General features: G+C 35.2%; 47 protein-coding genes. 20 read left to right on the top strand and 27 right to left on the bottom strand.

The features are described from left to right. Positions 1–194 precede the first annotated feature (194 nt). Positions 195–737, bottom strand: coding sequence for a Smr/MutS family protein (locus FHP04_RS13210; protein WP_139856610.1), 543 nt, complete (start codon positions 735–737; stop codon positions 195–197). A 294-nt stretch (positions 738–1,031) separates the two neighbouring features. On the opposite strand from FHP04_RS13210, the gene FHP04_RS13205 reads away from it, so the two are divergent. The 3 genes from FHP04_RS13205 to FHP04_RS13195 all read left to right on the top strand — a co-directional run bounded on the left by FHP04_RS13205 (position 1,032) and on the right by FHP04_RS13195 (position 3,668). Continuing rightward, on the top strand, positions 1,032–2,975 hold the full coding sequence (locus FHP04_RS13205; RefSeq protein WP_139856609.1) for a T9SS type A sorting domain-containing protein: 1,944 nt from the start codon (positions 1,032–1,034) through the stop codon (positions 2,973–2,975). Between the two features lie 12 nt (positions 2,976–2,987). Continuing rightward, positions 2,988–3,284 (top strand): DUF2752 domain-containing protein, encoded by a 297-nt coding sequence (locus tag FHP04_RS13200; protein WP_246051436.1) that lies wholly within the window; start codon positions 2,988–2,990, stop codon positions 3,282–3,284. 63 nt (positions 3,285–3,347) lie between these two features. Then, entirely contained in the window at positions 3,348–3,668 is a 321-nt protein-coding gene (locus FHP04_RS13195; protein WP_139856608.1) for a CCC motif membrane protein, read from the top strand. 287 nt (positions 3,669–3,955) lie between these two features. Here the strand turns inward: FHP04_RS13195 and FHP04_RS13190 are convergent, their stop codons facing one another. Both FHP04_RS13190 and rocD read right to left on the bottom strand, forming a co-directional pair. Further along, positions 3,956–5,392 carry a GEVED domain-containing protein gene (locus tag FHP04_RS13190; RefSeq protein ID WP_139856607.1) on the bottom strand — a complete coding sequence of 479 codons (1,437 nt, stop codon included), beginning with the start codon at positions 5,390–5,392 and terminating at the stop codon, positions 3,956–3,958. 529 nt (positions 5,393–5,921) lie between these two features. Next, entirely contained in the window at positions 5,922–7,166 is a 1,245-nt protein-coding gene (gene rocD, locus FHP04_RS13185) for an ornithine--oxo-acid transaminase (RefSeq protein WP_139856606.1), read from the bottom strand. Positions 7,167–7,312: 146 nt separating this feature from the next. Here rocD and rlmD point away from each other — a divergent pair, with 146 nt between their 5' ends. From rlmD to upp, 10 genes are all read left to right on the top strand, one after another. Next, complete coding sequence (gene rlmD / locus FHP04_RS13180) at positions 7,313–8,722, top strand: 23S rRNA (uracil(1939)-C(5))-methyltransferase RlmD (protein WP_139856605.1); 1,410 nt, start codon at positions 7,313–7,315, stop codon at positions 8,720–8,722. 103 nt (positions 8,723–8,825) lie between these two features. Further along, the gene (locus FHP04_RS13175) at positions 8,826–9,323 is read left to right on the top strand and encodes a DUF6452 family protein (protein WP_139856604.1); all 498 of its coding nucleotides are present in this window, start codon (positions 8,826–8,828) and stop codon (positions 9,321–9,323) included. After that, complete coding sequence (locus FHP04_RS13170; protein ID WP_139856603.1) at positions 9,289–10,017, top strand: DUF6048 family protein; 729 nt, start codon at positions 9,289–9,291, stop codon at positions 10,015–10,017. Before FHP04_RS13175 ends, FHP04_RS13170 begins: the two co-directional genes overlap by 35 nt. Positions 10,018–10,147: 130 nt before the next feature. Continuing rightward, complete coding sequence (locus tag FHP04_RS13165) at positions 10,148–10,498, top strand: hypothetical protein (RefSeq protein ID WP_139856602.1); 351 nt, start codon at positions 10,148–10,150, stop codon at positions 10,496–10,498. A 106-nt stretch (positions 10,499–10,604) separates the two neighbouring features. Beyond that, complete coding sequence (locus tag FHP04_RS13160) at positions 10,605–11,006, top strand: DoxX family protein (RefSeq protein WP_139856601.1); 402 nt, start codon at positions 10,605–10,607, stop codon at positions 11,004–11,006. 2 nt (positions 11,007–11,008) lie between these two features. Next, positions 11,009–11,428, top strand: coding sequence for a DsrE family protein (locus FHP04_RS13155; protein WP_139856600.1), 420 nt, complete (start codon positions 11,009–11,011; stop codon positions 11,426–11,428). Between the two features lie 11 nt (positions 11,429–11,439). After that, positions 11,440–11,826: a DsrE family protein gene (locus tag FHP04_RS13150; protein WP_139856599.1), complete on the top strand. Its 387-nt coding sequence runs from the start codon at positions 11,440–11,442 to the stop codon at positions 11,824–11,826. A gap of 10 nt (positions 11,827–11,836) precedes the next feature. Beyond that, positions 11,837–13,492, top strand: coding sequence for a bifunctional metallophosphatase/5'-nucleotidase (locus FHP04_RS13145; protein ID WP_139856598.1), 1,656 nt, complete (start codon positions 11,837–11,839; stop codon positions 13,490–13,492). A gap of 26 nt (positions 13,493–13,518) precedes the next feature. Next, a complete protein-coding gene (locus tag FHP04_RS13140) occupies positions 13,519–14,115 on the top strand; it encodes a TlpA family protein disulfide reductase (RefSeq protein ID WP_139856597.1) in 597 nt (198 codons plus the stop codon). A 119-nt stretch (positions 14,116–14,234) separates the two neighbouring features. After that, positions 14,235–14,888 (top strand): uracil phosphoribosyltransferase, encoded by a 654-nt coding sequence (gene upp, locus FHP04_RS13135; protein ID WP_139856596.1) that lies wholly within the window; start codon positions 14,235–14,237, stop codon positions 14,886–14,888. 9 nt (positions 14,889–14,897) lie between these two features. Here the strand turns inward: upp and FHP04_RS13130 are convergent, their stop codons facing one another. The 3 genes from FHP04_RS13130 to FHP04_RS13125 are packed head-to-tail and all read right to left on the bottom strand — an operon-like array spanning position 14,898 to position 16,504. After that, complete coding sequence (locus tag FHP04_RS13130; RefSeq protein WP_139856595.1) at positions 14,898–15,479, bottom strand: methyltransferase domain-containing protein; 582 nt, start codon at positions 15,477–15,479, stop codon at positions 14,898–14,900. 3 nt (positions 15,480–15,482) lie between these two features. Further along, positions 15,483–15,824 carry a Tll0287-like domain-containing protein gene (locus tag FHP04_RS14750; RefSeq protein ID WP_246051435.1) on the bottom strand — a complete coding sequence of 114 codons (342 nt, stop codon included), beginning with the start codon at positions 15,822–15,824 and terminating at the stop codon, positions 15,483–15,485. Further along, positions 15,797–16,504: a hypothetical protein gene (locus tag FHP04_RS13125; protein ID WP_246051434.1), complete on the bottom strand. Its 708-nt coding sequence runs from the start codon at positions 16,502–16,504 to the stop codon at positions 15,797–15,799. The genes FHP04_RS14750 and FHP04_RS13125 overlap by 28 nt, the downstream gene beginning before the upstream one ends. A gap of 193 nt (positions 16,505–16,697) precedes the next feature. On the opposite strand from FHP04_RS13125, the gene hemN reads away from it, so the two are divergent. The 5 genes from hemN (at position 16,698) to FHP04_RS13100 (ending at position 22,364) form a co-directional block, all read left to right on the top strand. Then, entirely contained in the window at positions 16,698–18,062 is a 1,365-nt protein-coding gene (gene hemN, locus FHP04_RS13120; protein ID WP_139856594.1) for an oxygen-independent coproporphyrinogen III oxidase, read from the top strand. A gap of 90 nt (positions 18,063–18,152) precedes the next feature. After that, the gene (locus FHP04_RS13115) at positions 18,153–19,430 is read left to right on the top strand and encodes an alginate export family protein (protein WP_139856593.1); all 1,278 of its coding nucleotides are present in this window, start codon (positions 18,153–18,155) and stop codon (positions 19,428–19,430) included. A 24-nt stretch (positions 19,431–19,454) separates the two neighbouring features. After that, on the top strand, positions 19,455–20,924 hold the full coding sequence (nirK, locus tag FHP04_RS13110; protein ID WP_139856592.1) for a copper-containing nitrite reductase: 1,470 nt from the start codon (positions 19,455–19,457) through the stop codon (positions 20,922–20,924). A gap of 14 nt (positions 20,925–20,938) precedes the next feature. Continuing rightward, positions 20,939–21,706, top strand: coding sequence for a formylglycine-generating enzyme family protein (locus tag FHP04_RS13105; RefSeq protein WP_139856591.1), 768 nt, complete (start codon positions 20,939–20,941; stop codon positions 21,704–21,706). Positions 21,707–21,749: 43 nt separating this feature from the next. Then, positions 21,750–22,364, top strand: a complete 615-nt coding sequence (locus FHP04_RS13100) for an SCO family protein (protein WP_139856590.1) — start codon at positions 21,750–21,752, stop codon at positions 22,362–22,364. Positions 22,365–22,427: 63 nt separating this feature from the next. Here the strand turns inward: FHP04_RS13100 and FHP04_RS14530 are convergent, their stop codons facing one another. From FHP04_RS14530 to FHP04_RS13000, 21 genes are all read right to left on the bottom strand, one after another. Then, positions 22,428–22,592, bottom strand: a complete 165-nt coding sequence (locus tag FHP04_RS14530) for a hypothetical protein (protein ID WP_158319147.1) — start codon at positions 22,590–22,592, stop codon at positions 22,428–22,430. A 3-nt stretch (positions 22,593–22,595) separates the two neighbouring features. Beyond that, complete coding sequence (locus FHP04_RS13095; protein ID WP_139856589.1) at positions 22,596–23,342, bottom strand: sulfite exporter TauE/SafE family protein; 747 nt, start codon at positions 23,340–23,342, stop codon at positions 22,596–22,598. Between the two features lie 68 nt (positions 23,343–23,410). Further along, positions 23,411–23,857, bottom strand: a complete 447-nt coding sequence (locus FHP04_RS13090) for a FixH family protein (protein WP_139856588.1) — start codon at positions 23,855–23,857, stop codon at positions 23,411–23,413. Between the two features lie 57 nt (positions 23,858–23,914). Then, positions 23,915–25,336, bottom strand: coding sequence for a cytochrome c oxidase accessory protein CcoG (ccoG, locus tag FHP04_RS13085; RefSeq protein ID WP_139856587.1), 1,422 nt, complete (start codon positions 25,334–25,336; stop codon positions 23,915–23,917). 105 nt (positions 25,337–25,441) lie between these two features. Then, positions 25,442–26,362 carry a cbb3-type cytochrome c oxidase N-terminal domain-containing protein gene (locus FHP04_RS13080; RefSeq protein WP_139856586.1) on the bottom strand — a complete coding sequence of 307 codons (921 nt, stop codon included), beginning with the start codon at positions 26,360–26,362 and terminating at the stop codon, positions 25,442–25,444. Beyond that, positions 26,359–26,556 (bottom strand): CcoQ/FixQ family Cbb3-type cytochrome c oxidase assembly chaperone, encoded by a 198-nt coding sequence (locus tag FHP04_RS13075; protein WP_139856585.1) that lies wholly within the window; start codon positions 26,554–26,556, stop codon positions 26,359–26,361. Before FHP04_RS13075 ends, FHP04_RS13080 begins: the two co-directional genes overlap by 4 nt. A 2-nt stretch (positions 26,557–26,558) precedes the next feature. Beyond that, entirely contained in the window at positions 26,559–28,760 is a 2,202-nt protein-coding gene (gene ccoN / locus FHP04_RS13070; RefSeq protein WP_139856584.1) for a cytochrome-c oxidase, cbb3-type subunit I, read from the bottom strand. A gap of 13 nt (positions 28,761–28,773) precedes the next feature. Next, a complete protein-coding gene (gene ccoS, locus FHP04_RS13065; RefSeq protein WP_139856583.1) occupies positions 28,774–29,001 on the bottom strand; it encodes a cbb3-type cytochrome oxidase assembly protein CcoS in 228 nt (75 codons plus the stop codon). A gap of 57 nt (positions 29,002–29,058) precedes the next feature. Further along, positions 29,059–31,470, bottom strand: coding sequence for a heavy metal translocating P-type ATPase (locus FHP04_RS13060; RefSeq protein WP_139856582.1), 2,412 nt, complete (start codon positions 31,468–31,470; stop codon positions 29,059–29,061). Between the two features lie 121 nt (positions 31,471–31,591). Further along, entirely contained in the window at positions 31,592–32,806 is a 1,215-nt protein-coding gene (locus FHP04_RS13055) for a hypothetical protein (RefSeq protein ID WP_246051433.1), read from the bottom strand. A 126-nt stretch (positions 32,807–32,932) separates the two neighbouring features. Further along, positions 32,933–33,655, bottom strand: coding sequence for an iron-sulfur cluster repair di-iron protein (ric, locus tag FHP04_RS13050; RefSeq protein WP_139856581.1), 723 nt, complete (start codon positions 33,653–33,655; stop codon positions 32,933–32,935). A 149-nt stretch (positions 33,656–33,804) separates the two neighbouring features. Next, entirely contained in the window at positions 33,805–34,269 is a 465-nt protein-coding gene (locus FHP04_RS13045; protein WP_139856580.1) for a hemerythrin domain-containing protein, read from the bottom strand. A gap of 422 nt (positions 34,270–34,691) precedes the next feature. Then, a complete protein-coding gene (locus FHP04_RS13040; RefSeq protein ID WP_139856579.1) occupies positions 34,692–35,114 on the bottom strand; it encodes a cytochrome C in 423 nt (140 codons plus the stop codon). A 3-nt stretch (positions 35,115–35,117) separates the two neighbouring features. Next, positions 35,118–35,387, bottom strand: a complete 270-nt coding sequence (locus FHP04_RS13035) for a hypothetical protein (RefSeq protein ID WP_139856578.1) — start codon at positions 35,385–35,387, stop codon at positions 35,118–35,120. A 3-nt stretch (positions 35,388–35,390) separates the two neighbouring features. Further along, the gene (locus FHP04_RS13030) at positions 35,391–36,404 is read right to left on the bottom strand and encodes a cbb3-type cytochrome c oxidase subunit II (RefSeq protein WP_139856577.1); all 1,014 of its coding nucleotides are present in this window, start codon (positions 36,402–36,404) and stop codon (positions 35,391–35,393) included. An 11-nt stretch (positions 36,405–36,415) separates the two neighbouring features. Continuing rightward, positions 36,416–38,227 carry a cbb3-type cytochrome c oxidase subunit I gene (locus tag FHP04_RS13025; RefSeq protein WP_179951790.1) on the bottom strand — a complete coding sequence of 604 codons (1,812 nt, stop codon included), beginning with the start codon at positions 38,225–38,227 and terminating at the stop codon, positions 36,416–36,418. An 86-nt stretch (positions 38,228–38,313) separates the two neighbouring features. Beyond that, positions 38,314–38,748, bottom strand: coding sequence for an RrF2 family transcriptional regulator (locus tag FHP04_RS13020; RefSeq protein WP_139856576.1), 435 nt, complete (start codon positions 38,746–38,748; stop codon positions 38,314–38,316). 102 nt (positions 38,749–38,850) lie between these two features. Then, positions 38,851–39,279 (bottom strand): RrF2 family transcriptional regulator, encoded by a 429-nt coding sequence (locus FHP04_RS13015; protein ID WP_139856575.1) that lies wholly within the window; start codon positions 39,277–39,279, stop codon positions 38,851–38,853. A 97-nt stretch (positions 39,280–39,376) separates the two neighbouring features. Continuing rightward, positions 39,377–40,645, bottom strand: coding sequence for an acetyl-CoA hydrolase/transferase family protein (locus tag FHP04_RS13010; protein ID WP_139856574.1), 1,269 nt, complete (start codon positions 40,643–40,645; stop codon positions 39,377–39,379). A gap of 187 nt (positions 40,646–40,832) precedes the next feature. Next, positions 40,833–41,429: a thioredoxin family protein gene (locus FHP04_RS13005; RefSeq protein ID WP_139856573.1), complete on the bottom strand. Its 597-nt coding sequence runs from the start codon at positions 41,427–41,429 to the stop codon at positions 40,833–40,835. Between the two features lie 218 nt (positions 41,430–41,647). Continuing rightward, on the bottom strand, positions 41,648–43,210 hold the full coding sequence (locus tag FHP04_RS13000) for an NAD(P)/FAD-dependent oxidoreductase (RefSeq protein WP_139856572.1): 1,563 nt from the start codon (positions 43,208–43,210) through the stop codon (positions 41,648–41,650). 652 nt (positions 43,211–43,862) lie between these two features. Here FHP04_RS13000 and FHP04_RS12990 point away from each other — a divergent pair. After that, positions 43,863–44,081, top strand: a complete 219-nt coding sequence (locus FHP04_RS12990) for a hypothetical protein (protein ID WP_139856571.1) — start codon at positions 43,863–43,865, stop codon at positions 44,079–44,081. A gap of 181 nt (positions 44,082–44,262) precedes the next feature. Beyond that, a complete protein-coding gene (locus FHP04_RS12985; protein WP_139856570.1) occupies positions 44,263–44,997 on the top strand; it encodes a CPBP family intramembrane glutamic endopeptidase in 735 nt (244 codons plus the stop codon). Positions 44,998–45,227 lie beyond the last annotated feature (230 nt).

The raw sequence follows: 45,227 nt of genomic DNA, 5'->3' as shown, positions 1-45,227 counted from the left end.
ATTGGAGAACGCTAAACTTTCCGCTTTCAAAATCTGCAACAATCCTTTTTTTAAATTCAATTGAGTATTTACGCTGCTTGCGAATACTCCGTACATTTGCTTTCATAGGTTTTCACTCGTTAAGTGGTCAACCTATATCAGAGACGTACAAAAATCTCACCTCTCACGTCTCACGTCTCACCTCCCCCCTACAATCAAACATTCTGATAAATATAAATCTCCGTTGCTCCTCTTCCGTATTTTTGGAAATCGGCATCGTAGTACTTTACGTTATCGTATTGTCTAAAAAGGTATTCGAGTTCGGTGCGAAGCACACCTGCGCCTACTCCGTGGATAAAGACTACTTTTTGGATTCTTTTTGAAATGGCAAACTCCAATTGTCTTTTTGCGGTATCCAACTGAATTGTAAGCATATCGTAATTATCCATCCCTCTTGTACTTGGAACGAGTTGATGAATATGAAGATCCACCTCCATGGCTGGAGCGTTGCGTTCTTTGGGTTTTACACGTTTTGTTTTTCCAGGCTTTTTCTGTTCTTTCTCCGAAATGATAGACAAAACATCCTTAGGAATTAAATCTCTTTTAGAAATCGAACCATCCAAAACAATAAGTTCATTTTTTTGGTATACCGATTCGAATCCATCAGAGGTTTCAAGAGTTACCGTATGGCCACCTAGGGCAGTAACAATACCTGAAATATTATCATCTAAAACCGAAACTTTATCTCCTATTTGCATTTAAGCTGGATGTATTTTTTAAAAAAACCGCAAAGTAATGCTACAATTTTCTTATCTTAACTACCTATAAACGAAAAAATTAGGTATTTTGTAGTATTAGCGTAATTATATTGAATTTTCTTTTTAAATTTAACCTTTTAAAAGTGCCTTAATTTCCCGGCAGCAAAGGCTTTAAAAATGTAAAAATATGAAATGCGCTTTAACTATTTGCTATTCATACATAATAAATCGATTAGACAGGGAAATAAACTGTGTATCAAACTAAAGCAACAGTTTCATAAATAATTTTTCACGATGAAAAAACAACTACTCTTACTTTCATTCCTTTTAATAGCTACTGGGGTTTTTGCACAGTTAACTGTAAAACCAAATGGCTCTACGGACTCATATATTTATGTGAAAGATCAGATAGTATATGTTGAAAACGACATAAACCTTACTAAGAATCCCACTGATTCTGTTGAAGCAAGTATCTACTTACGCGATAACGGACAGTTGATACAGGGTGGTACAACTTCTACTAACACAGGAGACGGTTTTCTTTCTGTGCAACAAAACACAGACCCTACCAATACTTTTGCATATTATTACTGGTGCTCTCCAGTAGGAAATCCAGCAGCTACAGGAACATATGCGGGTTCTAATAAACACTTCGGAATAAACAGCATTTACGAAGCAAAGAGTGGAGCTTTAGGTACAAACGCTCAAATGGCTGATAATGTAGCTTCCAGAAATGGTTTTACAAACCCACGACTAACTATTTCAAGGCGTTGGATTTACACCCACCCTCAACCAGGTTCAGAAGCCGAAGGAAATTATGTTAGAATTAACGCTGAAAATAGCGTTAGAGCAGGTCTAGGTTTTACCATGAAAGGTGTAAACATTGGAACTGATCCTGGTAATATTATAACTGGTGTTGGCACTGACCATGACCAAACTTATGAATTTCGAGGACGCCCTAACAGTGGTAGTTTTACCGTTCCTGTAGCAGCACCCGTTGATGGAGTACCACAAATGACCTTATCTGGTAATCCTTATGCCTCTGCATTAGATTTAAATCAGCTTTTTTACGATACTGGAAATGAAGATTTAGGACAGTTTTGGTATTATGACGAAGATAGAACTGTACCTTCACATTTATACACCGATAAACCTTTTGGTTATGGGGTCTGGACTCCAGGAAGTGAAGACACAAATGGAGATCTAACTGATAACGATCCTCCAGGTAATTATACTCGAGCATCTTTTTATATATGGAATGCAGCAGGAGGAAGTACGTCTACTGGCACTAACGGCACAACAATTAACCAAAAACGATATGCACCAATCGGACAAGGAATTATGTTTGTGGGTAAAAATGATGGCAATGTCACAATTAAAAATTCGCATAGAATATTTGTAAAGGAAGGAGCACCAGGTTCTGTATTTCAAAGACCTACTGATGATATTTCAATAAGCAACACAAGAGATATAGGGGAACTTACGGCTTCCCTACCTTCAGAACTAGATACTCGTGACCCACAAACTCGTATTTACGCAGTATTTGATGATGCGTTAACTAGAGATATGTTATTAGTATTTTCCGATCAAGCAACTGATGGGTACGACCGTGGGTATGATGGCTTGAGTCCTATGGGGATGAAAACAGATGCTTACTTTCCTGTTGGTAACGACAGCGATCGTTTACCTTATGTAATTAACGCAGTTAACTACGATGAAAACAAGCAAATTCCTATTAACTTCAAATTAAACAAGACTACCGAAATTAAACTTTTAATTGCTGAGGAGGTTAAAAAGCCTTACGAGAAAATATTCTTATACGACCGTCAAGACAATTCATTTAGACGTATAGGAACACGCCTTACATTTCCTTTCAGTTTAACTTTGGACGCAGGACATTACGACAACAGATTTTTTATTGTCTTTAAGAAAGCAGAATACCGCAATAATTCATCTACCGCTTCTATCGAAGATCAGGAAAAAATTATTGCTAGTGTAGCGATGTTCCAAAACAACCCACAAAAACAACTAGAAATCAGCAATCCTGAAGGCCATACAATCAAATCTGCCATTGTTTACGATATGAACGGGAAAATGGTAATTCAAAAGCAAAACTTAGGAACTAACAATAGCTATAGTTTCTATACTGGAAACTTAAGTGATGGTGTGTATCTGGTAAAACTTACCACCAAAGACGATATTACAATAGATTATAAGGCGATAGTTCACAACAAGTAAAAAATGTTGTCTGTGTTAACAACCGGATTTGAAGACTACATGATTCCTTGTGTAAACAAGAAAATCTTTGGAGTGGAATGTTTAGGTTGTGGCATGCAGCGTTCATTTGTTCATGTTTTTACAGGTGAATTTGCTGCGGCCTTTAAAGTTTATCCTGCTATTTACACTATACTATTACTATTAGCAGTGATTTTTGTAAATTTTTTCGTGAAGTTTAAATTCGATTATCAAATTAAAATTGGCCTTATCGTGCTGAACGCCATTGTAATGGTAGTTAGTTATTTTATTAAAATGAATCAATTTATCTAGCGAAAATATTATGGCTTGAAAAAAATTGGTATTTTTAAACAACCAACCAAAAACAAAAATTTTATGGAACAACAAAAATTACCCAATTCAACCTTAATTCTCGTATTCGGAATTATATCTATAGTCACTTGTTGCTGCTATGGACTAGGTCTAGTTTTCGGAATTGTAGCCATTGTAATGGCTGGCACTGCAACTAAGTTGTATATGGAAAATCCAGAGCTTTACACCGGATATCAAAACGTAAAAACCGGAAAGATACTGTCGTATATAGGAATTGCGTTAAGTGTAATTTACCTAATATATGTTATCTATCTATTTTCAACTTTCGGAATGGAGGGTATTATGAATATGAACGAAGAACTTATGAAAGAATACGGAATGTAATCTTTCAAGCTAACCAATAAAGAAATGGCCGCGATGAAAATCGGGGCCATTTTGATTACACTCCAAACCTAATAGGTTTTAGATTTTGATTCATCACCCAAACCTGACAGGTTTTGGAAACCTGGTAGGTTTAATATTCTGCACCACTCCCCCTAGGTTTTGGAAACCTTAGCTTTCGTCAACAAACCTGACAGTTTCTAGAAACCTGTCAGGTTTAACTAACTAGTATAAAAAAAACCGCCCAAATAGGCGGCTTTTTCATTTTTATGCAATTATCTACTAATTGATTATTCCTTAAGAATTTTAAAATTTTCAATACTTCCATCTTCGAATGCTACACGGAAAATATAAGTTCCAGTTTGTAAGTTAGACAAGTCAACCAATCCGTTTTCAAGGTTTTCTTTTACCAATACTTGTTGGCCAAGAATATTTACAACTGACACAGAATTAATTTCCTTGTTAGTTGTAATCTTAACAACGCTACTCGTTGGGTTCGGGTAATAAGAAAATGCAGTAGCAGTCTGACTCTCGACACCTAATTCATCTTCAACTATAATGGTATAGTCTTCTCCTTGTCCATATAAGTATACATCACATGGGTCTGTAGGTGAAGTATCCCAATTTTTAATAACTCGCATAGTAGTTTCTCCAAGAACGGCATCGGTTGGAACTGTAATTGTTCCGGTGGTTTGTTGTCCATCGGTACCAGTAGAGTTATCTATATACCCAATTTCATACATTTCATCAGCTTCGAACTCACCATTCTGATTCCAATCTATCCATACAGTAAAATAGCAAAGAAAGCCATTAGTATTTCCTTCAAGTGCTATATCGTAAGATATTCCTTGAACCATTACCCCTTCAATATTTGTAAAATCTTCTAGCGCTGGCGAACCGTCGATTGCCGCACTTGAGGTATTATCAATATCTGAAAGAACAACACGCGTTATAGGTTCGATTGTATCAGAAATATCAAAGCAAATTGGATCTACAGCCACCACTACATCACAATGTAGTTTAAACACTCCGTGGTGAATTCCGCCATCATCATCTGGTAACCATGGCCCTAAAAACTCACTCATATGAATTACTTCTCCAAGTGTACCTGCCGAAGTCCCTTCCCAAAATGCCATAGGTGAATCAACTTCAGGTTGCATCCAATACGAAGTACCCGAAGCTCCACCATCAAAATTGAAATCAACTTCTACATAAATTGCATAAACTGTGTATCCGAAAGATGCACCTATTGGTACTTGAGCATAAGGGATAAGTCCATTTTCAGAAGCTACTACTGTCGCCCCCGGCTTCCCGCCATCATCTTCATAAAAATTAAAATCTACAGATGAAACAGGATAGTTAGCAAATACATTAAATACAATAGAGCGAACATTCAAGTTTTCATTTTCCGAAACATAAAAGTCGTCTGCACTTCTATAGCCGCTTTCTGCAGTAATATTAAATCCATTTTCAAAGCTGTTACTGTCATCGCCTTGGTCACAACCTTGTAGGGTAACCCTATCGGCAGTAGTAACAGCAGATGAATTATTAGAGATTAAATTATTTTTAGGTTGTTGCGAAATACTTCTACTCGAGTTTAATGCCTGTTCTGCTCGAAGTTGAGTTAATGTTTTGAATGTGCTCTGCGCTGTAACAGCCGTGGATGTCCCAAAGACTAATGCCAATGAAAAAAGCCATAATTGGTAGAAGGGTAATTTTTTTCTCATAAGTAAATAAATAAAGATTAATAAAATAAATGTCAGTAAGCCAAGGCGAACTGCTATTGTAATAAAACCACAAGTAATAACATATTGCTAATAGATAAGTTTAGAACTTCAATAAAGCTTGTTTTTTCACTTCATTTTTAACGATAATATTATTAATACTTTCTAAACTTAACTATAATAATTAACAAATACCAAAAGTATTTCCTATCAATTTTATTTATCTACCTTGAGAAATAGTTAAGTGATTGAACATCAACATTGTTTCTACTTCCCTTTCAAACCTGACAGGTTTTAGATTTTTGATTGCGCGACCAAACCTGACAGGTTTTGGATTTATAATTCATTACTAAAACCTGACAGGTTTTGGAAACCTGTCAGGTTTAGAACCATGTCCGACATTTGGTGTTACGTTATCAAGAAATTTAATCTCTCAAATTAACTCCATAAAAAAACGGCCTCGAGGTATATCGAGACCGTTTTAGTTTATATGCTAAACCTAAGGTTTTAGTACCCTATTTTGGTTTTACTATTATTTTTCAAACTCTTTTAAAGTTTCAATAATAATTGAAACACAATCCATCAATTGCTCTTCGTTCATCACCAATGGCGGTGCAAAACGGATAATGTTTCCGTGAGTTGGCTTAGCTAGAAGTCCGTTATCACGAAGCTTTAAGCAGATATTCCAAGCCGTATCACCATCTTCAGAATCGTTAATTACGATAGCATTTAGCAATCCTTTTCCGCGTACTAGCTTACAGATGTTACTGTTTTCAATAAACTTGTTTAATTCGTCACGGAATAGTTTTCCCAGTTTTTTAGCATTTTCGGCAAGGTTTTCTTCTTTTACAACTGTAAGCGCAGCCATTGCTACAGCAGCAGCTACAGGGTTTCCACCAAAAGTAGAACCGTGGTTTCCTGGCTGAATTACGCTCATAATTTCATCGTTTGCCAAAACAGCCGAAACTGGATAAGCTCCACCACTTAACGCTTTCCCTAAGATTAAAAGGTCTGGTTTTACATTTTCGTGATCTACAGCCAAAAGTTTTCCTGTACGTGCAATTCCTGTTTGTACTTCATCTGCAATAAACAATACATTGTGCTTTTCGCATAGTGCTTTCGCCTTGCTTAAATATCCTTCTGAAGGTACATAAACTCCTGCTTCACCTTGAATTGGCTCTACTAAGAATCCAGCAATATTTTTATTGCTTTCTAAGTGTTTTTCCAGTGCTTCAAGATTGTCGTATTCAATTTTTATAAATCCTTTAGTATAAGGACCGAAATTTTTACGAGCTACTGGGTCGTTACTGAAGGAAATAATAGTAGTTGTTCTTCCGTGGAAGTTGTTTTCACAAACTATAATTTCGGCTTCATTTTCATCGATGCCTTTCTTTTCATAAGCCCATTTTCTACAAATTTTTAAAGCTGTTTCCACTGCTTCGGCACCTGTGTTCATCGGTAATAATTTGTCGAAGTTAAAATACTCACAAGCAAATTTTTCATATTTACCTAGCATATCATTGTGAAATGCACGTGATGTAAGTGTAAGAGTTCTAGCCTGCTCGTCCATTGCACCAACAATTTTTGGGTGGCAATGTCCTTGGTTCACTGCAGAATAAGCCGAAAGAAAATCGTAGTATTTCTTGCCTTCTACATCCCAAACATAAACACCTTCTCCTTTGTTTAAAACTACTGGAAGTGGGTGGTAGTTATGGGCTCCATATTTGTTTTCTAATTCGATTGCTTTCTGTGAAGCTGATTGTTCTAAAACTGACATAAAATTGTAATATTTTGAAATAAAATAGATTTGATTCCTACTTAATGGAGAGAAATCATCCTTGGAGCGCAAATTACTAAATAATTACCACTTTTTTTAGTGCCTTAACAGGATTTAAACCTTACAATTGTGCTATTTTTGCGCCTATGGCGAGAAAAAATAAAAGGGTAATCCTTGAAAATTTAGAGGTGATAGACGCTGGCGCTAAAGGCAAAGCAGTTGCTAAGGCAGAGGACGGCAGAATTGTTTTTATTAACAATGCGGTTCCTGGCGATATTGTAAATGTGCAAACTACAAAAAAGAGAAAAGGCTTTTTTGAAGGTTCTGCAATTTCTTTTTCAAAATATTCTGAAAAAAGAGTTGAACCCATTTGTCCGCATTTCGGTACTTGTGGAGGTTGTAAGTGGCAAAATATGGACTACGAACATCAGCTGTTTTACAAGCATAAAGAAGTGGAACAAAATCTTAAACGCATTGGCAAAATTGAGCTTCCTGAATTTGAACCTATCTTAGGTTCAGAAAAACAATATTTCTATCGCAATAAAATGGAGTTTTCATTTAGTGATAGCAAATGGCTTACGCTAGATCAAATTAGAAGCGGCGAGGTAATAGAAAACCGAAATGCCTTAGGCTTCCATATTCCTGGTATGTGGGATAAGATATTAGATTTAGACAAGTGTTTTTTACAAGCCGACCCAAGTAATGCTATCCGAGATTTTATTAAGGAAAAGGCCGAAGAATTAAATCTGACTTTCTTCAATACTAGAAACCAAGAAGGTTTTTTAAGAACCTTGATGATTCGCACTTCTTCAACGCAAGAAGTAATGGTCTTGATTCAGTTTTATTACGAGGATAAGGAAAATAGGGAGTTACTACTAAAAGCTATTGCTGAAGAATTCCCTCAAATTACTTCCCTTTTATACGTTATCAATTCAAAAGGAAACGATACGATTTACGATCAAGAAATTGGACTTTTCTACGGAAGAGATCACATTTTTGAAGAAATGGAAGGCTTAAAGTTTAAGATAAACGCAAAGTCTTTTTACCAAACGAATAGCGAACAGGCTTACGAGCTTTATAAAATTACTCGCGATTTTGCTGGTTTAAGCGGCAACGAATTGGTTTACGATTTATATACTGGAACAGGAACTATAGCGCAATTTGTCGCAAAAAAAGCTAAGAAAGTTGTTGGAGTTGAAGCTGTGCCTGATGCTATTGAAGCTGCAAAAGAAAACGCACTTTTAAATAAAATCGATAACGCCGAGTTTTATGTAGGCGATATGAAAAAGGTTTTCAATGAAGACTTTATCAATACTCACGGAAAGCCAGACGTTGTAATTACCGACCCACCACGAGACGGAATGCACGCCGATGTTGTACAGCAGTTATTGAATTTAGAAGCGCAACGAATTGTATATGTAAGTTGTAATAGTGCAACTCAAGCTCGCGATTTGGCACTTTTAGATGAAAAGTATAAAGTAATTAAAGTACAGCCTGTAGATATGTTTCCGCAAACACATCACGTAGAAAATGTTGTACTTTTGGAAAAACGCTAATTAAAGTAGTCGGAGGACAATTTCAATCTTAAGATGGCTATTTTGAATGTTTTAGTCTTAGATTCTATGTCAAAAAAGGTATTTAGGTCAATTTTAAAAAACTATGTTTAAAAGAATTATACTTCTCTTTCTTATAATTTATGCCTTCAAAGGGTGTACAAAAGATGATATCTGCCCACCAGATACTGCGACAACGTCTAATTTGGTGATAACGTTTAACGATATCGCAAACCCTACGGTGCTTAAGAAAGTTAATTTTTTGACTGTAAAAACAAATAATTCAGATTCCATTGAAGTTATTCCGCGAACTAGTACAGATTCTATAGTACTTCCGCTTAATACAAACCGAGATACCACAAAATACCTTTTTATAAAAACCACAATTACTGAAACCGATACTATAGTAGACATTGACAAAATGATGTTTACTTATAGTAGAGAAAATGGCTACGTAAATCGTGCCTGTGGTTTTAGAACGGAATTCGATAATTTGAATTCTACTTTAGAAGAAGAAGGCAACGAGAATTGGATTGAACAAGTAATACCAAAACGAGAAACTGTAAAAGATGAAAATAGCGCTCACCTTACTTTGCTGCATTAGTCTGTTTTGCGGCACTCAATCTATGGTGGCGCAGAAAAATAAAAATGCTAACGATACTATTCCGAAGATTGAAAAATACGGATTGCGTGTTGGAGCAGATTTATCTAAGCCTTTAAGAACTTTACTCGAAGACGGATATTCTGGCTTTGAAATTATAGGAGATTTTAGGGTTACGGATAAATTCTATGCAGCAACAGAATTAGGAAATGAGAAGAAAGATTGGGTAGAACCTTATGTATCTTCCAAAACTAGCGGTAGCTATGCCAAACTTGGGTTCGATTACAACGCCTACGAAAATTGGCTTGGAATGGAAAACGCTATTACTATTGGCTTACGCTACGGATTTTCAACATTTAAGCAGGAGTTAATCAGCTACCGAATCTATACCGACAATCCAGCATATCCCAACGAAACTATTTACGACCCTCAAGAATTTACAGGCTTAACAGCACATTGGGCAGAATTGATTGTAGGGATAAAAACCGAAGTGTTAAACAACCTCTACCTGTCTATAAACCTTCAACTAAAAAGAAAAGTAGCCGAAGACAAACCCAATAACTTCGACAATCTATACATACCAGGTTACAACAGAACCTATGATTATAGCGAATTTGGCGTAGGTTATGGATATTCTATTTCCTATTTAATTCCTATTTTCAAGAAAAATAAAACTACAGAAGCTGAACTTAAGTAGTTTTTTTAGTTCAGAGTTATGAGTTATTTGGGTGGAGATTATTAAATTCCGTCGATTAATCTGAACTTTCGCTATTCAATGTAACCTAAGTTACACTCTAATTATAAAGTATTATTTAGATTTGCTAGTAATGAAACCTAAAAACACAATAGCTTTTATCTTCGCCGGACTTATCTTAATGAGTATGGTTTTTAATAGTTATAGTGGTTTCGCGCATTTAGTTACAGATAATATCACGTTTGTAAAGCCTTATTGTAAAAACAAAACATCTACAGTTCCTGCTTCAAAAGCTGAAGTAATCGACTATCAGCACGAACAACAGGGGCAAATATCACTTATATGTACATCATTTGTCGACTTTATAAACCCTGAATTCACCTTGGTTTACAGTGAAGACAATTATGAGAATTTCACTTTTAAAGAGTTCCTCAAATTAAACTTATTTGACGAACGAAACTACCTCCCTCCTCGCCTTTCATAATTATTTTCAGGCATTTTATTTTTTATCGATTTAGGAACACCCGATTTTATAGGTGAATAGATTTTGCTATCGATAAAACATCTTTCAATCTTTAACTTACATATTTATGAACCCAACTCTAACCGTTGGCAAGCGCTCTGTGCAGATATTACGCATTATGGTAAGCGGAATATTTTTAATGGCGGGAGCCAATCACTTAATTGAAATTGAAAAAACAGTAAACCGCATTCAGATGGCTAAATTCAAGGGATTTGCCGAGTTTTTTGGCAACCTTGAACTTTTAGTGATTCTATCAGGAATTGTAATGTTGGCGGCAGGGATTAGCTTTTTAATTGGCTTTAAAACCCGATGGGCAGCTATGGTATTATTCGCTGTGCTTATCCCTATAACTATTACTATTCAGATAGGACAAGTAAACAGTCTAGGGCCACTTTTTAAAAATATAGCAATCGCTGGAGGCCTACTCTTTTTTATTTTAAACGACTTTAATAACAACAAAATACATTAACAATGAAAACACTTGTTTCAACTTTTATACTTTCTCTATTTATGTTAATGGGGAATATACAGCATACAATAGCTCAAGAAGCTGAAAAACAAAACTATGTAGTACTCACAAAAAAAGTACAACAACTCAAGCCAATCCTTTTGGCTGCAAAAGAACTTTCAAAAGAAGATGGAAAAAACTTTGGGAATTTTGAAATTATTGTTTGTGGAAAGGAAATTGGCAATTTAACCGATTTGGAAACAATGAAACCTCATCTTAAAGAAGCAAAAAAGATAGGTGCAAACATCGTAGCCTGTGGATTTTCATTAAAGAAATTTAATGTCGATCCTAAAAAGCTTCCGAAGAATATGGAAGTAATAGATAATGGAATATTACACAACCTAAAGCTTCAGCAAAAAGGATATTTAAGCTTAGGACTTTAAAAATTTAATTTATGAAAAATATATTTATAGTACTTATCGCCTTAGTAAGCTTTAGCGTAACAGCCCAACAACAGCAAATTACTGATGATTTTGTGGTGCTCACTTCAAACCCTGAACAGCTAAAACCAATCTTACTCGCAGCCAAAGAATTAAATACCTCTGGAGACTTTAAAATCGTTCTTTACGGGGCGAATGTATCCCCAATAAAAACTGCTGACACTGAGGACAACCGAAAGCAGGCAATAAAGCAAAATGTGAGTCTTAATGTGTGCAAAATGTCTTTAGACCGTCTAAAAATAGACCCTAAAGATTTACCTGAAGAAGTGGAAGTTGTAGATAATGCCTTTTTAACTGCCTTCCAACTTCAGAAAAAAGGATATAAATTATTAAGCCTTTAAAATAACCAAGATGAAACCAAATCGAATTTATACATATATAGCTTTAATTGTGGGTGTTGGAACTTTTATAGCGTGGAACAGCCCCACTTTTAACAAAAATCCCCAAGCAAACAGCGATACGCAGGACACTTTAAAAATCACAATTTTACAAACTGCAGATATTCACGGCCAATTAGATCCTCACCCTGAGTTATTTTGGGAAAACAACGAGATTGTCTTTAAGAAGCGTGGCGGTTTAGCTCATATAAAAACGCTTTTTGATGAAGAAAGAAAGAAAAACCCTGGAAAAACCCTCATTGTAGATGGTGGCGATTTAATTCAAGGAAGTGGGTACGTGGCTTTCTCTGAGGGTGAAGTAATGACTGATGTAATCAAAAACATGAATTACGATGTGTTAATTCCTGGAAATTGGGAAGTAATTTATGGCAAGCAAAAAATGCTTGAAGTTTATGAAAAATTTGAAACCCCTACCATTGTTCAGAATATGAAACATGAAGACAGCAATGAAAATCTTTACCCCTCATATTTAGTAAAGGAAATTGATGGCGTTCGCCTTGGATTTATCGGCATAAACGACCCAGATGTTCCCATAAGACAGAACCCTATTTTCAGTAAAGGAATTAATTTTAGTCAGATAGACAACAGCGTAAAAAAGTTTATAGACAAGGTAAAGGTTGATGAGAAAATTGATGTGATGTTTTTAGTTACGCATATCGGTATCTATAAGCAGGTTACTTTGGCCAATAGCCCAATTGCTGAAAACGTAGATTATATTCTAGGAAATGACACCCATGAACGCGTTAGGCAACCCATACAAGGTACATATGCAAAAGTTACAGAGCCGGGAGCATTTGGATCGTTTGTAGGAAAGCTAAACTTATATTTTGTAAATAATAAGTTGGTAAAAGACGATTATGAACTTATAGATGTAGATCCTGAAGTTTATAAAGCGGATCCTGAAATACAAGCTATAATAAACAAAAACAAAGCTCCGTATCAAGAAAACCTTGAAACTATTGTAGGGTACACCACTGAGCCATTGTATCGATATCTTACAGTTGAAAATCCTATGGATAATTTAATAACCGACGCGGCACGATGGAAAACTGGCGCAGATATTTCAATTTCAAACGGGTTTAGATTTGGAAATCCTATTGTTCCAAAAGATGGTAAACCAGCAGCGATAACTCGTGCCAACCTTTGGAACCTAATGCCTGTTAACGAACCCGTAAAAACAGGGAAAGCTACAGGGAAACAAATTAAAATGTGGTTGGAAAAAGAAATGCATAACGCTTTTGCACAAAATGCTACAGAACGATTTGGCGGATGGCTAGTACGATTTTCAGGAATGAAAGTTGAGTTTAACAGTCAGAATGATAAAAATGAACGAATAATATCTATTGAAGTAAATGGCGAGCCACTTGATGAAAATAGATATTACACAATTTCTGCATGCGAACGTCCTGGAGATCCAGAACACGTACTGTGTAGAATGCCTAATGTAATTGATGTTGAAACTAAGGATTATACCATTCACGAAGTAGTTGAAGAATATTTAAAGCTTCACTCCCCTATTTCGCCAAAAATGGACGGTCGTGCATATTGTGAGTATTTGGGTGTGAATTCGTTTTCTACAGTGCCAGGTACAGATTACATTTTTAAATAAAAAACAACTTTTTAAAAAAATTGAATATGAACAAAAAAATAAAGAAAAACTTAATCGAATACGGAGTATTCGCTGTAGTGATACTCGGAATTTATTTTTCTGGAATTCACACTGAAATTATCGGTTTTGCACAACGTGGATTATTAGCTACAGGCGCAATGAATCCAGATATTGAAAAAGTAGAAGAAGATATTACAGAAAATGGTCCTACAGCAACAAAAGCCGATTTCAATTTACAGTTGATAAATTCTAAAGGGGAAAAGGTTTCTATGGAACAATTTCGTGGGAAAGTGATATTTATAAACCTTTGGGCTACTTGGTGTCCGCCATGTGTAGCAGAAATGCCTAGCATAAACAAAATGTACAACGACATCGATAAGGATAAAGTTGAAGTGCTCATGATTTCTTTTGATCGTAAGTTTGAAAAGGCGATAGATTATAAAAAGAGAAACAATTTTGACTTTGAAGTTTATGCACCAATAGCGGCAATGCCAAGAATGTATGAGTCACAAAGCATCCCTACTACCTATATTATAAATTCAAAAGGAGAATTGGTGTTTACTCACAAAGGAATGGCCGATTACGATAGACAGGATTTTAAAGACTTCTTGAAAAGCCTTTAAAACATTCACTATTCATACATTTTAAAAGACCATCCGCATAAAAGTAGATGGTCTTTTTCTTAGATTAGTATCTTTGTTTTTTTGAGATGCTTTATCTTAGTACACATATCTAAATTATTATGATAATAAACGACTTCAGCAAAGAGAATTCTTTAATCAGTAAATACATTTTTGAGCTTCGCGATGTTTCGATTCAGAAAGATTCAATGCGTTTTAGAAGAAATATAGAGCGCATTGGTGAAATTATGAGCTATGAGATTAGTAAAACCTTAAACTATGAAACTGTTAAAGTCACTACTCCACTAGGTGAAAAGGAAGTATATGTTCCTGACAACAAAATAGTATTATGCTCAATTTTACGTGCCGGACTTCCGCTTCACAATGGAGTTTTAAATTATTTCGATTCGGTTGAAAACGCTTTTATTTCTGCTTACAGAGAACATCCAAATGATGATGATGACTTTGAAGTTATCGTTAGTTATCTAGCTTCACCTTCTATAGAAGGAAAAACATTGATACTTGTAGATCCTATGCTTGCAACAGGAAAAACATTGGAAAATGTATTGGAAGCTTTAAAAAATCACGGAAAACCTAAGCAAATACACATACTATCTGTTATAGGTGCTAAACCAGGGATTGAATACGTTGAAAAAATTTTCCCCGCAGATACACATTTATGGATAGCTGCTGTAGATGACCGTTTAGACAGTCGTGGATATATTATTCCAGGCTTAGGTGATGCAGGAGATTTAGCTTATGGCGATAAGCTATAAAGTTTAAAATTACTTTTTCTGCAACTTAATAAACAGTTCGTTTCCTTCTCTAGGAGGGATAGAATTGTAAGCCATTTCCATTTTATCGATTACAAACTTATCTTCAAACAAAGGAATATACTGATCCTTATTTCCACCAAATGGTGGTTCATCACTGTTCAATGGAATATTAAAAAGCAATCCCACTATTTTTCCATTAGGCTTCAGCAAATCGTATGCTTTATCGACGTATCGATTCCTTAAAATGGGCTCTAACGCACAGAAAAATGTTTGTTCTAATATTAGATCGAACGAATCGTTTAAATCAAAGAAATCTGTGTGTAGTAAATTTTCTTTTGGAAATGATGGAATGCGCTCAGCCAAATTGTTAAGTGGGATTGAAGAAATGTCTGCTATATAAACATTTCTAAAGCCATTTTCAAATAAGTATTCCGCCTCATAACTATTCCCTCCGCCGGGAATCAATATTTTTAAATTTTTATCGGTAAGCTGATCGATATAATCTTCCATCGGGGTGGAAACATAACCTATATCCCAACCTGTTTTACCTTGTTTATAGCGTTCATCCCAATACGATTGATTGTTATTCATATTTTAATTATTAAAGTTTATACTCCAGATACCGCGCACCTCATTTTCGGAATAACCTGTGGCCATATCTAAAGGATATAGTTGTTTTATTTTAGCTAATGTAATAGTTTCTAATTCTTTTCCTGGAGAACCATGGCATTGTAGGCACATAGCATTAGTAACAATTGGTAAATAAAATTTTGTATTGTTACCTTTTTTCACAAGTATAGGCTCAACCTCTCTCCCCGTTGCAATTTGAGTCTTAAATTGATTAATAAATTCTAGTTCTTGTGAATTTGCTGTGTTTTTAGGGTTTCTCGGTTTATCTGTTACGCGCTTTATCGTTGCATTGTGTACTGTTGCCATACTATCTGTAATAGGCATGCTTGCACGTTACAAAAATTTAAGGCTTCTATTACGCCATTTTTTTGTATTTGTCCCATGAGATTTTTGCCTAACTCGGCTTTAGTGGTTTGCGATATTTGCATACCTTTCTCTTTGGAAGAATGTTGTTCAATTGTATTGTTTTTTCCTATTCCTTTTTTCTTCCCTTTCCCCCTACTATTTCCTTTTTTACCTTTCATTTTTGGTCGGTCACCGTGCATTTTTTTATAATGAATATCGAACCACACTGGTTCTTCTATATCATTCTCAAATATATAATCGGCAATATGCCTGATAGTTTGTTCTGGATAAAATTGATAGGGCATTAAACCAAATTTTTTAACGGCACCAGGCATTTTCGATTTCGCTACTGAAGGTTCTTTAGCCCAATCTAGCATGGCATCTACAAATTCTTCTTTGGTGGTTTCTTCAGAAATATAATGCATTTTTACAGCTATCATTGGGGGAGCAATGATATCCTTCTCTGCAGTTTTTGGATTGTGGCAAACATTACAATAATTTTCCATTAACTTCTTTCCTGGGTGTTCCTGTTTAGCAATACCTTCCACAGGATTATTCTGTGCTATTTCCGAGTAGTTGGCTCGATTATTTTTACAAGCCGACAATAAAATTATAACAAAAAATATTAATGAAAATTTCATAACTTATGGTTTTGTTGAGATAAAGATAAAGCTAAAATTAAAACAATCAATTAACACATATTGTAACAAAAGTTACGTAAAATTATTTATTTACATGCTGAAAGATAAGATGTTTAAAAAAAATAAAAACTGACATTAATCATTTAGTAAACAAACAAACAGCTCTAATTTTGAACCCAAAATAAAATTAGATATGACTTCCAATTTAGTTTCAAAGTACAATGTTCCTGGTCCTAGATACACAAGTTATCCAACTGTTCCGTATTGGAATGAGGCTAACTTCTCCTTAAAAGAATGGAAGAAAAATGTATCACAAAGTTTTTCTGAAAGCAATTCGAAAGAAGGAATAAGTGTGTATATACACCTACCCTTTTGTGAAAGCTTGTGTACTTTTTGTGGATGTAATAAACGCATCACCAAAAATCACGCTGTTGAAACACCATATTTAGAATCTGTTTTAAAGGAATGGCGACTTTACCTTGAGCTATTTGATGAGAGACCAATTATTAAGGAATTACATTTAGGAGGAGGAACACCTACTTTTTTTTCAGCAGAAAACTTAAAAATTCTAATTAGAGGTATTTTTCGAGATGCAACAATGGCAGAGAATCCATCTTTCAGCTTTGAAGGTCATCCAAACAACACCAAAGGCGATCATTTACAAACTCTTTACGACTGTGGTTTTACAAGAGTAAGCTATGGAGTTCAAGATTATAACCCAACTGTTCAAGTGGCGATAAACAGACTTCAACCTTTTATAAACGTAAAACGAGTAACCGAAACTGCTCGGGAAATTGGTTATACCTCGGTAGGACACGATATTATATTTGGACTCCCATTTCAAAAAAAAGAGCACGTAATTTATTCTATAGAAAAAACTAAAGAGCTAATGCCAGACCGTATAGCTTTTTACAGCTATGCTCACGTGCCATGGATAAAGGGAAATGGCCAACGAGGTTTTAAAGAAGAAGATTTACCTACTCCAGCCGAAAAAAGAGATATGTATGAAACTGGTAAGAAAATGCTAGAAGAAGCTGGATATATTGAAATAGGCATGGATCATTTCGCTTTAAAATCGGATAGCTTATACAAAGCAGTGAAAGAAAAAGAATTGCATAGAAATTTTATGGGGTATACCGAAAGCAAAACCCAGTTAATGGTTGGGCTTGGAGTTTCTGCCATTGGTGATAGCTGGTACAGTTTTGCCCAAAATGCTAAAAACGTAGAGGAATACCAACATTTGGTTGAACAAGGAATTCTTCCAGTATATCGAGGTCATATGTTAAATGAAGAAGATCTAATTATTAGAAAGCACATTTTAAATATGATGTGCAGTTTAGAAACTTCTTGGGAAGACACTTCACTTCAATTTCCAGAATTATCAGAAGTACTCAGTAATTTAAAAGAAATGGAAGCTGATGGTTTGTTAGAAATTGGCGCTAAAGAACTACATATAACAGAAAAAGGTCGTCCTTTTGTACGTAATATCTGCATGGCATTTGACGTGCTATTGCAACGAAATCAGCCAGATAGGCAACTGTTTTCGATGACTGTTTAAAGTAGTTATTAATAAGGCTTTTGTGACAACCGTCATATTTCTTTTTATTTTATATTCAGACATTTGTGTCAGAAAATAATTTTATCGGTTATGAGTTTTGCTAAGAAGCTATTATTTGTTTTCCTGATGTTAGGGGTTGTCAATGTTTATTCGCAATTCACTTTAGATGCAGAGCTACGTCCTAGATTTGAGCTTAGACATGGTTATAAAACACTTTACCCAAACAATGTTGATCCTGCGGCCTTTGTTTCACAACGTACGCGATTAAACTTTGAATTTAAAACTGAAAAACTTCATCTGTATTTAAGTCCGCAAGATGTGAGAGTTTGGGGAGATGTGCCACAACTCAATGTAGCAGACAATAATGGCTTTTCACTACATCAAGCATGGGCAGAAATACTTTTGATTAAAGATTTTAATTTTAAAATTGGACGTCAGGAGATAGTGTACGACGATCAGCGTTTCTTTGGAAATGTGGGCTGGGCACAGCAAGGAAGAAGCCACGACGCTGCAATTCTAAAATTTGAACCAAGCTATTTTAAACTTCATTTTGGTGCAGCTTATAATCAGGACAATGAAAGTCTTAGTGGAAATATACTTACAGTAAATACCTATAAAAGCCTTCAATATATTTGGGTAAATAAGAATTGGGAAAAGCTATCCGCAAGTTTTCTGTTTTTAAACAACGGACTTCAATATATTGATGAAATAGATGCGTCTAAAAATGACACTCGATACAGCCAAACTGCTGGAATGCACTTAAAAGCTAGTATTGATAACTTCAATTTTTCTTCAAATCTCTACTATCAATTTGGTAAAGATGTAGCCGATAATGATTTAAGCGCATATTTATTTTCATTAGAAGCGAATTATGCAGCAACTTCAAATCTAAATCTAGGATTAGGTAGCGAGTTACAAAGTGGAAATGATTATGGTGCGCCAGCAAATGGGAAAAATGAAGCCTTTACTCCTCTATATGGTACAAATCATAAGTTTAATGGGCTAATGGATTATTATTATGTAGGAAACCACATAAATAATGTAGGACTTTTGGACATCTACGGAAATGTAAAGTACAAGCTAAATACTAAAACAAGTTTCAATTTAGCACTTCATCAATTTTATGCCGCAGCAGCCATAAATAACTATGTTTCAAATAATTTAGGATTTGAATTGGATTTGTTAACTTCGTATGAATTGAATGAATTTGTAGGATTAAAACTTGGTTACTCTCAATACTTCGCAACAAAAGGCACCGAAAGTGTAAAAAACAACTTTGATGGCAATTCAAATTATTGGGCTTGGGCAATGGTAACAATAAATCCTACACTGTTCACTTGGAATAAAAATGAAACAACCAAATTATAAATCAACCTTTTAAAACCAACTATTATGACAATTAATTTTAAGAAAAAAAATGTAGTAAAACTGCTGCTAGGCTTTGGAGCAGCGGCCTTTTTAACTGGATGTGTTAACGACCAATCTAGCAAAACCTATGAAAATGCTTTAGATATTCCGGTAAGCCAAGAAATGGTAGCAGAACTTACCGATCCACCATTTGTTCCTACTCCAGTAGGAAAACGTAAAGCTAAAAAGCTAATCGTCGATCTTGAAATTCAAGAAAGAGAAGGCGAGATGGTAAACGGTGTAAAATACGTTTATTGGACGTTTGGGGGTACTGTACCAGGAAGTTTTATTAGAACTCGTGTAGGTGACGAAATTGAATTTAAACTAAAAAATCACCCAGACAATAAGCTTCCTCACAACATCGACCTTCATGCAGTGAATGGTCCAGGAGGTGGAGCAGAATCTTCATTTGTTGCTCCAGGTCACGAGAAAATCTTTTCATTTAAAACCCTCAACCCGGGATTATATGTTTACCATTGTGCGACCGCTCCTGTAGGGATGCATATTGCAAACGGTATGTACGGGTTAATTTTAGTTGAGCCAGAAGGTGGTTTAGAACCTGTAGACAGAGAGTATTACATAATGCAGGGGGACTTCTACACCGAAGGAAAGTACGGTGAACGTGGTTTACAAGCATTCGATATGCAGAAAGCAATTGATGAAAAAGCAGATTATGTAGTGTTTAACGGTCACGTAGGAGCAATGACAGGAGATAACGCATTAACTGCAAAAGTAGGCGAAACTATTCGTTTATTTGTAGGTAATGGGGGGCCTAACCTTGTTTCTTCATTTCACGTAATTGGAGAAATTTTTGACAGAGTTCATGTTGAAGGTGGAGATTTAATAAACGACAATGTTCAAACCACATTAATTCCTGCAGGAGGCGCAGCAATTGTTGAATTTAAAGTAGATGTTCCAGGTTCATTTATACTGGTAGATCACTCTATTTTTAGAGCATTCAACAAAGGAGCACTTGCCGTATTAAACGTTGAAGGTGAAGAAAACGAAAAAGTTTTTGCTGGGGAGATCTACGAAGGAATTTATCTTCCAGAAGGTAGTGTAATTCAATCGATGCCTAGTTTAGGTAAGAAAGATGATAAAAAAGAAGAAGTTAAGGCATTGAGCTTCGAGGAAAAAATGAAGTTTGGTAAAGATAAATATATGGCTACTTGTGTTGCTTGTCACCAAGCAAACGGTCAGGGTATTGAGGGTGCCTTCCCTCCTTTAGCTAATGCAGACTACCTAAACGCAGATGTAGATCGCGCAATTGATATCGTATTAAATGGTAAGTCTGGTGAAATTACTGTAAACGGTAAAAAATACAATAGTGTAATGACCGCTCAGGCTCTTAGTGATGAAGATGTTGCAAATGTGATGACATATGTATATAACAGCTGGGGCAATAACAAGACAGATGTAACCCCAGAAATGGTAAAAGCTGTAAGAAATAGATAATAAATTTATATAAAATGAAATTATACCACATCGCCCTTTTCTTAGTCTGTTCACTATTATTTGTTAAGGTTACTGCTCAAAATGATAAAATGGCCAAAGTAAAGGGCGGTGTTTTTTTACCGCTCTATGGAACAGCAGACCAACTGGTAAAAGTTGACCCATTTTTGATGGATGTATATCCTGTTACAAATGAAGAATATTTAAAATTTGTAAAGGAAAATCCAAAATGGAAAAAAAGCAACGTTATAAGCCTGTTTGCAGATAAAAGCTATCTTAATAAATGGGAAAATGATGTTACTTATAGTGGTCTTGCTAATGCTCCAATAACAAGTGTTTCTTGGTTTGCAGCAAAAAAATATTGCGAATGCCAAGGAAAGCGGTTACCAACAGTTGACGAATGGGAGTTTGCCGCTATGGCAAATGAAGATGTTCCGGACGCTAGAAGAATTGAATCTTATAATCAATATATTTTAAGTTGGTACGAGACTCCTAAAACCTATGTAAATCCAATAGGAGAATCTTATAAAAACTATTATGGAATTTACGATTTACACGGCTTAGTATGGGAGTGGACACAAGATTTTAATACAGTTCTTATTTCGGGAGAATCACGAAAAGATCAGGATAAAGACTCTAATCTTTTCTGCGGAAGTGCAGCTATTGGCGCTTCAGATTTAATGAATTATGCTGCGTTTATGCGTTATGCTTTTCGCGGAAGTATGAAAGCGCGTTACAGCTCACAAAACCTCGGATTTAGATGTGTTAAGGATATAGAAGAATAAGCTCTAACCTCTTAATTCATCATTATAAAAATTAAAAATGATTATGAAAAACTTAAAATATATTTTAATTGCAATTTCACTTGTTGCAATGTCCTGTAATAATGCAGTTAAAGATTCTGAAGATATTTCTGAAAACAATACCGAAGAATCTAAGAGTAATGTTATTTCAGATATGTCTATCTATAACCTTCCTTCCCATTGGACAACGCAAGACGGCGCAGACATTGAACTGAAAGAGCTAGAAGGAAAAGTATTGGCAATGGTTATGATATATACCTCGTGTCAAGCTGCTTGCCCAAGGTTGGTTGCCGATATGAGAAATATTGAAAAACAAATTCCTAATGATAAAAAGGATGATGTTCAATATGTATTTGTAAGTATAGATCCAGAAACTGATACTCCTGAGCGTTTAAAAGCTTTCGCAAAAGAAAACCAGATGGAAGATGACAAATGGCTTTTCCTACGTGGTAGCGAAGAAGATACCCGTGAATTTGCTGCAGTATTAGCAGTTAATTACAAACAAATTTCCCCTATAGATTTTTCGCACTCAAATATTATAAGTGTTTTTAATCAAGGGGGTGAACTTGTGCATCAACAAGAAGGTCTTGGGGTAGACAACAAAGAAACTATCCAAGCTATAATTGAATTAGCGAGGTAGTAATTTTCAAAAGAAGAAACCAGAAATTTTAAGTGCGTCGGCAAGTAGATTTACCTACTTCTGTTATTCTTTATCTGAATTTGTATTGTTATTATGGTCACCACTGCCTTTACCTCTAAGAACAAAGTTGAGTACAATGGCGGCCATAACAACACATAATACTGCAAAGAAAATGATGATTGCGGTACCCATTCCCCAGTTAGCTAATGGTAAGATTGAATTTGTCATTGCTTAAATATTTTTTTGGTTATTGATTAGTTTATTTTCTGATAGCGTTGGCGCACAGTCTATATTTGAATCTACGGTTTCTGTCATTGGTTTTGGTGAAATATAGGGTATTCCTATGCCTAATCCTCTAACGATAAATAGACATCCTATAATTACTACCAACACTGGAATTGCTTTACGAATTCGTTGGCGCACTTGCCCATTTAAAAAATTGCCAAGGTATATAGCAGAAGTCATTAGCGGGATTGTACCCAGTCCAAACATTGCCATATACAAACTCCCTTGAAGCGGATTTCCTGAGGCGATTGCTCCGAAAACAGCCATATACACCAACCCACAAGGTAAAAAGCCATTTAAAAACCCAATGGTTAAAAACGTATCAGGGGTTTTCTTTTTTAATTCTTTCCCTAATGCAGATTTTACTTTTGAAACAGCTTTATAAATAGGTTTTGAAAAGTTGTATTTATTAAAGGTTTTTATGGGAATGAAGATAACAGCAATCATTAATACTCCAATCAAAATTGAAAGCTGTTGCTGAAACCCAAATAAGTTTAAACTTTTTCCTACTAGCCCAAAAACCAATCCTATAATACTATAAGCTAGTATCCTTCCAAAGTGATACAAAAAAATCTGACCAATTTTCTTGAAGTTATTAGTTCTATCTACAGGTAACAAAAATGCAATAGGGCCGCACATTCCAACGCAGTGGAAACTACCTAATAATCCAAATAAAAGTGCGGTGTATAACATTTTAAGAACCCAATTCTAAGTTTATAAATCAATTTCGGTAAGGTTTTCTATTTAAAAATCAATCCTTACTAATAAATAATTTCATCTTTAAACAGATAATCTTCACCATCGATACTCCAGTGAACAATAGTGTTCCATCGGCCTCCTACCAACTTTTCATCCGGAATAAGTAAGGTTGAACTCGATAATTTTAATGGCATCTCGAAATCTAATTTCTTGTTAGAAGGTCTATACATCAATACTGTTCCAGAAACCTTTGAATAATCAACTTCCTCTGGAAAGGTAATCAACCATCCTTCAGCTGTTCTTTTGCCTTTAACTTTAGACTTTAAAGAATGTGAATTGGTTTGATCGTCCATTTCTTTTTGAAAAACCAATTCTTTTTGATAGTAATCTTCAGTTACTAAATCAAAATCGTATTTATCTTGAGTACTTATTTTTATAACGAAAAACAGTATGAATGATATAAAAAGTACCATCCCAATCACCAATCCTGTACCCCAATTTATCTTCATTACGATTATTATTTAATGATTAATTCTATATTTCAATTTCCTTTTCTAATAAAAGAACTATTTATAACTACGCGGACCTAAGAATGTAACGCTTGTAGTTTCTATCAATTTGTCACCACTATACACTTCAATCACCGCACGGTTTTTATCACCACTTAAGGCTGAGCCATTAATTTCGATAAACAGTGTTCCTTCAGCTAAATCTTGAGCAGGAACTATAATTTCACCCTGTTTTACACTCTTGATTTCACCTTTAGGAGATTTCAGTTTAAATTGAATGTCTTCAATATCTCTTGTGGTTTTGTTTAACAATTTATACGTAAATACATTGCTGATGATATTGTTGTCTTTATGCTCATACAACTGTCCTGGCAGTCTTAATATATTCGCTTCTACATCACTTCTTAAGAACAACATCCCTGTAAGAACACCAATAAGAATTACTAAAACAGCTGTATATCCTTTTAGTCTCGGTGTGAATTTAAAAGGAGCTTTCTTTTCAATATTTTCTTCACTAGCATATCTAATTAGTCCTTTTGGTAGGTTAACTGCTTCCATCATACTGTCGCAAGCATCCATACAAGCAGTACAGTTCACACATTCGAGCTGAGTACCGTTACGGATGTCAATTCCAGTTGGGCATACATGAACACATTGAAAACAGTCTATACAATCACCTTTTCCAGAAGCGGCACGATCTTCATTTTTTCTGAATTTTGCACGGCCTTTTTCCTTTTCCCCACGCTTGTGGTCGTAGGCTACTACTATAGACTTGTTATCTAATAACACACCTTGAAGTCTTCCATACGGACAAGCAATAATACAAACCTGTTCACGGAACCAAGCGAATATAAAATAGAAAACACCTGTGAAAATTAATAGCGAAATTAGGGTACTTAAATGTTCAAAAGGTCCTTCAAAGATGTATTGTATTAATCGATCGCTTCCTATCAGATAGGCTAAAAATATGTTGGCTATTAAGAATGAAATAATAAAAAATATAGTCCACTTTAATACTCGTTTTCTAATTTTTTCAGCATCCCACTTTTGTTTATCCAAACGAATTTGAGCTCCTCTATCGCCATCAATCCAGTATTCAATTCTGCGGAAAACCATTTCCATAAAAATAGTTTGTGGGCAAATCCACCCACAAAATATTCGTCCAAAAGCAGCTGTAAATAACAGGATAAAAACTACCCCAATTACCATCATTATAACAAACAGGTAAAAGTCCTGTGGCCAAAACGGAAATCCAAAAATATTAAAGCGTCGCTCTAAAACATTAAATAGTAAAAACTGGTTGCCATTTATTTTTATAAACGGGGCAGTAAAAAGAAATGCAAGTAAAACATAACTTACATACTTTCTGTAATCGTAATACTTACCGGAAGGTTTTTTAGGATACACCCAAGCTCTTTTCCCTTCTTCATTCATCGTTCCGATGCTATCTCTAAAGCTCTCGTTTTCTGGAGTTTCCAATGGTGTTATATTTTGATGTGAAACGTAATATTGATACTAACAACTTAGAGAATAGTTTAAAACCAACTCTAAGTTATTAGCTATTGAAACAGGGTGAATCTCTATTTAAACTTCAGTATTATCTGCTGTTTCATTTTCTTCAACGGCTTCTTCTGAAGCGTTTTCGTCCTTCCAAATTTCCCCTTCAGCTTCTTTTCCATCTGCTGGATTAGTACCGTGAAGTGTCATTACATAACTCGATACTTGGGCAATTTCACTAGGTTTTAAATCTGTTTTCCAGGCAATCATCCCTTTTCCTGCTCTACCTCCTTCGCTAATGGTATTGTAGATATTCTTAATTCCTCCACCTAAAATCCAGTAATCGTCTGTTAGGTTTGGACCAATACCTCCACCTCCACTGTCTTTATGACAAGCCACACAGTTATCGGTGTAAATAGCTTTACCTGCAGCAAGATCTGAAGGTGAATCTAAAAACTCTACTGTACTAGCATCGATAAGGTCTTTGTTGTTTTCTTTATATTTAGCGATATCTATTTTAGCCTGTGCTATTTCAGTTTCAAGTTCATCAATTTGATTCGGACCATCAAATATTTCATAATAAACTAGATATACCCCCGCAAAAACAATTGTTGCATAGAACAAGTATTTCCACCATGGCGGAAGGTTATTGTCCAACTCTCGAATACCATCGTAGTTATGGTCTAACACTATCTCCTGCTCTGCTTCTATAGGCTTAGAATCGAGCATTTCTTTATACTTTTTCTTAATCCAACCGAATTGGTTTTCTTCCAAAGTTGCATATCGCTTTTTAGCATCATCATCAAGCCCTGTATAAAGAACACGTTGCAAAGCAGCTGCAACTATTTCGAATGCAACAGCAAAGAAAAACACCACGCCTAAAACAGCCCAGATAATTGGATATTTTACGATTGCCCATTCCTCTCCAGAATCTACTATAAACTCTAGTAGGAAAAAGGCGAGAATCATAAAGCCTATGACTCTTAAATATGACATTACGGTTTTCATAGTATTTGGTCGTTTTGGTTATTAGTATCGTCTTCCAATGGAATATTACTCACTTCAGTAATGTGCTCTTTCTTAGCTGTAATCACCCAATAAAAGAGCCCAACAAAGAAGAAAAAGAATATTAACAGTGATATCAATGGATATATTTGAACATCGTCTATGTTCTCTAGGTTTCCTTTTACAAATTTCAACATAACTAGTCGTTTAATGCCGATGCATCTTCGGCGTTTTGTACTTTAATATCTGTTCCTAATCGTTGTAGATAAGCAATTATCGCTACAATTTCTCGGTCTTTCATCTCAATAAATTCTTCCCCGTTTTCTTGAGCGTACTTTTTATCTGCTTCGTATGATGAAGCAAAATCTGGGTCGCTATAAAGGTTCTTTTCTATTTGAGTTCCTTGTTCAGTCATCCATTCTTGCGCTCTTGCTATTTCTTCATCTGTATATGGAACACCTATTTTAGATAATGCACGCATTTTAGATTCGGTATCAGATTTATCTAATTCTGATGTAATCAACCATTTATACGAAGGCATAATAGATCCTGATGAAGTACTCTGCGGGTCGTACATGTGGTTTAAGTGCCAGTTATCAGAATACTTACCTCCTACTCTGTGAAGGTCTGGCCCTGTACGCTTACTTCCCCAAAGGAATGGATGATCGTAAACAAATTCACCAGATTTTGAATATTCACCATAACGTTCTACTTCACTTCTAAATGGTCTAATCATTTGCGTATGGCAGTTCACACAACCTTCGCGGATGTAAATGTCACGACCTTCTAATTCTAAAGGTGTATACGGTTTTACACTTGAGATTGCCGGAACATAATCGTCCACCATTAACGAAGGAATAATTTGCACCATTCCACCAATTAAAATTGCAATGGTTGCATAAATCGTTAATTTAATTGGGCGACGCTCCAACCAAGTGTGCCATCCTTCACCTGAAGTTTGTCTTTTAGTAACTGGAGTTAATGGAGCAGCTTCAGCAAGTTCGTCTGTAACTTTACTACCTTTTCTGGCAGTCATTATAATATTGTAAAGCAAAATAAAAGCACCTGTAATATATAAGCTACCACCTATTGCTCTCATCCAATACATAGGCATGATTTGGGTAACTGTTTCAAGGAAGTTACCGTAAGTAAGCGTTCCATCTGGGTTAAACTGGTTCCACATAGAAGCTTGCATAAATCCAGCTACATACATAGGTAACGCATACATAATGATACCTAAAGTACCTATCCAGAAATGTGCGTTTGCCAATTGAACTGAGAATAGTTTTGTTTTAAATAGTCGTGGTACCAACCAATAAATCATACCAAAGGCTAAGAAACCATTCCACGCTAGTGCACCTACGTGAACGTGCGCTACAATCCAATCAGTAAAGTGAGCAATAGCATTCACGTTTTTAAGTGAAAGCATTGGCCCTTCAAAAGTCGCCATCCCGTAACCGGTAATTGCCACAACCATAAATTTAAGTACAGGATCAACACGTACTTTATCCCAAGCACCACGCAAGGTTAGAAGTCCGTTAATCATACCTCCCCAAGATGGAGCAAGTAGCATTACAGAGAATGCAACTCCTAGGTTTTGCGCCCATTCTGGAAGTGAAGTGTACAATAAATGGTGAGGTCCTGCCCATATATAAATAAAAATTAAAGACCAGAAGTGAACAATAGAAAGTCTATATGAATACACTGGTCTATTTGCAGCTTTAGGAACAAAGTAGTACATCAGTCCAAGGAAAGGTGTAGTTAAGAAAAACGCTACTGCGTTGTGACCATACCACCATTGTACCAGGGCGTCTTGCACTCCAGAATACATTGAATAACTCTTTAATGCTGTTACAGGAATTGCCATACTATTTACAATATGCAATACTGCCACAGTTACCCATGTTCCTAGATAGAACCAAAGCGCAACGTACAAGTGACGTTGACGTCTTTTTACCATGGTCATAATCAAGTTTACACCAAAAGCCACCCAAATTATTGCAATTGCAACATCAATTGGCCACTCTAGCTCTGCGTATTCTTTTGAAGTGGTGTAACCTAATGGTAACGTAATAGCTGCTGCAACTATAATTGCCTGCCATCCCCAAAAATTAAGGTTACTTAAAAAATCGCTCCACATTCTAGCTTTTAGCAAACGTTGAGAGGAATAATAAACCCCTGCAAAGATTGCATTTCCTACGAAAGCGAAAATCACGGCATTGGTATGCAATGGTCTTAAACGACCAAAACTTAGCCAAGAAATTCCGTCTGTCATATTCGGAAACATAAACATATAAGCCAGTAGTAAGCCAACGCTCATACCTATGAGCCCCCAAAAAATGGTAGCATAGATAAACTTTTTGACAATCTGATTGTCATAGTAAAACTGTTCTGTTTGCATAATGGTAAAAGAATTATTTATCTGGATTGGTTAAATTTACTTTAGTTTTATTCAGTTTTTTTCCGGCATTATCTCCTGTTAGTTCGGCATTTTCTTTTACAAGCTCATCGTCAAAAAGCATTCGTACAGATGGCGTATAGGTATCGTCGTATTGCCCTTTTCTTACTGAAAATATAAACAGTACAAAAAAGATAATCGCAACTAAAAGACTGAGCGCCAAGAGCATGTAAATTATCGTCATTTCTTAAATATTAAATTCAAAAATATTATCACAATCATCACCAAAACATGACAATCGTCAGCTTTTCTTATTTATACTCATTCTTAATTTCTTACCTATAGATTGAGTGGTAACGGTTGTAAACACCACCACACTAATAGAGCTTAAAGGCATCAAAATAGCAGCAACAACGGGAAGTAAATGTCCGGTTACTGCAAATGAAATTCCTATAAGATTGTAAAACAAGGAAAGTACAAAAGCCCATTTGATTACTTGTACCCCTTTCTTAGAAAAGTTGAGATAGTCTGGAATTTTATCGAATTTAGACGCATCTAGTATTCCATCACAAGCGGGTGAAAAAACGTTGGTATTTTCGGATATTACAAAGCCAACATCACTCTGTTTTAACGCCCCGGCATCATTCAATCCATCGCCAATCATTAACACTCGTTTGCCTTCTTGTTGTAATGATTTTATAAAATTTAATTTATCGTTCGGTTTTTGGTTGAAATATAACTTAACACCTTGCGGCAACATTGCTTCCAAACGTTCACGTTCACCTTCATTATCCCCTGAAAGAACAATCACTTCTTTATCCTTCCCTATTTGCTCAAATACATCGGCTACTCCAGTTCTATATTCACTATTAAAAACATAGCACCCTTTATAGACTTTGTTTGCGCTTATATGAACAGTAGTTTTATTTTTAATCTCGTCTATAGAATCGCTAGAATCTCCGACAAATTCATAAGAACCTACTTTTATAGAATTGTCATTATACGAGGCTGAAATCCCCTTCCCTACTTCTTCTTCAAATTCATCTAAGGTTTGAATATCGTTTTTATCTAAAATGCTGTATAGGGAACGACTTAAGGGGTGACTAGAAGCTCGAAGTGTACTTGTAAGTAATTTTTGTTCTTCTTCGGTGAGTGCTACACCTTCATAGGTGATTAAGTTTTTTTGATTGGTAGTTAGCGTACCGGTTTTATCGAATACTACGGTATCCAACTTTGCCATTTGTTCAATTACTGAAGCTTCTTTTAAATACAGTTTTTCTCTTCCGAAGATACGCAGCACATTTCCTAGTGTAAATGGTGCAGCCAGAGCAATAGCACAAGGACAAGCTACAATTAGTACAGCAGTGAACACATTAAATGCTTTTGAAGGATCTACAACCATCCAGAAAATTGTTGCAATAAATGCAATAGTCAACAGCGTTACTGTAAAGCGTTTACTTATACTGTCTGTAAGCGATTCGAAAACTCCTGTTCTATCCTTGCTAAAAACATCGTTACTCCACAATTGCGTTAAGTAGCTTTGAGAAACAGGTTTTAAAACCTCAACTTCAATAATTCCTGCCTGTTGTTTTCCTCCAGCGAAAAGCTTGTCGCCACTTTGTTTGGAAATTGGTTCAGCTTCACCCGTAACAAAACTGTAATCGATTAAGGCATTTCCTTTTATCAAAATGGCATCTACAGGGATAATTTCATTGTTTCTAATCAACAAGCGATCGCCTTTTTCAACTTTATAAACTTCGGCTTGTTCTTCAACGGTATTACCTTCAGGGTTTTTAAACAGTCGGGTAACTGCTATTGGAAAATACGATTTGTAATCGCGTTCAAAGGAAAGATAGCTGTAGGTTTTTTGCTGAAAGAATTTCCCAAGTAATAAAAAGAAAAGAAGTCCTGCCAAGCTATCGAAAAAACCAGTTCCCCAGTCCATTACAATATCTATAGTACTTCTAATAAAAAGCACGGCGACACCCAGGGCAATGGGTACATCGATATTAAGGATTTTAGAACGAAGTCCTTTATAAGCTGAAATAAAATATCCGCTTGCAGAGTAAAAAACTACTGGAAGCGAGAAGGCAAACATCAACCATCGAAAGAAGGGTTTGAATTTGTCTAACCAAAATTCAGATCCTTCAAAATATTCTGGAAGTGAAAGGAACATTATATTTCCAAATGCAAATCCAGCCACTGTTAGTTTAAAAATTAAACTGCGGTCTACATTTTTATCTTTTTTATCCGAATCGTCTAAAGAGATATAAGGTTCATAGCCAATTCGGCTTAATAAAATTACTAAGTTTTTAAGGGCATCTTCCCCAGAAGAGAAAGAAATTCGAACTGTTTTTTCAGGGAAATTAACCTGAGATGAAGTTACTGAAGGACTGAGTTTATTTAAATTTTCCAGTATCCAGATACAGCTACTACAGTGTATTGAAGGAATTACAAATGAGACAATTTGCATTTTACCATCGTTAAATTCTAGTAGTTTTTCAACAATGGTTTGGTTGTCTAAAAAATCGAATTTTCCCGCGATTTCGTTGGGAGAAATTCCTGGATTTTTTTCAATATCGTAATAGTAACCTAAATCGCTATCGTGTAGAATGTCGTAAACCGTCTTACATCCGTGGCAACAAAAGGACTTTTCGTCGTGTGTGATCACGTCGTCGCGACACTCATCGCCACAGTGGAAACAGTTAACCATTAGGGTAAAATTTTCGCATTAATTTAAGGGCAAATATCGCAAAGCCTCATATCTATATAAATGATAATTATCAGCTTTATAATTAAAGCTTGCTATATATAATCATTCAATTTAAATTGATTTAGGTAGAAAGATAAAAACTTTTAATTTGATTGAAAAATAAAATCCCTACGGCTATTGGAAAAAGACAACTTAAAATGGCGAGTAAAATGTAATAGTTCTGAAAAAAAGGTAGGCCTAGCCAAAATGCAAAAGCTTTATAAAATATTAAAGCCTCTGTAGTGATAAAAGCCACTAAGAAAAACCACAAGAAGCTTTTAGGAATATTAAGCAGACGGAAATAATTTAAAAAGGCGAGCATCAAAGGAATTACAATCCCTAGAAAAACTAGGTGTAAATAGCCGATTACAAAATCCTTAAGCCGATAAGCCAAATCTGCCATATAAGGAAAAGCAGAAAAGAACTGCATGAATACTTTTACAACTAGCAAAACTCCTGCAATTTTAAAAAGCAACAGACCTCGACGAGAAAAACTTTTAATTAAGAAACTCCACTGCTTTTTAAGAAGTATATACAACTCATAAAAGGCTAGAATTTGCGCAACAGCACCAATTAAGCCCAACACATAAATAATTTTAGGCGGTTCAAACCAAAGTACTGATAGAAATAAGGTAAATATCACAGCAAAATTCAGGAGAAAGAATACTGATTTTAACTGTTCTGCTTTAAAAACAACTGATTTTTCTTCAAGTATATAGAACAAAATCCCTAAAAGCGCTAATATAAACCAACCGTTGTATTGAAAGTGAAGATAGAAATATATAGATGTTTTATACCATATGGATTCTGTGCCTAAGGTAGCCATAACTCCACCGATAGCCCATGGACCTATACTTGAAAACACCAAATACCAAAGGGAAGCTTTTACAAGTTTCCAAGAAAAACGATGCTTAAAATGTTCTGGGATGTTTTTTATCGCAAACCAGGTAAACCAATAGGAAGCAAACAAAAATAGTGTTGAAAATATAATTGAATACAGTGCATAGCCTTGAAAGGGAAAGGTTACAAGCATCCCTAATATGCAGATATTCGTAAATACAAAAATGCGCTTATACAACTTGGATTTTTCTGCTTCGGAAAGGAAAATTTTATAGATTAAAGTTGTTAATCCTAAATAAATCCAACCTAACAAAGCTGTATGAGAATGTGCGTGAAGTATGTACTTAAAATTAAGCTGAACAGGGGTGACAAAGAATAACCGTAACAATACTCCCATTAGAGCTACTAGCAGGAAATAAGCAAGCGCAACGCCAATATGTTTTTTTAAATTTATCAAGCTGTAAAATTAAGAAAAAACAGTTCGGAGTTTGACGTTAAACATTCTTATTTGTCAATCTTCCGAACTGTATTAAAAACAAACTAATTATTTTTCAGTGATAGTTCTATTTTACTAATTTCTCAATTATTTTTTTAATGTCTTTTCCAGTTTTAATGCTTTCGGAAAAAGGATATTATTTTCTAAATGTACGTGTTGGTGTAAGTCTTGTTCAAATTCTTCTAGTTTTGAATAAAACGCTTTATAGGTATTACACGCACCTTGAGGCGGCGTAAAGTTGTTACTTAATTTAGCTATTTTACGCAGAATTTCACCTGCTTCTTCGTGTTCTGCCTCCATCATTTTAATAGGATTTTCAACAGTTCCAAAATGTATTGGAGGAACTTCTGTACCCTCACGTTCTGCTTTTACAAGTTTTTTAATGAATGGGAATAAAATTAATTCTTCTTTCTTCATGTGTGCTGCCAATTCTTGAACCACTTGTTTTACTAAGGATTCTATTTCGGCTAATTCGGTGTAATGATGTCCGTGTACGTGATTTACTCTATGCGAATACTGAAGTAATAAAGGGCTACTTTCTTCCACATAACCGTGATGAACATTTATAATATGATCGGTTAGAAAGTCAAGTTTCCAACTGTTAAAATCTAAAGCTCGGTCTTTTATATTTTCTAAGTTAAGTATTTCTGTTTCTACTAAAACAGGATCAATTTCAGCTTTTTCACATGCTTTTTTGATACTTACCCCTCCACCGCAGCAAAAGTCTATTCCATATTTTTTGAAGACGTGAGCGGCTTTAATATTTTCCGTAACTACATCTGCTACTGTTTTATCTTGAAGTGTTGTCATGGCATTGTTATTTATGTTTATTTAATAAAACAAATTTCAGTAGAATAAAGGGAACAAAGTATGACTTAAATCATAATTATGACAATTTTGTCAGAATATACAAAAAACGCTAAATCTTTTTATATTATTGATAATTAAAGGGTAGTTTTTTACTCCCAGAAGGGATCGTGATAGTCGGGTGTTTTTTTTAAATCGCTATGGATTTCTTCAATTTTAGCAAGTTGAGCTTCTGTTGCAAATTTTTGAATTTCGTTAAAAAGAATTCGTTCTTCAAAACGAATATGAGCATCTAGCTCTTCCTCTAATTTACTGAGTGATTTTTCAGGATCTTTTGTATCATTAAACAAACGTTTAATTCGTCTGTGTTCTTTTAAAGCCCGTTCAATAAGTTCATTTTCTTTATCTAGAATAGGAAAAACGTATTTTTCTTCATCATGAAAATGCGGTGTTATTTCGTGCTTATAAAACCATTTTGCATATTCCTGCATCCGTCCTATTTCAATATTATTTTGAAATCCTTTTCGAATTTTCCAGCTAAACAATAAGCCAAAATGATGTTGCCTACTTAAAGGTTGCAAAGCAATATGACGTTTAATAGGTTTCTTCTTTTCCATAAAATTAAAGGTTTTCTATATATTTATTTTGTTTGCCGCCACATTCTGAACAGCGCTCAATTATTCATTTTTAATTTTAAAACCATACATGCGATTTACCATAAATTTACCAACTTTTACATACTTATCTCGATGGTTTTTAAAATATCTGTTTATCCTTCGGCCGAGAATGGATTATTTAATCGTATTCCTGATAGTCCCAACTAAAAACACAACTTTCATCAACTAATTTTAGTTTAGGCTTTACTTTCGATGTTGAACTAAACAGTGTGAGAAAACGATGAATATAGCTCATTTTAAATTGTTTTTGGATACATTCCTTTAAAGAAATTCAAGAACCCGGTATTAAATGATGACTCTTTTAAAATTGGCTTTTCAATTCAGACACTAATAGCACGCAAGTAAGCTTTCATAGATTTATCTTAAAAGAACGATTTATACAAATCTGGATTCCAATACATAATTAGATAAAACAGACCGAATGCAAAAAATGCAATTAAAAGCGCCCATACCCAAGCAGGTATTGCCTTTGGAGTTTCAGAACCTTTAATAACAAAAAAGTCATTCGTTTCACTTCCGTACGCATTTATAATTAAAGGTACTTGAGTATCTACTGTTTCATTATCCTTAAGGCCTACAACAGAAATTGCGGGACCGTTTCGCACTACAAAAGGAATTTCACGAATGCCTTCAATCCCACTAGAAGACTTAGCTACAATTTTCAAGGTATGTTTTCCATCTGGAATTTTCGTGGTGTCCAAAACAACCTTTACCGGAGGTGCAAAAGATGCGAAAGGTTTAGGGTCTTCATCCAAAAAAACTTTTATAATTCTATTATCTTCCATAGCTTAAAATCCTTCATTTTTAACAATATTCTTGATGTGATCTGGATTGTTTTCCCTTGGTTTTATTAAATATTTGAGACTTAGAAATAAGGTTGCAACCACAATTACAATTCCCACCCAAATAATTATATAGTCTAATGTGCCTGATGGCCCAGCACCATGGGTGATATTTTCAAAACCAGACGGTTGATTTTTTTTACAAACATCACACGCCCAGCTAATTTGGTTTCCTAGAAGAAACAAAACTGCAAAAATTGTTAGTGCCTTTTTCATTATTTATTTATTTAATTCGTTTAAAACATATTCTCTAATCTTCTTAACATCTTCTTCCGATACAGGGGGAGCGTCATTACCCCAACTACTGCGTTCATGAGTTGCTATGGCTGCAATTTCTGCGTCGTTTAATATATCACCAAACGCTTGCATAACACCGTAATCTGGACGAGCATCGTAACCTTGAAGAATTATTTTTATAAGCATTTCGTGATCTTCATCGTTTACAATTTTACTACCTGCTAAAGGAGGAAATGCTCCTGCAATACCTTTTCCGTTGTCTTGGTGACAAGCAGCACAAGTTTGTTTATACAAGTTAGCACCGTCAAGACCACCTCCAGCGGTATTACCACTCATTCCTTCTTCTTGTATTTTTCGAAGTGCTGGGATAAATTCTCCTATATTTTCACCAGGAAGTTCTGTTTGTTTGAGCGATTTTAGATACTCAACCAGCAGTAGAGCATCTTTTGTAGCTACCACTTTTTTTCCGGGTTTATCAAAAAACTCTTTAGGAATAGCTAGAGGCTTTTCATCATTACCAATCATAAAACTATCTACTTCTCTAAAAAGCCAAGGGTAAGAAGGCATTACTGATTCGGAAACCACCGCTCTTGGATTGTATAAATGAAGTAAATGCCAATCTTCACTCGGTTGACGTTTACCAATATTAGTTAAATCTGGGCCTGTACGTTCACTTCCTAATAATGAAGGAGATTGTCGCCAGACATCCATTCGTTTTTTGCTGTAGTAATAATCGGAAGGAATTGAAGGACGATCGCCCCAAACATTATCCATTTCTATATTTCTTACCTGCTGTGTGTGGCAAGCCATACAGTTTTCGGAAACATAAATTTGTAAGCCTCTTTCTTGATTAGCCGTTAATGGTTTTTGATCTGGAATAGGTTCGGTTTCCTGCATTTGAAAAGCAGGAAGTATCGCTATCATTATACTCAATGCTATAAATACGACACCAGCCGTAAGCACTAAATTTTTATGTTCTTTATGAAAATTGAGCATTTCTTTTCTATTTAAACAGTTATTTCTTCTACTAATTTTGACTTAACTTCGGTTCCCACTCTCCGGTAGTTTTTTACCATATAATAGAAATTATAAGCAAAGACTAGATGTGAAAGGAACATTAGTGAACCACCAATGGCTCGCCAAACCCAATAAGGTTTCATAAGTATTACCGATTCAATAAAAGCTTCGCCTTCTATCCAGCTTAACCCTTTATAAGTTCCTCCCGCCATTAGCGAAATCATATAAGCAAAAAGCCCTAAAAACGCTAACCAGAAATGTGCTCCTACCAATACTTGTGGCGGTTCTTTTCCCGTAATTTTTGGCAGAATTGCATAAATACACGCCCACAAGAAAAAGGCTATAATTCCATACATCGTCATATGGCTATGTGCAACATTAAAATCGGTAAAGTGCCAAACGAAATTTGTAAATCTAAAGGCTTGAAGACTCCCTTGCATCGAACCCACGAAATAGAAAATGGTTCCAACCAAAAAGAAAGGCAATACATAACTTTTAGAAATGTGATTCCAACTGCCACGCATAGTCATTAAAAAGTTTGTTGAACCTGCAATTACTGGTATAGCCATACCTGCACTAAAAACAATTGCTACGGTTTGCAACCACCAAGGCAACGGACTAAAAACAAAGTGGTGTGTTCCAATCATGGTGTAAAACAACATTTGTGTCCAAAATGCTAGCACCCCTAAGGAATACGAATAAATAGGTTTGTTAAGGGAAGACGGCAGGTAGTAGTACACCAAACCTAAGGTAAAGGTCATAAACCACATTCCCACACCCTGATGCATATAGTATCCTTGAATAACAGTTTCCCCTAAACCATCTTGATAAAATGGTAAGTACCCTATTACAGACAGTACGATTGTCCAAATTAATGCGGCAAGAATAAACCAGTTTGAAATGTATATTTCGGAGATTTTACGTTTTGCTACCGTTTTATAGAAGTTTATAAATGTGATAATTAATGCAATTGCGAAGAGTAGCATAATTGGCCAAATATATTCTCGGTATTCTCCTCCCCCATTATTTATTCCGGCCATTAAACTTATGCTTCCCAAAATAATTGTGGCGTTAATTAGTCGCCATCCCCACCATGCCATATTATAGCTATGGATTACGGTATTTGAAGTCCGGGCTATTACAAAGTATCCCAAGCCAATCATCCCTAGTGAAGACCATCCCCAGAACACCATATTGGTATGTACAGGACGTAATCTTCCAAATGACAACCAAGCCTGGTTGTCCATTTCTGGCCAAACAAACTTCATTCCTAGGTATTGACCTATTAGGGTTCCTAAAATAAGCCAGACAGCTGCTGCACCTATATAATATATTACTATTTTCTTTAAAGCTTCTGGAGTTTCAATGCTTAGTGTTGTTTTCTTCTTTTCGTCAAAAAAAGCATTACTCGGCTTGTTTTCAATATGATGAATAATACCTTTTTCATCCACTGCATTATCATGTCCACCTAACTCATTCCCAGACAATTTATACTTAAGCGCAGCTTTTCTTTTTTCGAGTATGGAATCAATTTCACTTTCCTCCATAGCAATAATATCATCATTAAAAGCCAACCTATTTTTATCGTGCTGCTTTCGTTTTAATGTATCTATGTAAGAATTCAATTTCACCAATAAAATTATTGCAGCAACCACCATAACAATGGCAATTAAAACGAAAGTGCCTATAATGCCGGGACTCGACATCCAGTTTTCTGTTGAAATACTACTATTTTTTTGCGCTATTGCAAATTGAGGCAGTACTCCTAGAACCAATAATATTAACCAATTCAGTTTTTTCATTTTATATTAAAATTTGTTTTAGAGGTATAGTATAATTCATTTCTTAATTTCTTACCTTTTTATCATAAATAGGAGTAAAAAAATATTTAGCGTTTTAAAAATGACAATCCCACGTCTACTCCATTTGCTAATTCATGCAGGCTGGTAGTTTCCAGCATTTGTTTTAGGTTGTCTCTAATATCAACAAATTTATCATGCATTGGGCACGGTTGAAGTGCATCACAATGATCAAAACCTAGAGCGCACCCCATGTATATTGAATCTCCATCTATCGCTGAAACGATATCGCTCAGTTTAATAGTCTCTGCTTTCCCCTCTGGAATTTCAAAGCCGCCTGTAGGACCTTTTAGGGATTGAAGAATATTATTTTTAGCTAATTGATGTAAAATTTTAGCCGTAAATGCCTCAGGAGAATTAATTCCAGCAGCTATTTCCTTTAAACTTACACGATTACCAATGGCAGATTGTGAAGCAATAAAAACTGATGCTTTAATTCCGTATTGACAGGCTTTTGAAAACATTGTTGATTTTTAGAAATGCAAAGGTATACAAAAATTTAAATTCTGATAAAGCTATCAGAATTTAAATATAATATCTTTTATTTGAATTCGATGTATAGAAAGTTACATCTTTAAAAAAGTTTCGCCACTTCGGATTTTGCTGGCAAGTTCAATAACAGTATTATTTTTACACATACTAGTTAATCCCTCGCGAATCACCAAATATTCATCGTGCACTGGGCAAGGGTTTTCAGATGAACAAAATTGCAAACCTAAGCAACAACCATTAAAAATTTTGTCTCCATCAATACAACTCACAATGTCGGCTAAAGTAAGTTTAGAATCTTTTTCAATATAAAACCCACCTTTAGGCCCCTTTTTGGAAAGTATAATTCCCGAACGTGCCATTTGCTGACATATCTTTGCAGTAAATGGTTCTGGGGAGTCTACTGCTTTGGATATTTCAGTAACATTCGATCTTTTATCTTGTTCAGATTGCTCAGCGATAAAAAGAACCGAACGAATTCCATATTCACACGCCTTGGAAAACATAATTTTTATTATTTCCCCTAATTTAGTGAATATAAACTGATTATTATATAAAAATGTATTAAAAATATTAAATTAAATTCATTTAATTACCTCATTCTTAATGATTAAATCTTTCTCTAGCTTCTCTTTCCAAAGCTTCTCTATGATCTGGGTGAGCAATTGAAATAAGTTCTTTGGCGCGTTGTTCGATACCTTTTCCAAATAAATTAACTACCCCGTACTCTGTAACTACATAATGCACGTGGGCTCGAGTGGTTGTAACACTTGCTCCTTCTTTTAAAAATGGAGTTATTTTTGAAATACCTTTGTTGGTGATAGAAGGCATAGCTATAATAGGCTTCCCTCCTTCCGAGAGTGATGCACCGCGAATAAAATCCATTTGTCCTCCAACTCCAGAATACTGATACATCCCAATACTATCTGCACAAACTTGACCTGTTAAATCAATTTCTATCGCGCTATTAATAGCTGTCACTTTTGGATTGCTTCTAATAATTGCTGTATCATTAGTATATGCAGCTTCTTTGAAGTGGATATTAGGGTTATCGTCTATAAAATCGTACAATTTTTTTGTCCCCATTGCAAAGCACGTAACAATCTTGCCCGTTTTTATTACTTTTTCTTCTCCTGTAATAATCCCTCTTTCAACTAAAGGAAGTATCCCATCGCTAAACATTTCGGTGTGAATTCCTAACCTTTTATGATTGGTTAAGTTATGCAAAACCGCATTAGGTATATTACCTATCCCCATTTGTAAGGTTGCACCGTCTTCCACCAATTCGGCTACATTTCTACCTATAATAGACTCAATTTCAGAAGGCTCGCCTATTGTAGCGGCGTATATCGGGGTGTTTACCTCTACGCCATAATCTATTTTTTTAATATGAATAATCCCGTCTCCATGAGTTCTTGGAACATTCGGGTTAATTAAGGCTACTACGTGTTTTGCAGTTTGAATAGCGGGTAAGGTAACATCAACTGAAACTCCTAGGGAACAATACCCATGTCTGTCTGGAGGAGATACTTGAATAAACGCTACGTCTAAAGGAAGAATACCTCTTCTAAACAGCAAGTGTATTTCACTTAAGAAAACTGGAGTATAATCACCATGCATGGTATTTACTCCTTTGCGAACATTATCGCCTACAAAACAACTATTTAGGCGAAAGGCTTGAGTATAAGGTTCAACGGTGTATTTTGCTTCACCGTGAGTGTGAATTTGAACAATTTCAACGTTTTTAAGTTCGTGGTATCGCTCACATAAAGTGTCTATCAATAAATTAGGCGTCATTGCTGCGCCCTGAAAAAATACGCGATTATTAGATTTTACTATGGATACAGCTTCTTGAGCAGATACAATTTGCATGGTTTTTTATTTTGTTACAAAGATTGATAATGTATTAGATTTTTGAAATGAAATCTGTCAGATTTTTTTTAAAAAAGCTAAGACCGCTTTGCTGTTAGATTAAATCGAGATTACAGTCACTTTAGTTTATCCAATCCGTCTAGATTCTAGACTCTAGATTCTTAGTTCTAAGATGTCCCTACTTAACTTAAGCTTTAACAGTCAAACTATTTACAAGGTCATTTACTATTGAAATACCTTTGTCTTTATTATACCAAACTTGTATAATTTCTTTAAAAGCATCGTCAATTTTTCCGTGCTCCTCTTTATAGTCTGAAACAAGTTTAGTAGCTGCTTTTGAACGCGGACCAAAGGTTTGAAGCACATTCATATCCTCATCAATCATAATTACAATAGGGATAGATTGCGAACCATTAGTAAGAAACTGATTCATCAATTCAAGATTATCATCTCTAAGCACAATTTTTAAATCGATATTATCAGCTTCTTGAGCGATTTTATTTAAGAAAGGAAGTGTTTGCGCTGCATCTCCACACCAAGGTTCGGTGATAACAAGCCAAGTTTGTTTATTAGAAACACTTTTAAATACCTCCATAGCCTCTTCCGAAACCTTTGCAGTTTTATCCAATCTTTTAGTTCGGCTGAAGTTTAGTTTTGTATAATCGACCTTCATTTGGGAAAATTCACCAGTAGTTCTTTCTTCTTCCACCAATTGTTTGAAAAGCATGTTATACTGTGTATAATCCATTGCTTTATTTATCGACTTTTCTAATAATGCTTTCATATTTTTTCGTTTAATGAATGCAAAAATAAGCCTTAGGTAATTAATTAAGAATGATAAATGTCAAATGTTAAGTTTTTAGACGTGAATGGTGATAGTCTAGAGGCTAGATGTTAGATGCTAGACGCTAGACGCTAGATGCTAGATACTAGATGCTGGAAATGAGTGGTGAGAGTCTAGATTCTAGGTTCTTTGTTCTAGATTCTAATTTCGAATTTTGGCTATTCGGTGCTTACTTGCTTTCTCACTATTGCATCAACACAATTAATTCCGTCTATGGCTGCAGAAATTATTCCACCGGCGTAGCCAGCTCCTTCTCCGCAGGGATATAGACCTTTAATTTCAACGTGTTCTAGTGTAATTGGGTCTCTAGGCACGCTAATAGTTGAGGATGTTCGACTTTCGGGTGCGTGTAGTACGGCTTTATTAGTGTAATACCCATTCTTCTTTTTGCCAAATGCAACAAAAGCTTTTTTTAGTTTTTCTGCGAGTAAGGCTGGTAGCACTTCATTTAAATCGGCTGCAACAATACCTGGCTGGTATGATGTTTTTGGGAAATCGGTAGAAACCTTACCTTCTACAAAATCTATCATACGTTGAGCAGGGACTTTTTGGGTTTTACCTCCCGCTTCCCAGCATCGTTTTTCTACATATTTCTGAAAATCTAAGCATACAAATGGATCATCTTTTTTGTAATTAGGTAAGTCTGTCGGTTTTACACTTACCACAATTCCTGAGTTTGCATAAGGGTTATTTCGTTTACTTGGGCTCCAACCATTGGTAACAACTTCGTCTTGCTCGGTGGCACAAGGTGCAATTATTCCGCCTGGGCACATACAAAATGAATATACACCAAAGCCATCTACCTGTTCTACTAAGCTATAACTAGCTGGAGGTAAATAAGGGTTATCGTATTCTTTTTGATATTGAATATGATTTATAAGCGTTTGTTGATGTTCTACACGTACGCCAATCGCGAAACCTTTTGCTTCAATTTTAATGTTTTTATGATGCAGCAAGTAATAAATATCTCTAGCGGAATGTCCTGTTGCCAATATCACATTATCAAACTCAAACCATTTTTCATTATTAATTTGAATAGCCTGTATTGCGGCATCGTTAATCTTAATATCGGTAAGTTTGGAATTAAAATGAACCTCTCCCCCATTTTTTATAATCTCCTCCCGGATTGAAGCGATTATCTTTGGCAGTTTATTAGTTCCTATATGTGGGTGAGCATCTACGAGTATATCTTCATCTGCTCCAAAATGTACAAACCACTCTAATGCTTTAAGCACATTGCCACGTTTTTTACTTCGTGTATAAAGTTTGCCATCGGAATATGTTCCAGCACCACCTTCGCCGAAGCAATAATTACTTTCGGGGTTTACTTTTTGAAGTTTGTTGATAATTGCCAAATCTCTTCTGCGTTCACGTACATCTTTACCGCGTTCGAATACTACAGGTTTAAACCCTGCTTCTACCGATCGTAAAGCTGCATAAAGTCCGGCTGGTCCCGCTCCAATAATTGCTACTTTTTTGGCGTTGTGAACCTTTTGTGGAATATAGGGTGGTATTTGCTCGCGAAGTTCTTCAAGTAACCACAACTCTATTTGAAGGTTTATTTTTATCGGACTATTGCGTGCATCGATAGATCGTTTGCGAATACGCCAATCTCCAATTTCTTTTTTTCGAAGTTTTTCCTTCTTTAAAGCAAGTCCTAAAATAAAATCTAGATCCTCTAGCTGTTGTGGGGAAACCGCAATTTGTACTATTATACTCATGAGCCAAAGGTAAGTGATAATTCGTCAGTTTTTATATGTAAAAATACCTACAAGTAAATTTTTTTTCACAAAGTTTTAAACTTCATTCATTCTGGTTTTAGGGTCTTAGATTTAGGGTTATTTGGGGGTTGTCTTTGGTCGTTGGTCTTTGGACTTTGGTCGTTAGACGTTGGACTTTGGTCTTTGGTCTTTGGTCGTTGGTTTTTGGTTTTTGGTTTTTGGACTTTGGACGTTGGTCTTTGGTCGTTGGTCGTTGGACGGGGGAAATTTGGCTACTGTCTTGGCTCTTGCATCTTGATTGTTGATTCAAATCACTGAGCGTTGGGCATTTTTAGTTTCAGATACTTTAAATACAAGTTTCTAATTATTGAGGTGAAAATTTATAATTTCTTTATTTAAACTTAAAAAGTTTCAACACAATTATAATAGTTTCACGCAATTTGCAACTAGTCATTTTGTATATCAAACCATCTGAAAATTCGTGATATACGCCTAAAGATATACAAAATAACGCATAGAAAAAACTGTATAAAGGCTTATGTATTGGTAGCTGAGTAAAAAATTAGGTGTTTTTCGGGGTATTTTACTAAATTGCGTATATTTACGTGTTGTAACACATCGGATGAGAATGATAAAAACACTGTTTACATAGATGAAAGAAAAACTGACCCAGTACCTAACGGAATATCCATTTTACGTTGGAAGCCTTTTTCTGATTTTGGGAATTTCTTATCTGATTTACAAGATTGCAAAAAAAGAATCCTTTAAAATGAAAGACCATAGTGCAGCAGGTTGGAAAGGACTGATTAACTCTTGGGCATTTGCTATTCTGCTTGTAATAATCGGAATAGCATTAATTTTTCAAAAATAGACGTGTTACAACAATGTATAAAAACAATGCTTAAATCTGTCTCAAATCGAAGGTTCGTGCTCGCTTGCAACGCCCGATTGTCCTGCGGACAATCACGCTCGCCCGCTCGCACTGTTTTTATACGAGACGTTACCTGCAAGTTAAAAATTTAACAGACAACAAATCGACTACAGAATTAAATATGAGTAAGAGATTATATCTGAATTTATTTTTGAGTTTACTCATTTTACTTTTTGGCTATCATTATGCCTCTGGACTGACTGACTTTTGGACAATTAGAATAGTTAATATAATGTCAATCATATTGGCAGGACTTTTTTTAATCAACTTTAAACCAAGTTTACTCCCTAAAAAAGAGAAGTCTACTTTCAAGATTCAATATTTATTTCCAATCATAACAGGGATTATAGGTCTTTTCATATTCAACCATTTTTTTCTTATACTAGCCTATAAATTATTGGACTGGGAATGGATTAGCCAAAGTAATCGAATGAAAACCGAATTAGCTCAATTATCATTTTTGATAGTTATTTTAGGTGTCTTGGAAGAGTTCTATTTCCGTAGAATTATAGCTCAAAAGATATTTAATTCTAAAGGATTTACAAAAGCTTTATGGGTTTCTGCTGTAATTTTTGGACTTGCTCATACCTTAACCGATTCAGGCATACTTCCTACTTTTATTGGCGGACTTGTAATAGGTTACATCTATCTTAATACACATAATATTTGGTTAACTATTTTTACCCATATTACATATAATTTAATTTACTTTTTTGTTACGCCATTTTTAGATAGAAGATTCGCTGATTTAAGTTCATATAGAGTGACTATAATGTTAATGGGATTTGGATTATTCTTAATTTTTGCAACTTATTTGATTTTTAAAAAACAAACTGAATTAAAAACCAGCAGGTAACACTGGCTATAGTTCATTGCTTTTGACTTTCCTATCGGAAAGTCCTCGCAAATTTGCTATCTTCGGTTTACGGCGGAAAATCCTCGCGGATTTTCACGCAACGAAACCATAGCCAAACACGTTGTGTGCAATAACCCTTGCTTGCTAGGTTATTTAAAAAATCAGTAAAGCGCGCGAATTTGGAAGGAAAATAATCAGTATTTTATGGTAGGACTGGTTGCAAACCAGGG

This window comes from Aequorivita sinensis (genome assembly GCF_006346335.1).
Lineage (GTDB): Bacteria > Bacteroidota > Bacteroidia > Flavobacteriales > Flavobacteriaceae > Aequorivita > Aequorivita sinensis.
This window is presented reverse-complemented; position numbering and strand designations above follow the sequence as displayed.

Bases quoted from the DNA above. Each gene is read 5' to 3' on its own strand.
- FHP04_RS14750 (WP_246051435.1), bottom strand. From the start codon at position 15,824: ATGGCAACAGTACACAATGCAACGATAAAGCGCGTAACAGATAAACCG.
- nirK (WP_139856592.1), top strand. From the start codon at position 19,455: ATGACAATTAATTTTAAGAAAAAAAATGTAGTAAAACTGCTGCTAGGC.
- FHP04_RS13150 (WP_139856599.1), top strand. From the start codon at position 11,440: ATGAAAAATATATTTATAGTACTTATCGCCTTAGTAAGCTTTAGCGTA.
- FHP04_RS13005 (WP_139856573.1), bottom strand. From the start codon at position 41,429: ATGAAAGCATTATTAGAAAAGTCGATAAATAAAGCAATGGATTATACA.
- FHP04_RS12990 (WP_139856571.1), top strand. From the start codon at position 43,863: ATGAAAGAAAAACTGACCCAGTACCTAACGGAATATCCATTTTACGTT.
- FHP04_RS13095 (WP_139856589.1), bottom strand. From the start codon at position 23,342: ATGTTATACACCGCACTTTTATTTGGATTATTAGGTAGTTTCCACTGC.
- FHP04_RS13175 (WP_139856604.1), top strand. From the start codon at position 8,826: ATGTTTAAAAGAATTATACTTCTCTTTCTTATAATTTATGCCTTCAAA.
- FHP04_RS13125 (WP_246051434.1), bottom strand. From the start codon at position 16,504: ATGAAATTTTCATTAATATTTTTTGTTATAATTTTATTGTCGGCTTGT.
- FHP04_RS13040 (WP_139856579.1), bottom strand. From the start codon at position 35,114: ATGGAAGATAATAGAATTATAAAAGTTTTTTTGGATGAAGACCCTAAA.
- FHP04_RS13145 (WP_139856598.1), top strand. From the start codon at position 11,837: ATGAAACCAAATCGAATTTATACATATATAGCTTTAATTGTGGGTGTT.
- FHP04_RS13115 (WP_139856593.1), top strand. From the start codon at position 18,153: ATGAGTTTTGCTAAGAAGCTATTATTTGTTTTCCTGATGTTAGGGGTT.
- FHP04_RS13155 (WP_139856600.1), top strand. From the start codon at position 11,009: ATGAAAACACTTGTTTCAACTTTTATACTTTCTCTATTTATGTTAATG.
- ccoN (WP_139856584.1), bottom strand. From the start codon at position 28,760: ATGCAAACAGAACAGTTTTACTATGACAATCAGATTGTCAAAAAGTTT.
- FHP04_RS13190 (WP_139856607.1), bottom strand. From the start codon at position 5,392: ATGAGAAAAAAATTACCCTTCTACCAATTATGGCTTTTTTCATTGGCA.
- FHP04_RS13210 (WP_139856610.1), bottom strand. From the start codon at position 737: ATGCAAATAGGAGATAAAGTTTCGGTTTTAGATGATAATATTTCAGGT.
- FHP04_RS13010 (WP_139856574.1), bottom strand. From the start codon at position 40,645: ATGCAAATTGTATCTGCTCAAGAAGCTGTATCCATAGTAAAATCTAAT.
- FHP04_RS13030 (WP_139856577.1), bottom strand. From the start codon at position 36,404: ATGCTCAATTTTCATAAAGAACATAAAAATTTAGTGCTTACGGCTGGT.
- FHP04_RS13000 (WP_139856572.1), bottom strand. From the start codon at position 43,210: ATGAGTATAATAGTACAAATTGCGGTTTCCCCACAACAGCTAGAGGAT.
- FHP04_RS13015 (WP_139856575.1), bottom strand. From the start codon at position 39,279: ATGTTTTCCAAGGCGTGTGAATATGGAATTCGTTCGGTTCTTTTTATC.
- hemN (WP_139856594.1), top strand. From the start codon at position 16,698: ATGACTTCCAATTTAGTTTCAAAGTACAATGTTCCTGGTCCTAGATAC.
- FHP04_RS13130 (WP_139856595.1), bottom strand. From the start codon at position 15,479: ATGAATAACAATCAATCGTATTGGGATGAACGCTATAAACAAGGTAAA.
- FHP04_RS13170 (WP_139856603.1), top strand. From the start codon at position 9,289: ATGAAAATAGCGCTCACCTTACTTTGCTGCATTAGTCTGTTTTGCGGC.
- rlmD (WP_139856605.1), top strand. From the start codon at position 7,313: ATGGCGAGAAAAAATAAAAGGGTAATCCTTGAAAATTTAGAGGTGATA.
- FHP04_RS14530 (WP_158319147.1), bottom strand. From the start codon at position 22,592: ATGACAAATTCAATCTTACCATTAGCTAACTGGGGAATGGGTACCGCA.
- FHP04_RS13025 (WP_179951790.1), bottom strand. From the start codon at position 38,227: ATGAAAAAACTGAATTGGTTAATATTATTGGTTCTAGGAGTACTGCCT.
- FHP04_RS13140 (WP_139856597.1), top strand. From the start codon at position 13,519: ATGAACAAAAAAATAAAGAAAAACTTAATCGAATACGGAGTATTCGCT.
- FHP04_RS13090 (WP_139856588.1), bottom strand. From the start codon at position 23,857: ATGAAGATAAATTGGGGTACAGGATTGGTGATTGGGATGGTACTTTTT.
- rocD (WP_139856606.1), bottom strand. From the start codon at position 7,166: ATGTCAGTTTTAGAACAATCAGCTTCACAGAAAGCAATCGAATTAGAA.
- FHP04_RS13195 (WP_139856608.1), top strand. From the start codon at position 3,348: ATGGAACAACAAAAATTACCCAATTCAACCTTAATTCTCGTATTCGGA.
- FHP04_RS13080 (WP_139856586.1), bottom strand. From the start codon at position 26,362: ATGAAAACCGTAATGTCATATTTAAGAGTCATAGGCTTTATGATTCTC.
- ric (WP_139856581.1), bottom strand. From the start codon at position 33,655: ATGACAACACTTCAAGATAAAACAGTAGCAGATGTAGTTACGGAAAAT.
- FHP04_RS13075 (WP_139856585.1), bottom strand. From the start codon at position 26,556: ATGTTGAAATTTGTAAAAGGAAACCTAGAGAACATAGACGATGTTCAA.
- upp (WP_139856596.1), top strand. From the start codon at position 14,235: ATGATAATAAACGACTTCAGCAAAGAGAATTCTTTAATCAGTAAATAC.
- FHP04_RS13045 (WP_139856580.1), bottom strand. From the start codon at position 34,269: ATGGAAAAGAAGAAACCTATTAAACGTCATATTGCTTTGCAACCTTTA.
- FHP04_RS13160 (WP_139856601.1), top strand. From the start codon at position 10,605: ATGAACCCAACTCTAACCGTTGGCAAGCGCTCTGTGCAGATATTACGC.
- FHP04_RS13105 (WP_139856591.1), top strand. From the start codon at position 20,939: ATGAAATTATACCACATCGCCCTTTTCTTAGTCTGTTCACTATTATTT.
- FHP04_RS12985 (WP_139856570.1), top strand. From the start codon at position 44,263: ATGAGTAAGAGATTATATCTGAATTTATTTTTGAGTTTACTCATTTTA.
- FHP04_RS13020 (WP_139856576.1), bottom strand. From the start codon at position 38,748: ATGTTTTCAAAAGCCTGTCAATACGGAATTAAAGCATCAGTTTTTATT.
- ccoS (WP_139856583.1), bottom strand. From the start codon at position 29,001: ATGACGATAATTTACATGCTCTTGGCGCTCAGTCTTTTAGTTGCGATT.
- FHP04_RS13035 (WP_139856578.1), bottom strand. From the start codon at position 35,387: ATGAAAAAGGCACTAACAATTTTTGCAGTTTTGTTTCTTCTAGGAAAC.
- FHP04_RS13100 (WP_139856590.1), top strand. From the start codon at position 21,750: ATGAAAAACTTAAAATATATTTTAATTGCAATTTCACTTGTTGCAATG.
- FHP04_RS13205 (WP_139856609.1), top strand. From the start codon at position 1,032: ATGAAAAAACAACTACTCTTACTTTCATTCCTTTTAATAGCTACTGGG.
- FHP04_RS13165 (WP_139856602.1), top strand. From the start codon at position 10,148: ATGAAACCTAAAAACACAATAGCTTTTATCTTCGCCGGACTTATCTTA.
- FHP04_RS13060 (WP_139856582.1), bottom strand. From the start codon at position 31,470: ATGGTTAACTGTTTCCACTGTGGCGATGAGTGTCGCGACGACGTGATC.